The organism is Thalassospiraceae bacterium LMO-SO8 (genome assembly GCA_031655335.1).
Lineage (GTDB): Bacteria > Pseudomonadota > Alphaproteobacteria > Rhodospirillales > Casp-alpha2 > UBA1479.
The window spans coordinates 2,421,421-2,479,091 of the sequence record CP134226.1; the positions used below are offsets into that span (position 1 = coordinate 2,421,421).

At 62.3% G+C, this 57,671-nt stretch carries 56 protein-coding genes and 1 tRNA gene (2 of these 57 only partly in view); 42 read left to right on the top strand and 15 right to left on the bottom strand.

From position 1 onward, the window contains the following. From miaA to RJ527_11615, 7 genes are all read left to right on the top strand, one after another. Positions 1–782 carry the 3' portion of a tRNA (adenosine(37)-N6)-dimethylallyltransferase MiaA gene (gene miaA / locus RJ527_11585; GenBank protein WND74682.1) on the top strand. The gene continues 184 nt to the left of window position 1, outside the view, so the window shows 782 of its 966 coding nt (coding positions 185–966); its start codon lies off the left edge, out of view; it ends in the stop codon at positions 780–782. Between the two features lie 171 nt (positions 783–953). Continuing rightward, a complete protein-coding gene (locus RJ527_11590) occupies positions 954–2,000 on the top strand; it encodes a response regulator transcription factor (protein WND74683.1) in 1,047 nt (348 codons plus the stop codon). 342 nt (positions 2,001–2,342) lie between these two features. Beyond that, complete coding sequence (locus RJ527_11595; GenBank protein ID WND74684.1) at positions 2,343–4,103, top strand: acetolactate synthase 3 large subunit; 1,761 nt, start codon at positions 2,343–2,345, stop codon at positions 4,101–4,103. A gap of 109 nt (positions 4,104–4,212) precedes the next feature. Then, positions 4,213–4,728, top strand: coding sequence for an acetolactate synthase small subunit (gene ilvN, locus RJ527_11600; GenBank protein WND74685.1), 516 nt, complete (start codon positions 4,213–4,215; stop codon positions 4,726–4,728). 50 nt (positions 4,729–4,778) lie between these two features. After that, the gene (gene ilvC / locus RJ527_11605) at positions 4,779–5,798 is read left to right on the top strand and encodes a ketol-acid reductoisomerase (protein ID WND74686.1); all 1,020 of its coding nucleotides are present in this window, start codon (positions 4,779–4,781) and stop codon (positions 5,796–5,798) included. Between the two features lie 147 nt (positions 5,799–5,945). Then, positions 5,946–6,317, top strand: a complete 372-nt coding sequence (locus tag RJ527_11610; protein WND74687.1) for a VOC family protein — start codon at positions 5,946–5,948, stop codon at positions 6,315–6,317. A 10-nt stretch (positions 6,318–6,327) separates the two neighbouring features. Then, positions 6,328–7,011, top strand: a complete 684-nt coding sequence (locus RJ527_11615; protein ID WND74688.1) for a YafY family protein — start codon at positions 6,328–6,330, stop codon at positions 7,009–7,011. A 15-nt stretch (positions 7,012–7,026) separates the two neighbouring features. Here the strand turns inward: RJ527_11615 and RJ527_11620 are convergent, their stop codons facing one another. Next, positions 7,027–7,869, bottom strand: a complete 843-nt coding sequence (locus RJ527_11620; GenBank protein WND74689.1) for a hypothetical protein — start codon at positions 7,867–7,869, stop codon at positions 7,027–7,029. A gap of 222 nt (positions 7,870–8,091) precedes the next feature. Between RJ527_11620 and RJ527_11625 the strand changes: the two genes are divergently transcribed. The 5 genes from RJ527_11625 to RJ527_11645 all read left to right on the top strand — a co-directional run bounded on the left by RJ527_11625 (position 8,092) and on the right by RJ527_11645 (position 12,237). Further along, complete coding sequence (locus tag RJ527_11625) at positions 8,092–8,571, top strand: hypothetical protein (GenBank protein ID WND74690.1); 480 nt, start codon at positions 8,092–8,094, stop codon at positions 8,569–8,571. Positions 8,572–8,756: 185 nt separating this feature from the next. Further along, complete coding sequence (locus RJ527_11630) at positions 8,757–8,996, top strand: hypothetical protein (GenBank protein WND74691.1); 240 nt, start codon at positions 8,757–8,759, stop codon at positions 8,994–8,996. A gap of 93 nt (positions 8,997–9,089) precedes the next feature. Beyond that, entirely contained in the window at positions 9,090–9,230 is a 141-nt protein-coding gene (locus RJ527_11635; protein ID WND74692.1) for a hypothetical protein, read from the top strand. Positions 9,231–9,407: 177 nt separating this feature from the next. Beyond that, entirely contained in the window at positions 9,408–10,970 is a 1,563-nt protein-coding gene (locus RJ527_11640) for a 2-isopropylmalate synthase (protein WND74693.1), read from the top strand. A 226-nt stretch (positions 10,971–11,196) separates the two neighbouring features. Continuing rightward, entirely contained in the window at positions 11,197–12,237 is a 1,041-nt protein-coding gene (locus RJ527_11645; GenBank protein ID WND74694.1) for a rod shape-determining protein, read from the top strand. On the opposite strand, the gene RJ527_11650 is transcribed toward RJ527_11645, so the two are convergent. Both RJ527_11650 and RJ527_11655 read right to left on the bottom strand, forming a co-directional pair. Next, positions 12,238–13,674 carry an MATE family efflux transporter gene (locus tag RJ527_11650; GenBank protein WND74695.1) on the bottom strand — a complete coding sequence of 479 codons (1,437 nt, stop codon included), beginning with the start codon at positions 13,672–13,674 and terminating at the stop codon, positions 12,238–12,240. A gap of 280 nt (positions 13,675–13,954) precedes the next feature. Further along, positions 13,955–14,782: a phosphodiesterase gene (locus RJ527_11655; protein WND74696.1), complete on the bottom strand. Its 828-nt coding sequence runs from the start codon at positions 14,780–14,782 to the stop codon at positions 13,955–13,957. A gap of 292 nt (positions 14,783–15,074) precedes the next feature. On the opposite strand from RJ527_11655, the gene mreC reads away from it, so the two are divergent. The 14 genes from mreC (at position 15,075) to RJ527_11725 (ending at position 27,851) form a co-directional block, all read left to right on the top strand. Then, positions 15,075–15,974 carry a rod shape-determining protein MreC gene (gene mreC, locus RJ527_11660; protein ID WND74697.1) on the top strand — a complete coding sequence of 300 codons (900 nt, stop codon included), beginning with the start codon at positions 15,075–15,077 and terminating at the stop codon, positions 15,972–15,974. After that, positions 15,971–16,486 (top strand): rod shape-determining protein MreD, encoded by a 516-nt coding sequence (mreD, locus tag RJ527_11665; protein ID WND74698.1) that lies wholly within the window; start codon positions 15,971–15,973, stop codon positions 16,484–16,486. Before mreC ends, mreD begins: the two co-directional genes overlap by 4 nt. A 4-nt stretch (positions 16,487–16,490) precedes the next feature. Beyond that, positions 16,491–18,422 carry a penicillin-binding protein 2 gene (mrdA, locus tag RJ527_11670; GenBank protein WND74699.1) on the top strand — a complete coding sequence of 644 codons (1,932 nt, stop codon included), beginning with the start codon at positions 16,491–16,493 and terminating at the stop codon, positions 18,420–18,422. 11 nt (positions 18,423–18,433) lie between these two features. Then, positions 18,434–19,588: a rod shape-determining protein RodA gene (rodA, locus tag RJ527_11675; GenBank protein ID WND74700.1), complete on the top strand. Its 1,155-nt coding sequence runs from the start codon at positions 18,434–18,436 to the stop codon at positions 19,586–19,588. A 112-nt stretch (positions 19,589–19,700) separates the two neighbouring features. Further along, a tRNA-Lys gene (locus tag RJ527_11680) sits at positions 19,701–19,776 on the top strand. 551 nt (positions 19,777–20,327) lie between these two features. Then, positions 20,328–20,513, top strand: coding sequence for a hypothetical protein (locus tag RJ527_11685; GenBank protein ID WND74701.1), 186 nt, complete (start codon positions 20,328–20,330; stop codon positions 20,511–20,513). 12 nt (positions 20,514–20,525) lie between these two features. Beyond that, positions 20,526–21,068 (top strand): cytochrome C oxidase subunit II, encoded by a 543-nt coding sequence (locus RJ527_11690; GenBank protein ID WND74702.1) that lies wholly within the window; start codon positions 20,526–20,528, stop codon positions 21,066–21,068. Between the two features lie 9 nt (positions 21,069–21,077). Next, entirely contained in the window at positions 21,078–22,775 is a 1,698-nt protein-coding gene (locus tag RJ527_11695; GenBank protein WND74703.1) for a cbb3-type cytochrome c oxidase subunit I, read from the top strand. A gap of 42 nt (positions 22,776–22,817) precedes the next feature. Then, positions 22,818–23,693, top strand: a complete 876-nt coding sequence (cyoE, locus tag RJ527_11700) for a heme o synthase (GenBank protein WND74704.1) — start codon at positions 22,818–22,820, stop codon at positions 23,691–23,693. Beyond that, positions 23,677–24,498, top strand: coding sequence for an SCO family protein (locus RJ527_11705; GenBank protein ID WND74705.1), 822 nt, complete (start codon positions 23,677–23,679; stop codon positions 24,496–24,498). The genes cyoE and RJ527_11705 overlap by 17 nt, the downstream gene beginning before the upstream one ends. 26 nt (positions 24,499–24,524) lie before the next feature. Then, positions 24,525–26,123, top strand: a complete 1,599-nt coding sequence (locus tag RJ527_11710) for a cytochrome b N-terminal domain-containing protein (protein ID WND74706.1) — start codon at positions 24,525–24,527, stop codon at positions 26,121–26,123. Next, positions 26,120–26,650 carry a hypothetical protein gene (locus tag RJ527_11715; protein WND74707.1) on the top strand — a complete coding sequence of 177 codons (531 nt, stop codon included), beginning with the start codon at positions 26,120–26,122 and terminating at the stop codon, positions 26,648–26,650. The genes RJ527_11710 and RJ527_11715 overlap by 4 nt, the downstream gene beginning before the upstream one ends. Further along, entirely contained in the window at positions 26,647–27,051 is a 405-nt protein-coding gene (locus RJ527_11720) for a bacteriohemerythrin (protein WND74708.1), read from the top strand. Before RJ527_11715 ends, RJ527_11720 begins: the two co-directional genes overlap by 4 nt. A 92-nt stretch (positions 27,052–27,143) precedes the next feature. After that, on the top strand, positions 27,144–27,851 hold the full coding sequence (locus RJ527_11725; GenBank protein WND74709.1) for a Crp/Fnr family transcriptional regulator: 708 nt from the start codon (positions 27,144–27,146) through the stop codon (positions 27,849–27,851). Positions 27,852–27,872: 21 nt separating this feature from the next. Here RJ527_11725 and RJ527_11730 read toward each other — a convergent pair whose 3' ends face one another. Genes RJ527_11730 through RJ527_11740 form a run of 3 tightly spaced genes read right to left on the bottom strand, consistent with a single transcriptional unit; the run spans position 27,873 to position 32,062 of the window. Next, positions 27,873–29,195, bottom strand: coding sequence for an NnrS family protein (locus RJ527_11730; protein ID WND74710.1), 1,323 nt, complete (start codon positions 29,193–29,195; stop codon positions 27,873–27,875). After that, a complete protein-coding gene (locus RJ527_11735) occupies positions 29,086–30,015 on the bottom strand; it encodes an FAD:protein FMN transferase (protein ID WND74711.1) in 930 nt (309 codons plus the stop codon). The genes RJ527_11730 and RJ527_11735 overlap by 110 nt, the downstream gene beginning before the upstream one ends. After that, positions 30,008–32,062 carry a 4Fe-4S binding protein gene (locus RJ527_11740; protein WND74712.1) on the bottom strand — a complete coding sequence of 685 codons (2,055 nt, stop codon included), beginning with the start codon at positions 32,060–32,062 and terminating at the stop codon, positions 30,008–30,010. Before RJ527_11740 ends, RJ527_11735 begins: the two co-directional genes overlap by 8 nt. Positions 32,063–32,327: 265 nt before the next feature. Here RJ527_11740 and RJ527_11745 point away from each other — a divergent pair, with 265 nt between their 5' ends. From RJ527_11745 to RJ527_11790, 10 genes are all read left to right on the top strand, one after another. Next, complete coding sequence (locus tag RJ527_11745) at positions 32,328–33,995, top strand: cytochrome D1 domain-containing protein (protein ID WND74713.1); 1,668 nt, start codon at positions 32,328–32,330, stop codon at positions 33,993–33,995. Between the two features lie 93 nt (positions 33,996–34,088). Continuing rightward, entirely contained in the window at positions 34,089–34,886 is a 798-nt protein-coding gene (gene cobA, locus RJ527_11750) for a uroporphyrinogen-III C-methyltransferase (protein ID WND74714.1), read from the top strand. Between the two features lie 130 nt (positions 34,887–35,016). Beyond that, positions 35,017–35,220, top strand: a complete 204-nt coding sequence (locus RJ527_11755) for a cytochrome c (GenBank protein ID WND74715.1) — start codon at positions 35,017–35,019, stop codon at positions 35,218–35,220. Continuing rightward, positions 35,217–36,413, top strand: a complete 1,197-nt coding sequence (locus RJ527_11760; protein ID WND74716.1) for a cytochrome D1 domain-containing protein — start codon at positions 35,217–35,219, stop codon at positions 36,411–36,413. Before RJ527_11755 ends, RJ527_11760 begins: the two co-directional genes overlap by 4 nt. A gap of 3 nt (positions 36,414–36,416) precedes the next feature. Continuing rightward, complete coding sequence (locus RJ527_11765; protein ID WND74717.1) at positions 36,417–36,863, top strand: Lrp/AsnC family transcriptional regulator; 447 nt, start codon at positions 36,417–36,419, stop codon at positions 36,861–36,863. Continuing rightward, positions 36,860–37,810, top strand: coding sequence for a hypothetical protein (locus RJ527_11770; protein ID WND74718.1), 951 nt, complete (start codon positions 36,860–36,862; stop codon positions 37,808–37,810). The genes RJ527_11765 and RJ527_11770 overlap by 4 nt, the downstream gene beginning before the upstream one ends. A gap of 5 nt (positions 37,811–37,815) precedes the next feature. Then, positions 37,816–38,310 carry an AsnC family transcriptional regulator gene (locus RJ527_11775; protein ID WND74719.1) on the top strand — a complete coding sequence of 165 codons (495 nt, stop codon included), beginning with the start codon at positions 37,816–37,818 and terminating at the stop codon, positions 38,308–38,310. A gap of 13 nt (positions 38,311–38,323) precedes the next feature. Then, on the top strand, positions 38,324–39,529 hold the full coding sequence (gene nirJ / locus RJ527_11780) for a heme d1 biosynthesis radical SAM protein NirJ (GenBank protein WND74720.1): 1,206 nt from the start codon (positions 38,324–38,326) through the stop codon (positions 39,527–39,529). Positions 39,530–39,551: 22 nt separating this feature from the next. After that, positions 39,552–41,084 (top strand): cytochrome D1 domain-containing protein, encoded by a 1,533-nt coding sequence (locus RJ527_11785; protein ID WND74721.1) that lies wholly within the window; start codon positions 39,552–39,554, stop codon positions 41,082–41,084. A 94-nt stretch (positions 41,085–41,178) separates the two neighbouring features. After that, on the top strand, positions 41,179–41,826 hold the full coding sequence (locus RJ527_11790; GenBank protein ID WND74722.1) for a CbiX/SirB N-terminal domain-containing protein: 648 nt from the start codon (positions 41,179–41,181) through the stop codon (positions 41,824–41,826). Here the strand turns inward: RJ527_11790 and RJ527_11795 are convergent. The 4 genes from RJ527_11795 to RJ527_11810 all read right to left on the bottom strand — a co-directional run bounded on the left by RJ527_11795 (position 41,823) and on the right by RJ527_11810 (position 44,756). After that, entirely contained in the window at positions 41,823–42,830 is a 1,008-nt protein-coding gene (locus RJ527_11795; GenBank protein ID WND74723.1) for a glycosyl transferase family protein, read from the bottom strand. The two genes, RJ527_11790 and RJ527_11795, sit on opposite strands and share 4 nt — an antisense overlap. A gap of 72 nt (positions 42,831–42,902) precedes the next feature. Then, positions 42,903–43,283, bottom strand: coding sequence for a cytochrome c family protein (locus RJ527_11800; protein WND74724.1), 381 nt, complete (start codon positions 43,281–43,283; stop codon positions 42,903–42,905). A 549-nt stretch (positions 43,284–43,832) separates the two neighbouring features. Next, positions 43,833–44,195, bottom strand: coding sequence for a hypothetical protein (locus RJ527_11805; protein ID WND74725.1), 363 nt, complete (start codon positions 44,193–44,195; stop codon positions 43,833–43,835). A gap of 219 nt (positions 44,196–44,414) precedes the next feature. Continuing rightward, complete coding sequence (locus RJ527_11810) at positions 44,415–44,756, bottom strand: STAS domain-containing protein (protein WND74726.1); 342 nt, start codon at positions 44,754–44,756, stop codon at positions 44,415–44,417. Positions 44,757–44,917: 161 nt separating this feature from the next. Between RJ527_11810 and RJ527_11815 the strand changes: the two genes are divergently transcribed. After that, positions 44,918–47,329 (top strand): SpoIIE family protein phosphatase, encoded by a 2,412-nt coding sequence (locus tag RJ527_11815; protein ID WND74727.1) that lies wholly within the window; start codon positions 44,918–44,920, stop codon positions 47,327–47,329. Here RJ527_11815 and RJ527_11820 read toward each other — a convergent pair. From RJ527_11820 to RJ527_11830, 3 genes are all read right to left on the bottom strand, one after another. Beyond that, the gene (locus RJ527_11820; GenBank protein ID WND74728.1) at positions 47,326–47,688 is read right to left on the bottom strand and encodes an STAS domain-containing protein; all 363 of its coding nucleotides are present in this window, start codon (positions 47,686–47,688) and stop codon (positions 47,326–47,328) included. The two genes, RJ527_11815 and RJ527_11820, sit on opposite strands and share 4 nt — an antisense overlap. Further along, the gene (locus RJ527_11825) at positions 47,685–48,884 is read right to left on the bottom strand and encodes a hypothetical protein (GenBank protein WND74729.1); all 1,200 of its coding nucleotides are present in this window, start codon (positions 48,882–48,884) and stop codon (positions 47,685–47,687) included. The genes RJ527_11820 and RJ527_11825 overlap by 4 nt, the downstream gene beginning before the upstream one ends. Before the next feature lie 248 nt (positions 48,885–49,132). Continuing rightward, positions 49,133–49,876, bottom strand: a complete 744-nt coding sequence (locus RJ527_11830) for an enoyl-CoA hydratase/isomerase family protein (GenBank protein WND74730.1) — start codon at positions 49,874–49,876, stop codon at positions 49,133–49,135. Between the two features lie 189 nt (positions 49,877–50,065). Between RJ527_11830 and RJ527_11835 the strand changes: the two genes are divergently transcribed. From RJ527_11835 to RJ527_11855, 5 genes are all read left to right on the top strand, one after another. Continuing rightward, the gene (locus RJ527_11835; GenBank protein WND74731.1) at positions 50,066–51,091 is read left to right on the top strand and encodes an amidoligase family protein; all 1,026 of its coding nucleotides are present in this window, start codon (positions 50,066–50,068) and stop codon (positions 51,089–51,091) included. Then, positions 51,088–51,756, top strand: a complete 669-nt coding sequence (locus RJ527_11840) for a type 1 glutamine amidotransferase (protein WND74732.1) — start codon at positions 51,088–51,090, stop codon at positions 51,754–51,756. Before RJ527_11835 ends, RJ527_11840 begins: the two co-directional genes overlap by 4 nt. A 101-nt stretch (positions 51,757–51,857) precedes the next feature. Next, complete coding sequence (locus tag RJ527_11845) at positions 51,858–52,421, top strand: hypothetical protein (GenBank protein ID WND74733.1); 564 nt, start codon at positions 51,858–51,860, stop codon at positions 52,419–52,421. Positions 52,422–52,461: 40 nt separating this feature from the next. Further along, positions 52,462–53,322, top strand: a complete 861-nt coding sequence (locus RJ527_11850; GenBank protein ID WND74734.1) for an ABC transporter ATP-binding protein — start codon at positions 52,462–52,464, stop codon at positions 53,320–53,322. 47 nt (positions 53,323–53,369) lie between these two features. Then, on the top strand, positions 53,370–54,305 hold the full coding sequence (locus tag RJ527_11855; GenBank protein ID WND74735.1) for an ATP-binding cassette domain-containing protein: 936 nt from the start codon (positions 53,370–53,372) through the stop codon (positions 54,303–54,305). A gap of 39 nt (positions 54,306–54,344) precedes the next feature. On the opposite strand, the gene RJ527_11860 is transcribed toward RJ527_11855, so the two are convergent. Together RJ527_11860 and RJ527_11865 are read right to left on the bottom strand one after the other, a co-directional pair. Continuing rightward, positions 54,345–54,749, bottom strand: a complete 405-nt coding sequence (locus RJ527_11860) for a response regulator (protein WND74736.1) — start codon at positions 54,747–54,749, stop codon at positions 54,345–54,347. Positions 54,750–54,957: 208 nt separating this feature from the next. Next, positions 54,958–57,671, bottom strand: the 3' portion of a protein-coding gene (locus RJ527_11865; protein WND74737.1) for a PAS domain S-box protein. Its footprint extends 2,416 nt past the window's final position; only the last 2,714 of its 5,130 coding nucleotides appear in the window; its start codon lies beyond the right edge, outside the window — the gene reads right to left on this strand; its stop codon occupies positions 54,958–54,960.

Genomic DNA, 57,671 nt, shown 5'->3' on the forward strand with positions numbered 1-57,671 from the left:
CGGCGCGGCCCGACGCGGCGGACGAAGCCCGCGTGCCGCACCGCCTGTTCGGTGTTCTGGGGGCGGAGGAACGCTGTTCCGTCGGACGCTGGCTGGACATGGCCGTGGCCGAGATCGGGGCGGCGCGGGCGGCGGGCCGCCTGCCCATCCTGGTCGGCGGCACGGGCATGTATCTGAAGGCCCTGACCGAAGGCCTGGCCCCCGTCCCCGAGGTCTCGGCGGCGGCGACGGCCGAGGCGACGGCGCTTTACGACACGCTCGGTGGCGCCGCGTTCGCCGAGATTCTGGCGGAACGCGATCCCGGTGCGGCGGCGACCCTGCCGCCGGGCGACCGTCAGCGCCTGATCCGGGCCTACGCCGTGGCGCGGGCGACGGGGCGCACCCTGGCCGACTGGCAGAACGAAGCCCCCGCCGGCCCGGCACTGGCCGCCCAATTCACGACGGTCCTGGTCCTGCCGCCGCGCGATGCCCTTTATGCCGCCTGCGACGCGCGCTTCTCGGCGATGCTCGGCGCGGGTGCCATGGACGAGGTGCGGGCCTTGCTGGCGCGGGGTCTGGACCCGTCGCTGCCGGCCCTGCGCGCCGTCGGCGTGCGCGAGTTGGGGGCGGTGATCCAGGGCGAGACGACCCTGGACCAAGCGGCGGACAAGGCGCGGCAGGCGACGCGGAACTACGCCAAACGCCAACTCACCTGGTTCCGCCATCAGCTTGCGCCGGACTTGACCCTTGACCGGGGGGGCGCGGTGGCCGCCGCCGACGTTCTCGCCATTCTACAAAATTAAAAAAATTCATCACTGTCAGGAACGTGTAAGGCTCGGGGGAGATTCTCCTGTTTGGAGAGGGTTGTCTTTTTTCTGCCATCTCTTTCCTCTACACAGCAGCTTGCTGAACACGGGCGCGCCGGGGGCCCGCAGCAAGAAGACCCTACCGACCACAACAACCGACGGCATCGCGTGTCCGAGTCCAATCCCAGTATTCTGATCGTCGAGGACGACCCCATGATCCGGTCGTTCCTCAAGGCTGTCCTCGAGGCGGAGGACTACGACGTCACCGAGGCCGAAACCGGCGCCGAGATGTTCGCGGCCCTGGACGGGGCGAATTTCGACGTCATCGTGCTCGACATCATGCTGCCTGACGGCAACGGCGTCGATTTCGCGCGCACCCTGCGCCGCACGTCGACCCTGCCGATCATCTTCGCGACTGCGGTTACCGATACGGACACCCGCCGCCACGCCATCGGGCTGATGCAGGTCGATTACGTGACCAAGCCGTTCGACGCCAAGGAACTGGTGCTGCGGATCAAGAACATCCGCACCATGGCGCCGGTCATGGAAGACCCCAACGCCCGCAACCTGCCCAAGCCGGTCGCCGTCGACGCCATGCCCTGGTACCGCTCGCCCCTGACATGGGGGCCCGCAGTGGCCTTTCTGGTCATCGTCCTGGGCGGGATTTTCCTGATTCCCGACGAAGAGGACCCCGCGGTTCTGCGCGCCGAACAATCGGCGGCCCAGGTCCTGCGCAACGCGGATACGGCCACAGCCCGGGCAGCCGCCGAGGCGGCGACGGCCAATGCGGCGGCCCAGGCCGGCGGGTCGAGCGTCGTGCTGACGGATGCCGCCCCGGCATCGCAAGCCGCGTCCCCCGCCGGCTCGGCGGCGGGCGCCAATGGCGACGGGCAGGTCCTCGACGGATCGCCCGAACACAAGATCGTCGAGGCCTGCGGCGAATTGCCGGTCAGCGAACACTGGAACAACAATTCCATCAAACGGGTGCTGCGTTACGTGCGGTTCGTGCACCGGGGAAACTGGGGCGAGTACCTGGAAACCTGGGTCGAGCGCCTGAAGAACGTGCAGGACCTGGAGGCTTCGGGAAAGCCCATCGAATTGCAGAAGAAGGGCGTCATCCTGTCGGGGAAGGAATTGGAGAAATACGTCAATCTGATGGAAGCCCGGGTCCGGTTTCTGCGCTGCGCCAGCCAGATTGTTCAGACGATTAAATAGGCGCGGCATGCGGGCGTGGCGGAAATCCGCCGGTCGATGAAAATTTATTGAAATATTATTTCGCAATAAGCGGAAAAAACTTGCCGTTTATTGCATTTTAATGGTTGACCCCCCAAATGACCTTCATTAAGTTCCGTGGCTCCCCGGCGGGCCCCGGTTCCGCTGGGGTTTTTGTGACGTGCGACTGTGTTTGCGCGGCATGCGGACTGGGACATTTTCGATATACCCGAGGCGATCATTGATCGCCGAGGCAAGCCCAAGTGGGCGCCGCGCGGTCAGCGCGAAAGCCAAGCGGACGGATGTCCGCGCCGGCGACTGAGGAAAAAGTACGAGGACTGAACGATGGCCAGGAAGAAGATGCAGGGCGCCGAGATCGTGATCGAGGCCCTGAAAGAGCAAGGCGTCACCGAAATCTTCGGATATCCGGGCGGTGCCGTATTGCCGCTCTACGACGCCATTTTCAAGCAGAACCAGATCCGCCATATCCTGGTCCGTCAGGAAGGCGGGGCCGTGCACGCGGCCGAAGGCTATGCGCGTTCGACCGGCAAGGTCGGCGTCGTCCTGGTGACGTCCGGGCCGGGCGCGACCAACGCGGTGACCGGCCTGACCGACGCGTTGATGGATTCCATCCCCATCGTCTGTCTGACCGGGCAGGTGCCGACGCATCTGATCGGCAACGACGCCTTTCAGGAATGCGACACCACGGGGATCACGCGCCCCTGCACCAAGCACAACTACCTGGTGAAGGACGTCAACGACCTGGCCGCCGTGGTCCATGAAGCGTTCCACGTGGCGCGGTCCGGCCGCCCGGGCCCGGTCGTCATCGACCTGCCCAAGGACGTGATCATGGCCATGGGCGCGTACCAGGAGGCGGGCACGGCGCCGGCCGAAAAATACAGCCCCCGCGTCAAGGGCGACCAGAGCGCCATCGCCGAGGCCGTGCGCCTGCTGGCGGGCGCCAAGAAGCCGATCATCTATGCCGGCGGCGGCGTCATCAATTCCGGGCCCAAGGCGTCCAAGCTGCTGAACGACCTGGTCAAGCTGTCGGGCGCGCCCTGCACGCTGACGCTGATGGGCCTGGGGGCCTATCCGGCCTCCGACAAACAGTTCGTCGGCATGCTCGGCATGCACGGCACCTACGAGGCCAATCTGGCCATGCACGGCTGCGACGTCATGATCTGCGTCGGCGCGCGGTTTGACGACCGCATCACCGGCCGGCTCGACGCCTTCTCGCCGGGGTCCAAGAAGGTCCATATCGACATCGACCCGTCGTCGATCAACAAGAACGTGCCCGTGGACGTGCCCATCGTCGGCGACGTGGGCAGCGTGCTCGCCGACATGATCAAGAAGTGGAAGGCCTTGAAGCCCAAGCAGGATCAGGCGGCCTTGAAGAAGTGGTGGGGCCAGATCGACCAATGGCGCGCGAAGAAGTGCCTGGCGTTCCAGCAGAAGGGCGACACCATCAAGCCGCAGCACGCCATCCGGCGGCTGTTCGAGCTGACCCAGGGGCGCGAGACCTTCATCACCACCGAGGTCGGCCAGCACCAGATGTGGGCGGCCCAGTACTACAACTTCGACAAGCCGAACCATTGGATGACCTCGGGCGGTCTCGGCACCATGGGCTACGGCCTGCCGGCCGCCATGGGCGTGCAGATCGCCCACCCCAAGGCCCTGGTTGTCGATATCGCGGGCGAAGCCTCGACCCTGATGAACATTCAGGAAATGTCGACCATCGTGCAGTATCGCCTGCCGGTGAAGGTGTTCATCCTGAACAACGAATACATGGGCATGGTGCGCCAGTGGCAGGAACTGCTGCACGGCGGGCGCTATTCCGAAAGCTACATGGAAAGCCTGCCCGACTTCGTGAAGCTGGCGGAAAGTTTCCACGCCGTCGGCCTGCGCGCGACCAAGGCGAGCCAGCTGGACGACGTGATCAAGGAAATGATCGAGATCGACCGGCCCGTGATCGCCGATATCGCCATCGACAAGCTGGAAAACTGCTTCCCCATGATCCCCTCGGGCGCGGCCCATAACGAGATGCTTCTGGGCCCGAACGACAAGGCCGAGAAGCCGATTTCCGAACAGGGCATGGTGCTGGTCTGATTTATCCCGCCGCGCCCGGATGACAGCGTGAGTTGACAACCGGGACAACGCGGCTAAAACAAGGGCCGCCGCCGTTTCCGCGGCGGCGATTTCTGGGAGTTCCCAAGACGTGAGCGAGCCTTCCAAGGAAGTGAACCGGCATACCATCGCCGTCCTGGTCGATAACGAACCGGGCGTGCTGGCCCGTGTCATCGGCCTGTTTTCCGGACGCGGCTATAATATCGAAAGCCTGACCGTGGCCGAGACCGACCACGTCAAGGGGCAGTCGCGGATTACCGTCGTGACTTCGGGCACGCCCATGATCATCGAACAGATCAAGGCGCAGCTGGGCCGTCTGGTGCCGGTGCACAAGGTCGCGGACCTGACCCTGGAAGGGGCCCATGTGGAACGCGAACTGGCCCTGGTCAAGGTTGTCGGCAAGGGCGAGAAGCGGGTCGAGTCCCTGCGCATCGCCGATATCTTCCGGGCCCGCGCCGTCGACAGCTCCAACAATTCCTTCGTGTTCGAAATCGTCGGCGCCGCCTCCAAGATCGACGCCTTCATCGAGCTGATGCAGCCGCTGGGCCTTGCCGAGGTCTCGCGCACGGGTGCGGCCGCCATCTCGCGCGGCAACAAGCCCATCTGAAACACACCACCTGAAAACACTTAAGAACGACTGATCGGAGAATTTTAGAAATGCGTGTCTATTACGATCGCGACGCCGACGTGAACCTGGTGAAATCCAAGAAGGTGGCCATCGTCGGCTACGGCAGCCAGGGCCACGCCCATGCGCTGAACCTTCGGGACTCGGGCGTCAAGGAAGTCGCCGTGGCCCTGCGTCCCGGCTCGGCCAGCGCCAAGACGGCGGAAGGCGACGGCTTCAAGGTCATGACCGCCGCCGACGCGGCCAAGTGGGCGGATCTCATCATGATCCTGTCCCCGGACGAAGGTCAGGCCGACCTCTACAACGACCACCTGAAGGACAACATGCGCGAAGGCACCGCGCTGGCCTTCGCGCATGGCCTGAACGTGCACTTCGGCTTGATCGAGCCGCGCGCCGACATGGACGTGTTCATGATCGCGCCGAAGGGCCCGGGCCATACCGTGCGCTCCGAATACCTGCGTGGTGCCGGCGTGCCGTCGCTCGTCGCCGTTCACCAGAACGCGTCCGGCAACGCGCTGGAAGTCGCTCTGTCCTATGCTTCCGGCCTGGGTGCGGGGCGTTCGGGCATCATCGAAACCACCTTCCGCGAGGAATGCGAAACCGATCTGTTCGGCGAACAGGCCGTGCTCTGCGGCGGTCTGACCTCGCTGATCCGCGCCGGTTACGAAACCCTGGTCGAAGCGGGCTACGCCCCGGAAATGGCCTATTTCGAGTGCTGCCACGAAGTGAAGCTGATCGTCGACCTGATCTACGAAGGCGGCCTGGCCGACATGCGCTATTCCGTCTCCAACACGGCCGAATGGGGCGACTACGTCTCCGGCCCGCGGGTCATCGACGCCGGTGTCAAGGCGCGCATGAAGGACGTGCTGACCGACATCCAGACCGGCAAGTTCGTGAAGGATTGGATGCTCGAGTGCAAGGCCGGCCAGCCGCAGTTCAAGGCCGAACGCCGCCTGTGGGCCGAACATCCGATCGAGGAAGTGGGCGCCAAGCTGCGCGGCCTGATGCCCTGGCTGTCCGAGAACAAGCTGGTCGCCACGACCAAGAAGTAATCCGGTCCTGCTGCGGATCGAATGGAAAGGGCGCTCCGATAGGAGCGCCCTTTTTCGTTGCCGGGGGCGGCCCACTCCTGACAAAACGGTGTCAGGAGCCCTGTGCGATGGTCGGGCATTCGCAAATCGAACAAGGAGTTCATCGCAATGTCCCACACCCCGCAAAACATGGTCGTCTGGGCCGAAATTCCGGTCACCGACATGGCGCGCTCGATCGCCTTCTACAGCGCCATCCTGGAAACGGAGCTGACCCTCGATGACGGCGGCCCCAACCCCATGGCGGTCCTGCCGACCGCCGACAAGATGGGCGTTGCGGGCCATCTCTATCCAGGGAAGCCCGCGCCCGAAGGCACCGGCTCGACCATCCATCTCGCCTGTCCAGGCGCCCTGGCCGCCGCGCGGACCCGCGTCGAGAAGGCCGGCGGCAAGGTGGTTTCCGGCGTCCTGGAGATTCCCGACGGGATGTTCTTCTACTGTCAGGATCCCGACGGCAATTCCATCGGCCTGTTCACCAGATAGGAAGCATGACATGAGACGCGCCGACCGCTTGTTTCAGATCGTCCAGTATCTGCGCGGCGGTCGGCTCGTCACGGCCGCGTCCCTGGCCGGCCGGCTGGAGGTGTCGGAGCGCACCATCTACCGCGACATCGCGGATCTCCAGTCGACGGGTGTCCCCATCGACGGGGCGGCGGGCGTCGGCTATCTGATGCGCGAAGGCTTCGACATCCCGCCGCTCATGTTTTCCCGCGACGAAATCGTCGCCCTGGTCGCGGGGGCGCGTCTGATCCGCGCCTGGGGCGGGGCGGCGATGGCCCGCGCCGCCGAGGAGGCGCTTCTCAAGATCGACGCGGTGCTGCCTGACGCCGAACGCACCCGCGCCCGGGGCGTGCAGATTCATGCCATCGCCGAGGAAATGACGCCCGAGGTGCAGGATCGGCTGGATGCCGTCGATCGTGCCGTCGAGGCGCGGCGGCGGCTGACCCTCAGCTACCGCGATGCCGAGGGCGCCGCCACGGCCCGCGTCGTGCGGCCTCTGGGCCTGTGGTTCTGGGGCAAGGTCTGGACCCTGGTCGCCTGGTGCGAGCTGCGCAACGATTTCCGCGTGTTCCGCCTGGACCGGATCGAGGGCATGGAGGATGCCGGGTCGGCTTTCCGACCCGAGACGGGAAAGACCCTGACCGACTTCTATCGCACCATGGAAACCTGTCCCTGAGGACAGCCCGGCGGATCAGTCCGCCAACGCCGTCTCCAGCGCCGCGCCGACCACCACCATATGCGGGATCACGTAGGCGAAGGTGTCCATGACCGCGAGCAGCGGCCGGGGATCGTCCACCGGCGGCGGTCCCGGGTTGCGCGCCCGGGCCTTGGCCAGCAACTGGCCGATCAGGGGTTTGCAGGCATCCGCGAAGGCATGGGTCGCGGCGTCGATCTCGGTCAGGGACGCGTCGAGCCTTCCCGCCACCCGATGCATGAAATCGGGCCAATGGGCGAAATGCAGGTACATGGTCGGCGTCACGTCCACGGGCGCGCCCGCGATCTCGGCCTTGGGGATGGTGCGGCAGATGCCCGCGATGGCGGCCTGCAGGCCCGCGTCCAGGCCCGCCAGCTTCAGGGGCCGGGGCAGGTCCGGCGGCGGGGCGGGGGGCATCGACGGCGCTTCGGAAAAGGGCCGGGCCGGCGGCGGCAGGTCGTCGCCCGCGATCAGTGCCCGTGCCGCCCCCACGGCGATCAGATTGACCGGGTTCATGCGGTTGTAGCTGGTCAGCATGTGGCCAACGGTCGCCCGCGCGGCGGCGTCCAGGCCCGCCCGGGCCAATTCTTCCGCCGTGAAGGCGGGCAGGGGCACGGCGCCCTGGTCGGCGACGATCCGCCACACGGCCGCACCCGGCCATCCGGCCTCCACGTCGGCGCCGACGGCGGCCCAGATCCAGTCCAGCAGGCCCGGATATGTCGCCATATGGCGGAAGATCAGGGCCGGGGAGCCGGACCCCGCGGCGGTCATCAGGTTGCGGTAGACGCGCAGCGTGGCGGGATCGGCGGCGGCGAGGTGGACTTCGGGAAAGATCGGCATTTTCAATGGAGCGCATTAATTTAGAACTGGCGCAAGATAAATCCTCAGATAATAGGTAAAAATTCATAATACTTTATAGGAACTATGTTCCTATAAAGTATTATGATTTGATTGTCAATTTAAAATTTTGTTTAAAAACAATAAGTTAAAATTAACATACGTATCGTTTTTTGGCTCATGACAAAATTTGAATTTTCCGCAACAGTCTGCTAGGGTCGCATCATGGCTCAGACCGTTGACCTTCCACGCTACCAAGCCGATGAATTTACTCGGCAAATGTCCGACCTACTGAAGAAGCGGCATCAGATTGAGGCGGAGATTGAGTCTGCATCGGCTAAACGGGGCTCGGTTCCTGCTCCGCTTAAGAGAAGAATAGATTTTTTATGGGAAAAGAAATCTGAATTAGATAGAAGAATACAAGCAGTTCATTCAGTTGCGAGCTTATTTTCAAAAGAAAACACGCTGCTTAATGATGAAAAAATTAACCTTAAGAATGAGAATTTTCATAAGGGATTCTATAAAATACAAACTAAATTATATAAATCACGCCCAAATGGCTTGACTGGGCGATATTTAGTCAAGGAAATTATGAATTGTTGTTATGGAATTACCCAAAATACCGCGCGTGCATATTTGAGTAGGTATAAAAAGTTAGGGAAAATCGTGTTGAGTGAAGACGGAAATTGGAAATTGAAGGAGTGAGTTGCCTTTGACGTGAGAACGAAAAAAAGGCCCAGCACCGATTTTGCCGACCAGCGCTGAGCCTCTTTCGTATGAAACTGCGGACTCTCGAAAGTCCACGACAAACTTATATGCTGCCGCTCGATTGATGGCAACTTTAGCCGTGGTGTTTGGGAGCCCGTCTTTGAACCCAGTTGAGGTTGAAGATGAGCTCAGAGAAGAAATTGGATGGCCAACCGGCCTCTAATATGAATGGCCTGGATGAATATCGGCCGCCAACAGCCGGCACAGCAATGCTGCCTTTGGAAATCAGCAAAATAAAAAAGATGATTTTGAGCGGTTTGAGTGACATTGAAATCGCGAAAGAACTGGAAAAATCCAAAGAACAAGTGAAGGAGGTTCGAAGCGGGCGATGCTTTGCGTGGGTATCACCAAGAATATCTTGAACCGCTTGACATCTGAGGCCGAACCGACATTTATTCATCGTTAAGCCTGTCCTCGTATTCTTTTAGGAACCGACAGGCGGCTGGAACAGACCGATGCAGACGCAGGACATGACCATCGAACAGCGGATTACCGGGGGCAGCGATGCCGGCCCGGCGACGCTGCCTGCGCGCATTCTTCTTCCGCTACAGCTGCTCACCATCGACCTTCTGGGGCTTCGACTTATTCGCCCCTGAGCGGCGCAGCGGATACCAGGGACCATTCCGGCTTTTTGAACCAAAAAACCGAGTCCATCCCGACCAAGGGACCGCGAACGCTCAGGGGATTGACGAGCAAGCGACCCTGTCAGGCGGGCCGGACCCCAAATTTCCCATCCGAGGGCGGCCCAAAGAGATTTCGGAAGGACCAGACCAATGACCATCGTTACCGAACGCGACCCCAACCAGGTCATCATCTTCGACACCACCTTGCGCGACGGCGAGCAGTCGCCGGGGGCGTCCATGAACCTGGAAGAGAAACTCCGCATCGCCAAGGTGCTGGAGGACATGGGCGTCGACGTCATCGAGGCCGGTTTCCCCATCGCGTCGGACGGCGATTTCGAGGCCGTCTCGGAAATCGCCAAGACGATCCGCAATTCGACCATCGCCGGGCTGGCCCGCGCCACCCGGGGCGATATCGAGCGCGCCGGTGCCGCCGTGAAGCACGCCGAGCGCGGACGCATCCACACCTTCATCGCCACCAGCCCCCTGCACATGCAGTACAAATTGCAGATGGAGCCGGACCAGGTCCTGGCGCGCATCACCGAAAGCGTGACCACGGCCCGCAACCTGATCGACGACGTCGAATGGTCGGCCGAGGACGGATCGCGCTCGGAATTCGAATTCCTGTGCCGCTGCGTCGAGGCGGCGATCAAGGCCGGGGCGTCGACCATCAACATCCCGGATACGGTCGGTTATGCGGTGCCCGAGGAATACGCGGCCCTGATCAGGAACCTGATCGAGAACGTGCCGAATTCGGATCAGGCCGTGTTCTCGGTCCATTGCCACAACGACCTGGGCTTGGCCGTGGCCAATTCCCTGGCCGCCGTGGTCGCGGGGGCGCGTCAGGTCGAATGCACCATCAACGGCCTGGGCGAGCGGGCGGGCAACTGCTCCATGGAAGAAGTCGTCATGGCGCTGAAAACCCGCCAGGACGCCATGCCGTTCACCACCAACATCGACGCCACGCATATTACCCGCGCGTCGCGCATGGTGTCGTCGGTCACCGGCTTCCCGGTGCAGCCCAACAAGGCCATCGTCGGCGCCAACGCCTTCGCCCATGAATCGGGCATCCACCAGGACGGCATGCTGAAGAACGCCCAGACCTATGAGATCATGACGCCGGAAAGCGTCGGCCTGACCAAGTCCAAGATCGTGCTGGGCAAGCATTCCGGGCGCAACGCCTTCAAGACCAAGCTGGAGGAAATGGGCTACAAGCTGGGCGACAACGCGCTCAACGAGGCCTTCAAGCGTTTCAAGGATCTGGCCGATCTGAAAAAGGACGTGTTCGACGAGGACCTGGTGGCCCTGGTCGACGAGGAAACCCGGGTCAACGACCGCATCAAGCTGATCAGCCTGGAAATCCAGTGCGGCACCGTGCACCGCCCGCCCAAGGCGGCCATGGAGCTGGAAATCGACGGCAAGGCGCAGTCCTGCGAGGGCACCGGCGACGGGCCCGTGGACGCCGCCTTCAACTGCATCAAGACCCTGTTTCCCCATGCTGCGCGCCTGCAATTGTATCAGGTCCATGCGGTGACCCAGGGCACGGACGCCCAGGCGGAAGTGACCGTGCGGCTCGACGACGACGGCGAGCGCACGGCCCAGGGGGCGGCCGCCGACACCGACACCATGGTCGCGTCGGTCAAGGCATATGTGAACGCGCTCAACAAGTTGTTGACCAAAAGGGAGAAAAAGGCGCCCGAGGCGATGTCCGCCTAGGTCGGGGCCGCCTTCGTAATACCCAAGATTGGCCCTTTAAACGGCCGAATCTTTCCGTTAAAAGACCCAATATGGTGCAGGGGACGTTGTCCCCTGCACCCATATATCGTGGCCCGGGACCCCAATCCGGGCCGGTACCGAGGGATACATTCATCGGACCCCCGCCCCGCCGTTTCAGGGGTTCGCCCCGGGGTTCCCATGACACAGAGACAAGGCTGAACGCTTCATGTTCTCGCGACTTTTCGGGTTTCTTTCCGCGGACATGGCCATCGATCTGGGCACGGCCAACACGCTGGTTTATGTCAAAGGCAAGGGCATCGTCCTGAACGAGCCCTCGGTGGTCGCCATCGCCGAGGTCAAGGGCAAGAAACACGTGCTTGCCGTCGGCGAGGAGGCCAAGCAGATGCTCGGCCGAACGCCCGGCAACATCCGCGCCATCCGTCCGCTTCGCGACGGCGTCATCGCCGACTTCGAAGTGGCGGAGGAGATGATCAAATACTTCATCCGCAAGGTTCACAACCGGCGCTCCTTCGCGAGCCCGCTGGTCATCGTCTGCGTGCCCTCCGGCTCCACCGCCGTCGAGCGCCGCGCGATCCAGGAATCGGCGGAAAGCGCGGGGGCCCGCAAGGTGTTCCTGATCGAGGAACCGATGGCCGCCGCGATCGGCGCCGGCCTGCCGGTGACCGAGCCCACGGGCTCCATGGTCGTCGACATCGGCGGCGGCACGACGGAAGTCGCCGTGCTGTCGCTCGGCGGCATCGTCTATGCGCGGTCCGTCCGCGTCGGCGGCGACAAGATGGACGAGGCGATCATCGCCTATATCCGCCGCAACCATAACCTGCTGGTCGGCGAAGGCTCCGCCGCCCGCATCAAGGAAGACATCGGTTCCGCCTGCGCGCCGGAAGACGGCGAAGGCCAGACCATGGAAATCAAGGGCCGCGACCTGATGAACGGGGTGCCCAAGGAACTGGTCATCTCGCAGCGGGAAATCGCCGAAAGCCTGGCCGAGCCGGTCGGCGCCATCATTGAGGCCGTGAAGGTCGCGCTCGAGCACACGGCCCCCGAACTGGCCGCCGACATCGTCGACAAGGGCATCGTCCTGACCGGCGGCGGCGCGCTCCTCGGCAATCTCGATCTGGTCCTGCGCCACGACACGGGCCTGCCCGTGTCCATCGCCGACGATCCCTTGTCCTGCGTCGTGCTCGGCACGGGCCGCGCACTCGAGGAAATGAAGCGCCTCAAGGACGTCCTGACCACCATGTATTGATCATAAGATGGGGGCGGGTGACGCCTCTTCCCTGATGATCTCCGGCAGATAGGCCTGGTTCTGGCGGTTTTTGAACCGCCGGGTCAGCAACACCGCCGCCGCCGTCAGGCCGATCACGAAGCCGATCCAGATTCCCCGTGTCTCGAACCCCGCCCCGAAGGCGAGCCAGACCGCCGACCCGGCGCCCAATCCCCAATAGCTGACCCCGGCGATGACCATGGGAAAAGCCGTGTCGTTGAGGCCGCGCAACGCCCCCGCCGCCACCGCTTGCAGGGCGTCGACGATCTGGAACATGGCGGCCAGCATCAACAGGGCGGCGGCAAGGCTCAGGACCTCGGCCGCGTCGGCGCGGGCCGTGTCCAGGAACAGGCCGGCGAAGGGTTCGGGAACGGTCACGATCACGCCCGTCATCACCATGGCGAACAGCATGGCCACGGCCATGGCCGACCATCCGGCGCGGTAGGCGCCGGCCACGTCCCGCCGCCCGGCGGCATGGCCGACGCGCACGGTCGCGGCCTGGCTCAACCCCATGGGCACCATGAAGGTGATGTGCGGCATCTGCATGGCGATCATATGGGCGGCGATGGCGACGGCGCCGAACTGTCCGATCACGAACACGGCGCCGATGAAGAACCCGGCCTCCATCACCGAAATCGCGGCGATCGGGGCGCCGATGCGGAAGATCTGGCGGAAGATGCGCCAGTCCGGGCGCCAGAAGCGGACGAACAACTGATACTTATTGAACGGCCGCCGCCACTGGATGACCGCGGCCAGGGCGAGCACCATCAGAATGTTGACCGCCGTCGTGGCGATCCCGGCCCCCACCAGTTCCAGGCGCGGCAGGCCGAAATTTCCGAAGATCAGGCCGTAATCCAATAGCGCGTTGAGCGGCACCCCGGCCAGCATGACCCAAAGCGCCGCCATGGGCCGGCCCAGGGCGGCGACGAAGTTGCGCAGCACGGTAAAGACGATGCCGGCGGGCAGGCACCACATCAGGGTGCTCATATAGGCCTCGGCATGGGGCAGGGCTTCCGGCGGCTGCCCCGTCCAGGCGAGCAAGGCCCCCGTATGGGAAAAGGCCGCGACGCAGGGTGTCACCAACAGGATGGCGACCCACAGGCCCTGGCGGATGACGCGGCGGACGATGCGCGGCTGCCGGGCGCCGAAGGCCTGCGCGGCCAGCCCCGCCGTGGACATCGTCACGCCGACGCAGACGATATAGCCGATGAAAAAGACCATCATGCTCAACGATGCGCCGGCCAGGGGTTCCGGCCCCAGGCGGCCGATCATGGCCGTGTCCGTGGTCAGCATGGCGACCCAGGCGATCTGGGTCGCGACGATGGGTGCTGCCAGGCGGAACAACTGCACCAGCTCCGTGCGCCAGGCGGCGGACAATCGGGGGGGCTTCGCGGATGTGTCGGGGGCGAGGGCGGTCATGGGTGAAATCCGTCGTTGGCTTTCGAATGCGGGGGGTGTCGAAATCGGGGAACTGGGGACAAAAAAAGCGGACCCGAAGGTCCGCCCGAAACGTGGCCATTTCATGAAGGGGCCGCGCTAGGGCGTGTTGCTCCGGGCAAGGAAGGCCGACAGGGCCGGGGCGGGCGCATAGACGCCGCCGGAGATGCCGGTCACAATGACGGAGATATGGGGAATGTGCTGGTCCATAGCCCGGCTTATAGCCACCTCGGCCCGCAAAGAAAAGTCGAAAGACGCCCGATTATGCACCCGACGGGCGTATGGCCCAGTCCGTATACGGGCTGGAATGCATTTTGAATTTCTCGTTCGGGTCCATGAAATCGTGGGTATGAACGACCACCCGGTCGTCCTCGATCAGCACCACGCAATAGGCCGGCGGCTCGAAACTCGCCGTCATTTCCACGTTCACCATGTCGAGCCAGACCTGCTGGTTGAGGCCGCGCAGGGTGGAATAGGGAATGCCCCGCCAACTGCCGGAAATCGGCCGGTGGACATGGCCGAAGAACAGATGGCGGATGCGTGCCTTGTGCGGCTCGATCACGGCTTGAAAAGCATCCTTCTGCTGTAGGCCGATGCGGTCCATGGCCGGAATGCCGACGTCGAAGGGCGGATGATGCATGAACAGGAACAGGTCGTGGCCTTCCGACGCGGCCAGGATGTCTGCCAGCCAGGCTTGGCGGTCGGCGCAGAAATGCCCGGCCGAGGTGCCCTCCAGGACCGTGTCCAGGAAGATGAAGCGGCCCACGGGCGTGTCCAGGGCCGACTGGATAAAGCCATTTTTATCAACGGGCTGGTCCGGGAAATGGGCGCGCAGAACGTCGCGGGCGTCGTGGTTTCCGGCCAGCACGTGAACCGGCATGGCGAGCGGCGCCAGGCCGTCGACAAGGTTCCGGAACGCCGCCGGCTCGCCCCAATGGGTCAGGTCACCGGTCACCACAGCCATCGCCGCGTCCCCGTGATGGGCGTTGATGTCGGCCACGGCGGCGTCCAGGGCCGGGCGCGGATCGCGACCATAGAGGGTCCTGCCCGGGGGCACGAAATGGGGGTCGGTCAGATGGATGAATTTCATGGCGGCGTGGTCCCGGTTTTCGGCGATGGCGGCAGAAGAATAGCCGGATGCAGCCCCGCCCCGCCAGCCGCCAGGGTGGAAAGTCGGGTTTTATTCGATTTCACCTTAAATTTCCCGCTTAGACGGTTGTTTTTTTTGGTAAACGGCGCTACGCGTCATTAACCGTCGATTAACGCGAATCGGCGACAAGGACAAAGATTAATGGGAGGTCGGGAGTTGCGGCCCTGCGGCTGGTTTTGGGGACCGGACGGGGGGCCGCGGGTAGTGTAATGGGCAGGAAGGACGTCCTGGGGTGAAGGAACCGCATTCATTTTCGCGGGTCGCGCAGCCGATTCGCAATTTCGCCCAGCGCTTCGCCTATGTGGGGCTGGTCGTGGCGGCGTTCGCCCTGATGATGCTTGCCAAGGTCGATACCATCCTGGTCGAACGCGCGCGCACCCACATGACCGACGCCGTCGCTCCCATCCTGGATGTGCTGTCGCGGCCCCTCGACACGGTGAACCGCGGCGTCGCCGAGGTTCAGGCCATGAAGAACCTGTATGAGGAGAACACGCGCCTGCGCGAGGAGCGCACGCGGCTCATGCATTGGAAATCCGTCGCCGAGAAACTGGAGGCGGAGAACCGCGTTCTCAAGGAACAGCTCAACGTCATTCCCGAGCGCGAGGCGAGCTTCGTCACCGCGCGGGTCATCGCCGACACGGGTGGCGCCTTTTCGCAAAGCGTGATCGTCAACGCCGGGGCCCGCGACGGGGTCGAGAAGGGGCAGGCGGCGGTCACCGCCGACGGCCTGGTCGGTCGGGTCATCGATGTCGGCAGCCGGTCCGCCCGGGTCCTGTTGCTGACCGACATCAACGCCAAGATTCCCGTTCTCGTCGATCCGACCCGCACGCGGGCGATCATGGCCGGCGCCAATTTGGCGAAGCCGCGCCTGACCTGGCTGCCGCCGGGGGCGGTGGTGTCCGTGGGCGACAGCGTCGTGACCTCGGGCCATGCCGGCGTGTTTCCGCCGGGCCTGCGGGTCGGTCAGGTCGCCGCCGTCGGCGAGGGCGGGCTGATCGTTCAGCCCTATGTCGACCTGACGCGCCTGGAATACGTGCGCATCCTCAATTTCGGCTCGGGCGGAATCCTGCAATTGCCGCAGCGCTCCATCGCTGCCGAGGTGCCGGGTAAGGTGCGGGGACACCGCCCATGAGGCCGACCTTCTGGCAACGTCTGGATGCCTTCGCCCGCAACCTGACGCCGGTCGCGCTGACCCTGGTCCTGGTTATTCTCAACGTCGTGCCGACCCACATTCCGGGCATCGCCCGGGTGCTGCCGGTGCTGCCCCTGATTTCCATATTCTACTGGTCGATCCACCGTCCGCACCTGATGCCGGCCCCCGCGGTGTTCCTGATCGGCCTGTTCCAGGACGGCCTGACGGGGGCCCCCATGGGATTGCATGCCCTGATTTTCCTGGCCGTGCAGGGAGTCGTGCTGTTTCAGCACAAGTTCTTCATGGGCAAGTCGTTCTTCGTCCATTGGCTGGGCTTCGGGCTGGTCGGGGCCGGGGCGGCGGCGCTCAGCTGGGCCCTGCTGTCGGCTTTTCACGTCACCCTGTTCGCCGCTGACGCCATCGTTTTCCAATACGTCATGACCGTCGCCGCCTTTCCGCTGTTCGCGTTCATCTTCTCGCGCTGGCAGCAGGCGTTCTTGAAACTGGATTGATCCGATGCATGGAGATCAGGAACGCCAGAAACTTTTCGCCCGCCGCACCGTGATGCTGGTGGGGGGCAAGCTGGCGCTCGTCTCCATGCTGGCGGGCCGCATGTATTACCTGCAGGTGGTCAAGGCCGAGCAGTACAAGATGCTGGCCGACGAGAACCGCATCAGCCTGCGCCTGTTGGCGCCGCCGCGCGGACGCATCGTCGACCGTTTCGGTATTCCACTCGCCGACAACAAGCAGAACTACCGTGTCATGCTGGTGTCCGAGGACACCCGGGGGCTCGGCGTCGACGGGGCGCTCGATCTGTTGCATGACATCGTGCCCATGAGCATCGGCGAACGCCGACGGGTTCTGAAGGAAGTCAGCCGCAACCGATCCTTCGTGCCGGTGACGCTGCGCGAAAACCTGGAATGGGAAGAGGTCGCGCGGATCGAGGTCAATGCCCCCGACCTGCCCGGCGTGATGATCGACGAGGGGCAAAGCCGGTTCTATCCCTATGCTCAGAACCTGGCCCATGTCCTGGGCTATGTGTCGGCGGTGAGCGAGCGGGAAAAGACCGGCGACCGGCTGCTGGAATTGCCCGGATTCCGCACGGGCAAGTCGGGGATCGAGAAAATCCACGACCTCAGCCTGCGCGGGTCCGGCGGTTCGTCCGAGGTCGAGGTCAACGCCTACGGCCGGGTGATCCGCGAGCTCAATCGGCGCGAAGGCCTGCCCGGCGCCGAAATCCGCATGACCATCGACGTCGGCCTGCAACTTGCGGTCGCCAAGCGCCTGTCCAACGAGGTGAGCGCCTCGGCGGTGGTGCTCGACGTGCATTCCGGCGATGTGCTGGCCATGGTTTCCCACCCCAGTTTCGATCCCAACGATTTCAACCGCGGCCTGGGCGTCGAGGAATGGAGCCGGCTGATCAACAACCCGGCCGCCCCTCTGTCCAACAAGGCGATCGCCGGCCGCTATTCGCCGGGATCGTGCTTCAAGATGCTGGTCGCCCTGACGGCGCTTGAGCGTGGCGTGATCTCGCCCACGGGCAAGGTCTATTGCGAAGGGTTCATGGAACTGGGGGACACCAAGTTCCATTGTTGGAAAAAGCACGGCCACGGCCTTGTCGATGTGAGCAGCGCCATCACTCAGTCCTGCGACGTTTATTTCTACGAAGTCGCCCGCCGCGTCGGCATCGACCGCATCGCGGAAATGGCGGAGCGCTTCGGCCTCGGCGATGCGACAGGCCTGGACCTGCCCGGCGAAAAACAGGGCCTGGTGCCGACCAAGGCCTGGAAGCGCGAGGCCCGGGATCAGTCCTGGCACCAGGGCGAAACCCTGTTGGCCGGGATCGGCCAGGGGTATGTCCTGACCACGCCGCTACAGCTTGCGGTGATGACAGCCCGGCTGGTCAACGGCGGCTTCGCCGTGTCGCCGCAGTTGACCAAGTCGGTCAGCACGACCGGCGTGCATGCGGTGCCCGAACATCACGAATTCCCCCAGATCAATGTCAGTCAGCGCAATCTGGCCCTGGTGCGGGACGCCATGACCCAGGTCGTCAACACGCCCCAGGGCACGGCCCACGCCTCGGCGATTCATGATCCGCGCTATATCATGGGCGGCAAGACCGGCACGGTGCAGGTCCGCCGGATTACCAAGGCCGAACGTGAACAGGGCGTGGTGAAGAACAAGGACCTGCCGTGGGAAGAACGCGACCACGCCTTGTTCGTCGGCTTCGCGCCGGCGGACAATCCCCGGTATGCGGTCGCCGTGGTGGTCGAACACGGCGGCGGTGGGTCCAGCGTCGCGGCCCCCATTGCCCGCGATCTTCTGCTGACGGCCCAACGCCGCCAGTCGGCGCGCGACATTCCCATCAGTCAGACCAGCGGCAGCCAGGCGGCGCTTGATCTGCGCGGCACGGAAGACCGTGTCCGTCCCGTGCCGGATCAAGGTTAGGGGAGAGAACGATGGCTGTTCGCGAAGACGCCCTGAACCCCCCCAGCTTTACCCTGCGGCAAAAACTGTGGCAGATGCATTGGCTGTTGATTCTGCTGTTGGCGGCGGCCGCGTCGGTCGGCTTCGCCATGTTGTATTCGGCGGCGGGCGGCAGTTTCGAGCCCTGGGCGTCGCGCCAGATGATGCGCTTTGGCGTCGGCATGGCCGTGCTCATCACCGTCGCCCTGATCGACATCCGGCTGTGGCTGAAATACGCCTATGTGTTCTATCTGGGCACGGTGGCACTTCTCGTCGCCGTGGAATTCATGGGCGAGGTCGGCAAGGGGGCGCAGCGCTGGCTCGACCTCGGCTATTTCGGCCTGCAACCCTCGGAGCTGATGAAAATCGCCCTGGTGCTGGCGCTGGCGCGCTATTTCCACGGCACCTCGATCGAGGACGTGCGGCGCATTCCCCATCTGTTCGTCCCGGTCCTGCTGATCGCGGTGCCGGCGGCCCTGGTCCTGCGCCAGCCCGATTTGGGCACGGCGTTGATGCTGGTCATCACGGGGGCGGTGATCTTTTTCGCCGCCGGGGTGCGGATCTGGAAATTCGTGCTGGTCGGCATCGTTACCGTGGCGGCGGCGCCCATCGCCTGGGGCTTCCTGCGCGATTATCAAAAACAACGGGTGTTGACCTTCCTCAACCCGGAAAACGACCCGCTGGGGTCCGGCTACCACATCATCCAGTCGAAGATCGCCTTCGGGTCCGGGGGGCTGTTCGGCAAGGGCTTCCTGCAAGGCACGCAAAGCCATCTCAACTTCCTGCCGGAAATGCAGACCGACTTCATCTTCACCATGCTGGCCGAGGAATTCGGCATGGCCGGCGGGTTGGCGCTGCTCGGCCTTTATGTGGTGATCCTGATCTACGGGCTGGCCATCAGCGTGCGCTGCCGCACCCAGTTCGGCCGTCTGGTCGGCATCGGCGTGACCGCGACCTTCTTCCTCTACGTGTTCATCAACATGGCCATGGTGATGGGGCTGGTTCCCGTGGTGGGGGTGCCGCTGCCGCTGATCTCCTACGGCGGCACGGCCATGCTGACCTTGCTGTTCGGCTTCGGGCTTCTGATGGGGACCTGGATTCACCGCGACGTCATGGTCGGGCGGCGCGGCATCGGCGACGACGTTTAGGGCTGCGATACCGCGGCTTTCCGGCCTTTCCGACAAATCCGCGCGCGGGGCGTCACTTCGCCTCGACAAAGCCGGCCAAGCTTGCTAAAACCCCGCCCTCCATACGTGGTGCGGGCTGTTAGCTCAGTTGGTAGAGCAGCTGACTCTTAATCAGCGGGTCGTAGGTTCGAATCCTACACAGCCCACCATTCCTCCCCTGGATTTCCGTGGGTTTCAGGCCGCTCCGGCGCTGCCAACTCGAAGCTATGAAAAAGTTGGAAATCCCCCGGATTTTCCGCTGACGCGCTTCTTAGTGCATTGATTCAAAACAGCCTGCCCACTGATTCCGGAACAGCGGGCCACGAAGCCCCCACTGTGTCCGAGGTCATTTTGTGCAAAACGGATGCTGATCAGTGGATGCATCGGAATAGGAACAAGTTCGACGCCTCGGCGAAAAATCTCCGAGGCGTTTTCGTCTCGACGATCCGCAGTCCGAAAACTCAGGGGAAATCCTCGGAAAGAAGGCCCATGTCAGTTCCCGAAATCGTCGAAAATGGTGGGTGAGGGGTAAGGGGCGTCTGCGGCCGCCCGTGCGCGGTCATCTATGTGTGCTGTGCATGAAAAGACAGCAAACATACTTATCGTACTCGCCGCCAAGGTTCGCGACTTAACCCCGGTTAAGGATCGCTCGGCTGTCCCGTGATCTCATGACAAACCCCAACATGCATGTTCGGGGCACGGGACATGAGGAGGTGCGGCCATGGCCGAACCAAAAAATAGCGGACCAGACAACACGGGCAAGGATGATGACGACGGCCCGATTCCAGTGATGCAGAGCATCATGGACAATCCGTTCTTGCTTCTCTTTTTGGGCGTGTCGATTCCGGCCGTCCTTTACACAATCTGGGGGGTCATGGAAATCGCTGCGATCCCTCTCGCCAAGTGACGGGAGGCGGCAATGGCACTCACGCCTCCGGAAAAACGCCTGTGGTGGAACGAGCCGCTGGCAAAAGCCGAAATCGTCTGGATCTCCGTCGCCTTTCTATGGGGTCTGGTGATGTTCTTCACCATGGTGTTCTGGCACATCCAGGGTGAACAGAACCTGTCCAACGAAGCCTACCGGGTCAATCCGGAAGTCTTCGCCCAAAAGGTCGAGACCTTCACGGATCAATACAAGGTCCGCAACGAAGGCGAGACCGGGATTCCCATCGTCCGCCCTCCCGCCGGCAGCGATGTTTATATGTTGGCGCGTTTGTGGGAATGGTGGCCGATCCTGGAGCTCAAGAAGGGCGAGACCTACCGCCTGCATCTGAGTTCCCTTGATTGGCTGCACGGATTTTCCCTGCAACCGACCAACATCAACATTCAGGTCCACCCGAACTACGAGATGGTGATGACCATCACTCCGAACGAGTCGGGAGTGTTCAGCGTCGTCTGCAACGAGTTTTGCGGGATCGGTCATCACCAAATGGTCGGCCGCATATATGTGACCGATAAATAGGGGGCGATCATGGCATTTGATTTCGCACATCGGGTTTGCCCCGAAACGGGTTTGAAGGTCTGCAGCCAGGCCGAAAAACTGATCAAGGCGAACGCCGTCGCGGCGATCGTATTTCTGGCCGTCGGCGGCCTGTTCGGCCTTTTGGTGGCGCTTACGCGCTGGCCGGCGGTGCACATCCTGCCCGCCGACCTGTTCTATCTGGTGCTGACGGCGCATGGCGCCGACATCCTGATCTTCTGGGTTATTTTCTTCGAGATCGCGATCCTCTATTTCGCGTCGGCCATTCTGCTTAACTGCCGGCTGGCAACGCCCCGGTTCGCCTGGCTTTCGTTCTGGCTGATGCTGATCGGTTCGGTGATGGCCAACGTGGCCGTCTTGCAGGGTGAATCGAGCGTCATGTTCACGTCCTACGTGCCCATGAAGGCGGCCCCGCATTTCTATCTCGGGCTCATCCTGTTCGCTGTCGGCGCCTTGATCGGCGTGTTCGTGTTCTTCGGCACCCTGGTCGTCGCCAAGCAGGAGAAAACCTATAAGGGATCGGTCCCCCTGGTCACTTTCGGTGCCGTGGTCGCGGCGGTGATCGCGGTCTATACCATCGCCTCGGGCGCGATCATCCTGATCCCCACGTTCCTGTGGTCCGTCGGCCTGATCGCCGAGATCGACACCCTGACCTATCGGGTCGTGTGGTGGGGCATGGGCCATTCGTCACAACAGATCAACGTCGCGGCCCATGTCTCGGTGTGGTACGCCATCGCGGCCCTGACCGTGGGCGCCAAGCCGCTCAGCGAAAAGGTCAGCCGCACGGCGTTTCTGCTTTACGCCTGCTTCCTGTTGATCGCCTCGGCCCACCACATTCTGGCCGACCCGGGCATCAGCTCGAACTGGAAGGTGTTCAATACTTCCTACGCCATCTATCTCGCCGTCGTCGCCAGCATGATCCACGGCATGAGCGTCCCCGGCGCGGTCGAGGCCGCCCAGCGCCGCAACGGGTTCACCCAAGGCATGTTCGGCTGGCTGCGCCGCGCACCCTGGGGCAATCCGGCTTTTGCGGGGATGTTCCTGTCCCTGGTTCTGTTCGGTTTCGTGGGCGGGATTTCCGGCGTCGTGCTCGGCGCCGAGCAATTGAACCTGTTGATGCACAACACCATCTACGTGCCCGGTCACTTCCACGCCACGGTCGCGGCCGGAACGACCCTGGCCTTCATGGCCATGACCTATCTGGTCGTTCCCCTGGTCTTCCAGCGCGAACTGATTTTGAAGAGCTGGGCCCGCTGGCAACCCTACATGTTCGGGCTCGGCACCTTCGGTATCTCCATGTTCATGATGGGAGCAGGAACCCTCGGCGTTTCACGGCGTCATTGGGACATGACCTTTACCGATTCGGTATTGACCTTCGACTATCCTCCGGCGGCCTTCCTGATGATGGGGCTGAACGGTATATTCGGGGTGATCGCCACCATCGGCGGTATCATGTTCGTCGTCGTGATCGTCGGCTCGGTGCTGTTCGGCAAGAAACGCGGCGCGGAAGAAGCGCGCCTTTCGCCCGTCGTGTTCCAAGGGAGGGCGGCGGCCATCGTCAGCCATGACGGTGCCCATACCCTGCACGTGCCGGGGACGATCACGCTGGTGACGATCTTCTTCATCAGCTTCGTCCTCTACTACTTCGTCAACTGGAAGTTCCTGTCGGAAGTCTGGCCGCTGTCCTAAGCGGCCGGTCTCCGGCGGGGTCCGCCAAGGGGAACAGGTGTCATGACGACCGTCTTGCGGGATTTCTACGGCATCTTCAAGATCCGCATTGGCATCGCCATCGCGCTCAGCGCGGTGGCGGGCCTTGCGGTCACGCCGGGAATTAGCCTGCCGGTCTGGCAGGTGACGGTCCTGGGGTTCGCCGCCCTGGGCGCCAGTGCGGCCGCCGGCGCTTTCAATCAATTGATCGAACGCGACCTGGACGCCCGCATGGCGCGGACGCAGAAACGTCCTTTCGTCACCGGGCGGTATCGCGGCGGGGCGGCCTGGTATCTGGGCGTCCTTCTCCTGCTGACGGGATCCGTCACCGTCGCCGGGGTGCTGTTCAATCCCCTGGTCGCTGTTTATCTGTTCCTCGGCGCCTTTACCTACGGCGTCGTCTATACGGTCTGGCTGAAAAAACGCACGCCCTGGAACATCGTCATCGGCGGCCTTTCCGGGACCTTTGCCGTGCTGGCCGGATCGGCGGCCATTTCGCCCGTTCCGGGGCCCGTGCCGGCAATTCTGGCCATGGTCCTGTTCCTGTGGACGCCGCCGCATTTCTGGAGCCTCGCCGCCGCGCTGAAGCGAGATTATGAACAGGCGGGCGTGCCCATGTTGCCGGTCGTTCTGGGTCTGGAACGGGGGTCGCGGGTGATCTTCGCCCATACCCTGGTCCTGGTCGCGGTTTCCCTGTTGCCGGGAATGTTCGGATACGGCCCGCTCTACATGACCCTGGCCGCGGTGGGCGGCGGGTATTTCATCTATCGCGCCTGGCGCCATGTCGAAGCCCCGACCCCGGTCACCGCCATGAAGGCCTTCTTCGCCTCGCTGGGGCAACTGACCCTGGTGCTGGTCGGCGCCATGGTGGAAGGGGGCGTTCTTGCTGGTCTTTCATAGGATATGCACGGCCGTCTTTCTGGCGATCCTGCTTGCCGCCGCCGGGGGCGGCTCGGCGCAGGCCAAATCCAGTCCCTTCGACGCCAAAGCGGCGTTGGCGCTGTCGCAGGCGGCAGTCGGCAGCAATCTGGCCAAACTGCATTTCACCGACAGCCGCAAGCAGCCGGTCAATCTCGCCGACTTGATGGACAAGCCCCTGGTGATCAGTCTGATCTACACCGGTTGCGCCGACATTTGCCCGACCGTCACGGAAAATCTGGCCAACGCGGTCGAGGTCGCGCGGGACATTCTGGGAAAGGATGCCTTTCGGGTCGTCACCGTCGGCTTCGACGCCCGCAACGATTCGCCGGACCGGATGCGTCTCTACGCCGCCAGCCGCGGTATCCGTGTCGACGGCTGGTACTTCCTCAGCGCCGATGCCGCCACCATAGATCAGTTGGCGCGCGACCTGGGCTTCGTGTTCCGGCCGTCGCCCAAGGGCTTTGACCATATGTCGCAAACGTCGGTGGTCGATACGGGCGGGCGGGTCTATCGACATATTTATGGACCGGATTTCGATGCGCCGCTTCTGGTCGAGCCGCTGAAGCAGGTGATCTTCGGCAAGCGGACGGAAATGACCAGCCTGGAAGGCCTGCTCAATCGCGTGCGTCTTTACTGCACGCTGTACGACCCGGCGAGCGGCACCTACCGGTTCGACTACTCGCTGATCATCTCCATCGTGCTGGGCGGATTAAGCTTGGCGCTGGTCGGTACGGTTCTGGTCCGTGCCTTGTGGCGCCATCGCGGCCCGGCCCGTCCTGCATAGACCGAAGCCTGGATCGGAACACCTACGTGAAAACAATCCAAAGCACGCTGCGCTGGGGTTTCATGTGGCTCGATGGCCTGTTCGATCAGGTCTTCACGCCGCGATGGAACCCCATGTACTACCTGGGCGGGCTTGGGTTCTTTTACTTTTGGATCGTTGCGGTCTCGGGCCTGTATCTCTACATTTTTTTCGACACGGGCCTGACGGAAGCCTTCGCCAGCATCGAGTCGCTGACCCATGAACAATGGTATCTCGGCGGCGTCATGCGGTCATTCCACCGCTACGCCTCCGATGCCCTGGTGATCATGATGGTCTTGCACATGGTCCGCGAATTCTCTTTCGACCACTACCGGGGCGCCCGGTTTTTTTCCTGGATCACGGGCGTGCCCATGACCTGGATGGTCATCGCCGCCGGGGTCACGGGCTATTGGCTGGTGTGGGATGAACTGGCGCAGTATATCGCGATCGGGTCGGCGGAGTGGCTGGATTGGCTGCCGATATTCGGCGAACCCATCGCCCGCAATTTCATGTCGCCGGTCAGTCTGGACGACCGCTTTTTCACGCTTCTGATCTTTCTCCATATCGCGCTGCCGTTGGTCCTGTTGCTGGTCATGTGGATCCACCTGCAGCGCGTCGCCTACGCCAAATGGAACCCGCCCCGGGGCCTGGCGGCGGGGACCATGGTGATGATGCTGGTCCTGTCCCTGATGTTCCCCGCCCTCAGCCATGCGCCGGCCGACCTCGCCCGCGTGCCGCAAAGCCTGAATATGGATTGGTACTACCTGTTCGCCTTCCCGGTGATCGAGATGGTCGGCGCCGGACCGGTCTGGGGCTTCGCCTTCGGCGCGACCTTTGTGCTGATGGCACTGCCTTGGCTGCCGCCGCGCAAGGCCCGGCCGGCGGCCGTGGTCGATCTCGGGAACTGCAACGGCTGCACCCGCTGCGCCGCCGACTGTCCGTTCAACGCCATCACCATGATGCCCCGGACGGACGCGCGCCCGTTTGAACAAGAGGCGATGGTCGACGCCGATCTGTGCGTCAGTTGCGGCATCTGTGTCGGCGCCTGTCCGACGGCCATGCCGTTCCGGAAGATGAGCGACCTGGTGCCCGGGATCGATCTTCCGCATTTCTCCGCTGCGGATCTGCGCGACTGTATCCACAAGGCGGCGGCCGGCTTGCAAGGAAGCTCCCGGGTGATGGTGTTCGGCTGCGCGCACGGCATTTCCGGCAGAAAGCTATCCGGAACCAATCGCGCGGGCATCGATCTGCCATGCGCGGCGATGATCCCGCCGTCATTTATCGACTACATCCTGTCCAAGGACCTGGCCGACGGCGTCGCCGTCGTCGGATGCCGCGAGGGGGAATGCCAGTACAGGCTCGGCCCCCAATGGTCGGAGGACCGCTTCGACGGTCGCCGCGATCCGCATTTGCGGTCCCGCGTCCCGCGCGAGAGGTTGTTGCGTATCTGGGCCGCGCCGGTGACCTGGCAAAGCGTCGAACGGGAACTGGCCGCATTTCAAAGTGATCTCAGCATCATTCCGACCCTGTCGACGGTACAGCGCATCCGCCGCCACAAAGGCACGGCCGCGGGCGACGACAGGCCGGAAGGGAAGGCGGTGCCATGAAGTGGATGCCGCTCCGGATATTGGGCCAGGGCGTGATCTACGCCGGATTTGCCGTGCTGATCGCCCATTTTTCCCAAGCCCCTGCGTATCGTCCCATTCCGGACGGTCACGCCCAGATCAAGCTGAGCTTCGCCCATGGCGGCAAGCCAAAGGGGGGCTGCCGGCAGCGCACCGTCGGCGAGCTGGCGAACCTGGCTCCCAACATGCGCAAAGCCATCCTCTGCCCCCGTGAACGGGTGCCCGTGGTTGTGCTGTTTGCGCTTGATAACACGCCGGTTTTCGAGGCCAGCCTGCCGCCGACGGGCCTGCGGGGCGACGGCGCGTCACAGACCTACCGGAAATTCGTGGTCCCTGCCGGATCACATCGGTTGGCGTTCAAGCTGCGCGACTCGGAGCGCACCGAAGGCTTCGATTATGCCGTCGACCGAACGTTCGATCTCAAGCCGGGACAGAATCTCGCGGTCGATTTCGATGCTGAGGCCGGCGGGTTCGTGTTCCGCAACGGGCCGCACGGAGAACAGAAATGATGGCGCTGATAGAATGGCGCGACGATTTCAAGCTTGGGATCCCTTCCGTCGATCACGAGCACGAGGAAATGATCCGCCTAATCAACGAGGCCCATGCCCGCTTGCAGGCTGATGCTCCGGCCGAGGAGATCGAGGCTTTTCTGGGCGAGGTGTTCACCCAGATCGCCGCGCATTTCGCGCTTGAGGAAACCGTGATGCGGATCCGCGCCTACGATCAATACGCAGACCATAAGGCGGATCACGAACGGTTGCTGGACAGCTTGCGGGACATCATGGACACCTTCGAGGCGGGCGATTTCGACGGTCTTTCCGAAGACCTGGGCCTGCGCCTCAGGGACTGGTTCGTGGACCATTTCAAATCCAAGGACGCCCGCCTGCATAAAATGTTAGGCGTATTCTGACAATTCCGGCATCCAGGATGCATTGTTGAGTTTTCCCTGAGATAAATGGCTTAATGGAGGGCGTGGTGTTCATTGGGGGACGAGAGACGCAGGTGAACGTCAGCGACCTTGCAATCGTCAGGGGCCAGCCCCTGTTTTCCAACCTGCCCGAAGGCATGTTCGAGCGGTTGACGGAAAACGTGCAGCCGCGCGCCTATCCCAAGGGTCGGATGATCTTTCAACGCGGCGATCCCGCTGACTATTTCTACGTCGTGCTCGACGGCTGGGTGAAGGTGTTCCGCCACACGCCCGATGGCGACGAAGCGCTTCTTAACATCTTTTCCGGCGGCGACATGTTCGCCGAGGCCGCCGCCTTCATGGGTGCAGGATACCCCGCCAGCGCGGAAGTGGTGGATGATTGCCGGCTTGTCGCACTCGAATCGAAGCGCTTCATATCGACGGTGCAGGAGCATCCGAATATCGCCTTGAGCATGCTCGCCTCGATGTCCCGCCACCTGCACCACCTGGTCTATGAGGTCGAGCGTCTGAAAACCCGAACCGCGAGCCAACGGTTGATCGAATTTCTGCTGCGCCGCTGCCGGGCGGACAAAGGGCCCTGCGTCGTCGAGCTTCCTTATGACAAGAACCTGATCGCCGCACGCCTGGGAATGCAGCCGGAAAGCCTGTCACGCCTGTTGAACCGATTCCGCGAGTTCGGCGTGACGACCGATCAGAATTCGGTCCATATCGAAGACGTGGCACGCCTGCGGGAATTCTGTCCGGTCGAGGATGGCATTGAGGGAAGCCGCACGGTCGCCTGACGCGCCGGGATCGCAACCCGCCTATCCCTGGTGACGAACGCGCGGGCCGGTCAGTACGGCCCAGTAAACGACGACAAAGATTGCGAAGGCCCCCATCCAGGCAAGGCCGGACAGCAAAATCCCGGTGTTGTAAAAATCCATGAAAAAGGTCGGCACGATGAAGCGGCCCAAGGCACCGGCCGTAACCAGGGCATAGGCCAGAACGGTGGCTTTGCCGATGACAAGGGGCCGACCCGTATGACCCAGGGCGGCGCGGCTCATGATGGCCAGGGTCATGGTCCCGATGGCGCCGGCGGACAGCGCATGAAGCGCCGCGGATGGGCTGACACCTGAATCCAGGACCGCAAGTCCCTTCAGCGCCAATCCGGCGACCAACCAGGCAAACCCCAGGTGGAGCACCCAAAGGATGGGCTGACCGAGGGTCCGATAACCCTTCCATTGCAGCAGGCGAAGACCGTTCGCCATCGCTGCCGACAGGGCCAGCCAGCCGGTGACCGGATGGTCGGGGGCCGCCAGATCGGCAACCACCAAGCCCGCCACCAGAACGATCCCGGCGGCGTTTAAAAAGGCCCGGTTGATCGGAAGGTCATCAATATTCTGATTGCGCAGCGCGTTGGTGGTGAAGGCCGGCACGACTCGGCCGCCGATGATCGCGATCAACAGGACGACGGTATCAAGACCCAGGCGCAGGCCGATGGCGACGCCACCATCCAAAAGGCCGAGAAACTCAAGATGCGTCAACAGATTGGCGGTGAACAACAGGCCCAGGATAGGTAGGAAGACGAAGTTTCTCTTCGACCAGTTGCGCGCCATCGCGGCGACGACCAGAGGCAAAAGCAAGGGGATCAACGCCAAGTCCACCACGGCTACCGTCAAGGGCGGCAGATATGCCGATCCACCCATGGCCAGACGCCCGGCCAGCCACGCCGCCGTCAACAACGCCAACATCGGCCCCTGTACAGCATGGGCGCCTGTCCAATTAGGCACGGCCGTCAGGAAGAACCCGGCGATTACGGCCATGGTGAAGCCGAACAGCATTTCATGCGCATGCCAGATATGAGGCGCCATCCCGATGGAGAGTTCGACGACGAGACCGCCGGCGAAATGAATGCCAATCCAGCTTAGAAACAGCCCCATGACCGCAACGGCATGGATCGCCGCCAGCAAGAAGAACGGCCGGAAGCCATAGGAGAAGAAGATGGAGAAGGCACCGGTTTCTTGTTTTTGCGTCATGTCACACCACCTTTGAACCAGGAACCCGCGCGAGAATTCGTGCCCAATCGGAGCGATCACAAACCGACAAGGACGTTGACAGAGCGTCTGCATCGACAGCGCGGCGGGCACGGACAGTCACGGGCATCGGCTCCTTAGCACTGACTCCCGTCCCGGGATCGAAAATATGGTGCACCTCGGGAGAAAATCTCATTCCGTCTGCGCTCGACGTCGCCAGGGCGCCGTCGGCCATGTCCAGGAGGCCGCCGCCGGGTAGTTTAATTTTCCACGGATGGCCATCCGCCCGTCCGCCGACGGCATGAAATTCTCCAAGATCGACAAGCACGTTCCGCCATCCCTGTTCGCGCAGGAGATCGGCCACCCGGTCGGTGATATAGCCCTGGGCGATGCCGTTGAGCGTCAGGCCTGTGCCGGGCGCCATGCTAACGCCCGCAGACGTCAGATGGATACGATGCGCACCGACCTTGGATAGGGCGTCCTGGATATCCTTTGGCGCGGGTCCGCTGCCAGCGCTGCCGTGGGTCCTGAAATGCCGTGCATAAAGATCCCAAATCGGCTGAATCGAGATGTCAAATGCGCCGTTGGTTATTTCCGTGTACCACAGGCTTCGGCGCAGAACGTCCATCAGTTCCAAAGGGGCGGGGTCGATCCCGGCCTTTTTGTTGAGTTGGGATAAGGCGGAGCCCGGGCGGTACAGACTGAGAATGTTTTCCAGTCGGTCGATTTCATCCTTCGCCATCAGGACTGCTGCCTTTGCCGCCGCCCGAGACGGGTGGCTGAGAATGATCCGGGCGTCCGCGCCCAGCGCCGTGCCACGCCATTCGAAAGATTCCGCCGAGGCCTTTCGTCCGCCGATGACGGCACCGGCGAACGCGCCGGCCAGAACCGTTATGCAGCGCCGCCGGTCGGGTGATCTCAACGCGTCAGTCATCACCGTGCATTTCCTTTCTGACATCAACGCCGTTTGCCAGCGCCTGTCGCCGCTCGCGGCGTTTGCGGTCGGCGACCAAGGGCGGGCAGATGTGGTCATCGAAGAAATAGGTTTGGCATTCCAGGCAATGAATACATTCGTTGGGATTGATCTCACCGCTTGGGTGGATTGCCTGGACAGTGCAGCGTTCACTGCAGATCTGACATTCGCGGCCGCACTGATGACGCCGTTTCAGCCAGTTAAAGGTCCGCAGGCGCGCCGGTATGGCGAGCGCCGCGCCTAGCGGGCAAAGGTAGCGGCAGAAAAACCGTTCGATGAACAGGCCGATGGCCAGTAATCCGGCGACATAGGCGACGAAGGGCCAAGCGCGGATGAATTTCAGAGAGATCGCCGTTTTGAAGGGTTCGACCTCGGCGATCACGATCGCCTCGTGGATGGAATGCAGCGACACCGCGAACAGGCCGATGAAGATGATGTATTTGATCGCCCAAAGACGCTCGTGAACGGCAAAGGGAATCTGAATCTGAGGAACTGCCAAATGACGGGCGCCGGCATTGATCAGTTCCTGTAAGGCGCCGAACGGACAAAGCCAACCGCAATAGACCCCGCGGCCCCATAGCAACAAGGTCACGGCGACGAATCCCCATAGAATAAAGACCACCGGGTCGACCAGGAAATGTTCCCACTTAAAACCAGTTAGAAAGGCATGTGCGAAGGTAAAAACCTGAAGTACCGAGAGTTGCCCGCCGGCATACCAGCCAAGCCAGACAAGAACGACGGCCAGGAAAATCAATCGTCCGACATCCCGGAATCGGCGATGGCGAACCAACTGATCTTGAAACACCAATACCGTGGTCAATAGACCGAGCAACACGAGAACGCCGATGACCGTGCCCTGCCGTTTGATCCAGATCTCCTGCCAAAGCGGTACCGGATCATTCGCCGGGGCGGCCGCCGCGACAACGGACACCTTTTCGATAAATGTGTCGGGCAGTCGGTAATCGAAGCTGAATACACCGTTCCGGACTTGGGTGCTTTCGCCCTTGGCTGCGGCGAATAGTTCGACCCGCCAGGGAGCCGCGGGGTCAAATCCGGTCGTGGCGGGAATGATGAACCGCGCGATTTCTCGAAATTCCGGCGCGCCGCTGGCCTTCAGGCGTTCCACGTTCTCATAGGCATCCCGAAACAGACGAATCGTTCGGTCGCCTTGAACGATCTGAATACGGTCGAAAATGCCTGTCTTGAGATAAGAACGGCCCTTGAACGAGTACGACCCGTTGGCGGCGATAAGCACAACGTTGTCTTGGGCGCCAAGAGTCGAGAAAAGCTGCTGGTGGTCACGTTCCCCGATCAGGTTTCCGCCGATCCGCGCGGGCGTCAGTAATGCGGTGTAAAGATCGATGAATAGATCGTCCGGCTTGCCGTCAAGCGCGATCCGCTGTGAAACGTCCCCGAACGTCAGCCGCCGGTGCTGGATGGCCGCTTCGGCAAGCAGGTCCCCCCAGGTCGCCGGGGCATAGTCGCGCCGCTTCAGAGCGGCGTCCCGGGCTGGGGTTCCATGGGCCCGCAGAACGGTCCGCGCCGCTCGGATAATGGCATCCTCGATCACGGCGCTGGAAACGCTGGCCCCGGCGATGGCGTCGGTGGCGGACCGGCTTCGGCCCTTGCGGCGAACCGCCGGCGCCAGAACGTTGATTCCTGAAAACCCCTGAACGAACTTTTGCAGATCCGAGTCGGATATACCGATGACCAGGATCGGTTCGTTATGACTCAGCAGGTGAGCGCCGGTGATCGTCCCGTCCAAGGTGACACCGACCAGAACATCGATGGGGCCACCACCATAACCGGTCGATCCAACCACTTCATTGGTCGACAAGACAAAGCCCGCCATTTTGCCGTCTTTGAACGCTCTCGCGGCGGGGGGTGGGCCGGCAAAGTCTTCCAGCCGTTCCGCCCCGGGGAACAGAATGTCGTGCATCTCCGGGGTCAAGCCGCCGGCCACGGCGGGGAGACCGGCCAAGGTAAAGACCAGGGCACCGACGGCCACCAGCGTTCGTATCCAGATAATCATCCAAAGATTATGGACGCAGGCCGGCGTCTCACCTTGACCGGGGTTAAGCCTCCGGTCGGCGGTCCCCGCGACGGCTCATTGAATATCCCCTCCTTAACCAGGGTTAAGGCCGATCATTTCTCCCAGCCCTATCCTTTGCATCTCACATCACTCATGAGAACCGGCGGGAGCAGGGATTATGAAACGATCAATTTTATCTGCGGCTGTTGTGGCGGCACTGATGGTAGGGACTGCCGCGACGATGGCTGCGGAACCGAAGAAACATGGAACCACGCCGGGAGACCGGTACGAGCCGAGCCTGGACGTATTGCGCGACCAACCGATGGAGCAACCGGGCTCCAAGCCCGGCGAGGTGCCGCTATCAGGCGCTCAATTCCAAAAAGCCAAGCAGATATACTTCGAACGTTGCGCCGGTTGTCACGGCGTTCTGCGCAACGGGGCGACTGGCCCCAATTTGACGACCAAGGTGACGAAGGAACGCGGGTTTGAAACCTTGCGCGACTTCATTACGTACGGTTCACCTGGCGGCATGCCCAATTGGGGAACTTCGGGCGATCTGAGCAAGGACGACATCGATCTGATGGCGCGCTATTTGCTGCTAGAACCGCCGCAGCCGCCTGAGTTCGGCATGAAGGAAATGCGGGCGACCTGGAAGGTCCGTGTTCCTTTGGACAAACGCCCGACCAAAAAGGAAAACAATCTGGACATCGACAATCTGTTCTCCGTCACCTTGCGTGACACCGGACAGGTCGCGTTGATCGACGGTGCATCGAAGAAGATCGTCCAGGTCATCGACACCGGATATGCCGTGCATATTTCCCGCATGTCCGCCTCGGGTCGTTACCTGTTCGTCATCGGTCGTGACGCCAAGATCAACCTGATCGATCTGTGGATGAAAGAGCCGTCAACGGTGGCCGAGATCAAGATCGGCGCCGAAGCCCGTTCGGTCGAAACGTCCAAGATGAAGGGCTGGGAAGACAAGTACGCGGTCGCCGGCGCCTATTGGCCGCCTCAGTACGTGATCATGGATGGGGCCACGCTGGAGCCGCACAAGATCGTGTCGACCCGCAGCATGACCTATGACACTCAAGAGTTTCACCCGGAACCCCGTGTCGCATCGATTGTGGCCTCCCACTACCATCCGGAATTCGTGGTCACGGTAAAGGAAACCGGCCATGTCCTGATGGTCAACTATTCCGACTTGAAAAACCTGAAGGTCACGGACATCGAGGCGGAACGGTTCCTGCATGACGGCGGGTTCGACTCCACGGGCCGCTATTTCCTGGTCGCCGCCAACGCCCGCGACAAGGTCGCGGTGATCGACACCAAGGAAAACAAGCTGGTCGCCCTGATCGAGACCGGCATCAAGCCGCACCCGGGCCGGGGCGCCAACCTCATGCATCCCAAATACGGCCCGGTCTGGGCCACCAGCCATCTGGGTGACGAAACGATTGCTTTGATCGGCACCGACCCCAAGGGCCATCCCGAGCATGCGTGGAAGGTCGTCCAGACGATCGAAGGTCAAGGCGGCGGGGCGCTGTTCATCAAGACGCATCCCAAATCCAAGTACCTTTACGTGGACACCCCGTTGAACCCGGAAGCTGAAATTGCGTCCTCGGTCGCCGTGTTCAAAATCGCCGACCTGGCCAAGGACAAGCCCGCGTTCAAGGTCCTGCCCATCGGCGAATGGTCTGGAATCACCGAAGGTGTGCGCCGCGTCGTCCAGGGCGAATACAACAAGGCCGGCGACGAAATCTGGTTCTCCGTATGGAATGCACGGAACCAGGAATCGGCAATCGTTGTGGTTGACGACAAGACCTTGGAGAAGAAGGCGGTCATCCGCGACAAGCGTCTGGTGACGCCGACCGGAAAGTTCAACGTCTACAACACCCGGAACGACGTCTACTGACCAAGCTGACAGATTGGAATCCGGCGGAGACCAAATGTCCGCCGGATTCCATCCCCCTTCGCATTCTCATGGGTAAACACGGGAGACTCCAAAATGGTGCGAATCTCGTCGTTGAAGGTCTACCTCGTCGGCGCGGGGCCGGGTGATCCGGGACTGTTGACGGTGAAGGCCCGTGACCTTCTGGAACAAGCCGATGTGGTCGTCTATGACCGCCTGGTTTCTAAGGAAATTCTCGATCTGGTTCCCGCCGGTGCGGCCCGGATCAATGTCGGCAAGCAGCCCCACTGCCATCCGGTGCCGCAGGACGAAATCAATAACCTTCTGGTATCGCTCGCCCACGACGGGCGCTGTGTCGTCCGCCTTAAGGGCGGGGATCCATTCATGTTCGGGCGCGGCAGTGAAGAGGCCCTTCACCTCAAACATCACGGCATCGACTTTGAGATCATTCCCGGCGTCACCGCCGCCACGGGGTGTTCGGCCTACGTCGGCGTGCCGTTGACTCACCGCGGGCTGGCGACAAGCGTGCGTTACATCACCGGGCATTGCCGCGACGATCATGAACTCGACTTGGACTGGCGCGGGTTGGCCGACGAGGACACCACGTTGGTCGTTTACATGGGGGCGGCGAGCATGGCGCATATCGCCGTCCGCCTGATCCGCTATGGACTGCCTTCGTCGACGCCGGCCATGGCTGTCAGCCAAGGCACGACCCGGCATCAGCGCCAAGTCGCCTCGACCCTGGGCGAGGTGGCGGACGCTGTTGCCGATGCCGATCTACCGTCACCGATCATGTTCATTGTCGGCCGGGTGGTGACCTTGGCCGACGATCTGGCAAGGGAAACCATCAATGAAGTCGTCAATTTCGACCGCGCGTCGGCCCGCCAGGCTTAATCGCTGTGTGGCCTGGGCCGGCTTGGCGCTGCTTGTCGCAGCCGGTCCGGTTTCGGCGGGCTCTCTGACGGCAGAGCAGGGTGCCCGCCTTGATCACCTGCTGCGTCATGACTGCGGCTCTTGTCACGGCATGACCATGAAAGGCGGCCTTGGCCCGGCGCTTCTGCCTGTGACGTTGCAGGACCGGGACGAGGACGGCCTGGTGCAGATGATCCTGTTCGGCAACCCGGCCCGCGCGATGCCGCCCTGGGGAGGCATGCTCGACGAGGCAGAGGCCCGCTGGATCGTCAGGCGCCTGAAACACGGATTGGACGAAGGGGAGCCCAAACCATGAGCCCACGACTGTCGACGGCCCTGCGGATTGTTCTTCTGGCGGCCATCGCCATGACGGCGTTCGTAGTCGCGCCGCGCGCCGACATGGCGTTGCGCGGTACCGGCGACTTGGGCATCGTCATCGAACGCGCGGCCGGCAGCCTACAAGTGATCGAGACCACGGGACGCACGGCCCTCGGTAGGGTCAAGGGTCTGGGTGATCTCAGCCATGCCTCGGCCGTGTTTTCGCGAGACGGCCGCTTTGCTTTTGTCTTCGGTCGGGACGGTGGTCTGACCAAGGTCGACCTGCTGACCCGGCATATCGTCAAGCGCGTCGTCCAAGCCGGCAATAGCATCGGCGGGGCGATCTCGCAGGACGGGACTCTGGTCGCCGTGTCCAACTATAAACCCGGCGGGGTCAAGGTCTTCGACAGCCGGACCTTGGACTTGGTCGCCGTCATTCCGGCGGTATCCGGCGGCGCGCAATCCAAGGTCGTCGGGTTGGTCGATGCCCCCGGGCAGAAATTCGTGTTCAGCCTGTGGGACGCCGGCGAAATCTGGGCCGTCGACATGTCACGGCCGACGGCCCCGGAAATCACGAAATTTTCCGACATTGGACGCAATCCCTATGACGGCCTGATCACACCGGATGGCCGCTATTACGTCGCCGGTCTGTTCGGTGAGGATGGCTTGGCCAAGCTCGACCTGTGGAACATGGGTGCCGGGGTTACTCGTATCCTCGGCGGTTATGGCCGTGGCGAGGAGAAACTGCCGGTCTACAAAATGCCGCATCTGGAAGGCTGGGCCCAAGCCGGCGGACGATTGTTCCTGCCCGCTGTCGGGCGCCATGAGATTTTGGTCGTCGACGCCGCAACCTGGCGGGAAGTGGGCCGTATTCCGGTTCACGGCCAACCCGTGTTTGCCGTCGCACGTCCGGATGGGCGCCAGATCTGGGTCAATTTCGCACACCCCCTGAACGATACGGTGCAGGTCATCGACGTGCCGGATTTGAAGATCGTCAAGACCTTCACGCCGGGAAAGGCGGTCCTGCATATGGAATTCACGCCGCGCGGCGAGCAGGTCTGGATCTCCGTCCGCGATGAAGATCGCGTCGATGTTTACGACACGGGCAGTTTGACGCGCGTCGGCGAGATCGCCGCCGACAAACCCAGCGGAATTTTTCTGACGGCGCGCGCCGGGCGGACGGGGTTATAGGCCATGGACCTGACCTCCCAGGAACGTGCCTTGATCAACGCCTATCAGCGCGGCTTTCCGTTGGAGGCAAGGCCCTTTGCCCGCATGGGAAAGGATGTGGGAATGTCCGAGGAAAAGGTGCTGGAGGTGATCTCCGGATTGATGGAGAGCGGTGCACTGTCGCGCGTCGGCGCCGTCGTCGCCCCCAACCGCGCCGGGGTTAGCACTCTGGCCGCTATGGAAGTGCCGGCCGAGCGTCTTGGTGACGTCAGTGCCCTCGTCAGCGCCCACAAAGAGGTGAACCACAATTACGAACGCGAACACCGCCTGAACCTGTGGTTCGTGGCAACCGCGCCGGATGCCAGGAAGCTGGCGGACCTACTGTCCGACGTCGCGGCCGAGACGGGCCTGAAGGTCATCGATCTGCCGCTGGTCGAGGCCTATCACATTGATCTGGGATTCCCTGTATGACCGCGATTGACGCCAAGGACAGAGAATTATTGTCGGCGATCGAGGGTGGCCTGCCCTTGGTTGCGGCGCCCTATGCGGAGGTCGGGCAGCGCATAGGATTGAGTGAACAGGAAGTCATCGACCGTTTCGCGGGCTTGATTGATACCGGCGTCGTCAAGCGGCTGGGTTTGGTCGTCCGTCACCACGAGCTTGGTTACACAGCCAATGCCATGGTTGTCTGGGATGTCCCTGATCACAGGGTCGCCGAATTGGGGCGGCGGGCCGCGACCAGGGATTTTGTCACCTTGTGTTACCGGCGTCCCCGGCGGTTGCCGGAATGGCCGTTCAACCTGTTTTGCATGATTCACGGCAAAAACCGGGCCGAGGTCCGGGGCCAGATCGCCCGCCTGAATCACGAGACCGAACTGGGGGCTTTTCCCAACACGGTTCTGTTCAGCCGCCGCCGGTTCAAACAATGCGGCGCGCGGTATGGCGCCGATGCCGCCGACGCGGATGTCATTCCCCTTGATCCCGTCGACCGTCAGATCGTCAATGGACTGCAAGGCGGGTTCCCGATTTCCGACCATCCGTTCGCGGAGGCGGCTGGGCGTTTGGGCTTGACCGAGGTCGACCTGATCACCCGGGTTCAGAGCCTGTGCCAGCGCGGTGTGCTGTCGCGCTTCGGTCCCATGATCAATGCCGAACGTTTGGGTGGCGGCGTGATCTTGGCCGCTCTGGCCGTTCCTGAGGACGATTTCGACCGGGTCGCTGATCTGGTCAATGCCCATCATGAGGTCGCCCATAATTATGCCCGCGACCATCGCCTGAACATGTGGTTCGTGTTGTCCGTCGAACGACCGGAACGTATCGCCGAAGTGATCGCCGATATCGAGGCCGAGACCGGCCTGCATGTCTATCCCATGCCCAAGTTGGAAGAATATTTCGTTGAATTCAAGGTGAGCGTTTGACCGCCATGAACCAGTTTCGATCCAAACTGGACGGCACCGACAGGGCGATCCTGAAAGCCCTGCAAGAGGGGCTTGCCCTCGTGGCCAAACCCTATCATGCGGCAGCCGAGCAATTGAACCTGGACTCGGCCGAGGTCATGGCCCGGCTTAAGCGGATGCAAGCGGCGGGGGTCATCCGCCGTCTGGGCGCCGTGCCCAACCATTACAAGCTGGGCGTGCGTTCCAACGGCATGACGGTCTGGGACATCGACGATGCGGTCATTGACGAGGTCGGGCGGACGGTCGGCGCCCTGCCGTTCGTATCTCATTGCTATCACCGTCCGCGCCATCTGCCGAACTGGCCGTACAACCTTTTCGCCATGGTGCATGGACGCAGCCGTGCCGAAACCGAGGCCCATGCAGCAGAGATCGCCCGGACCCTGGGCACGCAGGTGCGAGCCCATGAAATTCTATACAGCACTCGGATTCTTAAAAAGACCGGTCTGCGCCTGATCGGATAGGGAAGGCTCAAAGATGTTCCGCATTACCCAGTACATGAGGGAGGTTCTTAACCCCACGCCGCTTGGCCCCAAGCGCAACCCGCCGGGCCCGGTTGTGATCTGGAACCTGATCCGGCGCTGTAATTTGACATGCAAGCATTGCTACTCGATCTCGTCCGACCACGATTTCCCCGGTGAGCTTACGACCGAGCAGGTCTATCGCACGATGGATGATCTTTGGGATTTCGGCGTCCGTGTGCTGATCCTATCGGGCGGCGAGCCGCTGCTGCGTCCCGACATCTTTGAGATTTCGCGCCGGGCAAAAGACAAGGGATTCTATGTCGGGCTGTCGACCAACGGCACGCTCATCGATGACGGCCTGATCGGCCCCATTGCCGACATCGACTACGATTACGTCGGCATCTCCCTTGACGGGATCGGAGCGACACACGATGCCTTTCGCGGCAAGGCCGGGGCGTTCGACGCATCGCTCAAGGCCGCGCGCCTGTGCCGTGCCGAGGGGCTGAAGGTCGGGCTCCGGTTCACCATGACGATGGATAACGCCCATCAGCTTCCCGATCTGTTGGCGCTGATCGAGGACGAGGACATCGACAAGTTCTACCTGTCGCATTTGAACTACGCCGGGCGCGGCAACAAGAATCGCGGGGATGACGCCCATTGGGCAATCACCCGGGACGCCATGGACCTGATGTTCGAGACCTGTCTGAAGGGGCTGAGATCGGGGCGCGACCGCGAATTCGTGACCGGAAACAACGATGCCGATGGCGCCTATCTCCTGCTTTGGGTTCGCCGGCATTTCCCCGATCAGGCAGATCACATCCGCGCCAAGCTGGAGCAATGGGGCGGGAATTCGTCGGGCGTCAATATCGCCAATATCGACAACCTGGGTGACGTCCATCCCGATACGTTTTGGTGGAACTACAAACTGGGCAATGTGAAGGACCGGCCCTTTTCCGAAATCTGGCGTGACACGTCGGATCCGATACTGGCGGGCCTCAAACGCCAACCCCGGCAGGTCGGGGGGCGGTGCGGCGCGTGCGGCTTCTTTGCCATCTGCGGCGGAAACACGCGCGTGCGGGCGATGCAGCTGACCGGCGACCCCTGGGCCGAGGATCCGGGCTGTTATTTGTCGGACGCGGAAATCGGTGTCGAGGCCACGGGCGCCCGGGTCATCAACCGGCCGTATCGAAAGGGGGACCATGCCAATGCGGTTCTCTAGAGTGATCGTCTTATCGGCGACCATGGCGCTGTCGGTGGCGGCGCTTTCGGTATCGGCATCGGCTGACCCGGCCCTGATTCTGTATCAGCAGCATTGCGCCGCGTGTCATGGCGACGACCGGTTGGGGGGCATCGGCCCGGCATTGTTACCCGAGAATTTGAAGCGCCTACGCAAGAACGCCGCTGTGGCGACGATTTCGAAGGGCCGGCCGGCATCCCAGATGCCAGCCTTCGACAACCAGTTGAATGACGATCAGATATCGTTGCTCGCCGATTTCATTTATCGCCCGCTGCCCGAGGTGCCGACCTGGGACATGGCGCGGATGGCGGCGTCGCAGGTCATCCACAATCCGGTCGAAACCCTTCCGGCGGAACCCGTACACACGGCGGACCTGATGAACCTTTTTACGGTGGTCGAGACGGGCGATCACCACGTGACCATTCTCGACGGAGACCGGTTTTCTCCGATCTGGCGCTTCAAGTCCCGGTTCGCCTTGCATGGCGGTGCCAAATATTCACCTGACGGACGGTTCGTCTATCTCGCTTCGCGGGATGGTTGGGTTTCCAAATACGATTTGTGGAGCCTGAAGCCCGTCGCCGAAATACGCGCCGGCATCAATACCCGCAACATTGCCGTGTCGGGGGACGGGCGCTTCGTGATGGTCGGCAACTTCCTGCCACATTCGCTGGTGGTTCTGCGGGCCACCGACCTGTCGCCGCTTAAGGTGATCCCGGTCATTGGCAAAAAGGGCGACTCTTCCCGTGTCAGTGCTGTCTACACGGCGCGGCCCAGGGAAAGCTTTGTCGTGGCGTTGAAGGATATTCCCGAGGTCTGGGAAATTTCTTACGCGGACAGTCCACGCCCCGTGCCCATGGGATTGGTCCACAACTATCAGCCGGGAATGGAGGAGGGGGCTTTCGACCGAGGGCCTTTTCCCGTCCGCCGCATCGTGCTCGATGATTATCTGGACGACTTCCTGTTCGATCCCGAATACCGAAACTTGATCGGTGCTGCCCGCAACAGCAAGAACGGCCAGGTCGTGAACCTGAATGTCGGCCGTAAGGTCGCCGACTTGGCATTGACCGGTCTGCCGCACCTGGGGTCGGGGATCGTGTTCGACTACCAGGGAGACAAGGTCTTCGCCACGCCGCATCTGAAGGATGGCGCGGTCAGTGTGTTCAACCTGGAAACCTGGCAGAGGGTCAAGCGGATAGAGACGCTGGGTCCCGGGTTTTTCATGCGCAGCCATGAGAACACGCCCTATGCCTGGGTCGATGTGTTCTTCGGTAAGGACCGTGACGCCGTTCATGTGATTGACAAGCGAACACTAGAGATCGTGAAGACCCTCCGTCCGGCACCGGGCAAGACGGCGGCTCACGTGGAGTTCACGAAGGATGGTCGGTTCGCGCTGCTCAGCATTTGGGACATGGAAGGGGCGCTCGTGGTTTACGACGCGGCGACCCTGGAGGAAGTCAAACGCATCCCCATGGTCAAACCGTCCGGGAAATATAATGTCTATAACAAGATCACGCTCTCCAGCGGCACCAGTCACTAAACCCGACGCGGTTTCGGCCGTTGGGGTTCTGCTGGTCGGGCACGGCTCGCCGTCCCGAACCGGGCCGGCGCGAACGCTGGCCGGCCATGCTCGCGTGCTTAAACGCATGGGGCGATTTTCCACCGTTCGCCATGCGGTGCTTTCCGGCGGCCCGGACCCCGCCCGTGAGTTGGCGGCCATGGTCGACCAGGGCCGTGTTCTGGTTCTGCCGATGTTCATGAGTGATGGCTATCTTGTCCGCCATGTTCTGCGTGAGCGCCTGGGGTCTGGTGGTGATAGGCCTGGTGTTCATGTCTGTCCGCCGATCGGGCTTGCCCCGGAACTCGTAAACTTGATCGTCGAGGTGGCGGAGGAGATACGGTCTGTCCGAGGGTGGTTGCCGAACGCCTGGGACCTCATGCTGGCCGCCCATGGATCGACCAAGGATCCGGCGTCACGGCATTCCGCGGACACCCTGGCCCGGAGCATGGCACGGGTGTTGACGGTCAATCGTGTGCGGACCGCGTTTTTGGAAGAAGCTCCCTTCCTTGCGAACGTGTCTGATCACCTGATCCGTCCGACCGTGGTGGTGGGCCTGTTTGCCGCCGGTGGGGGGCATGCGAGGGAGGACGTTCCGCAGGCCCTCAAATCGGCCCGCCAGCCGGTCGCCTATGCCGGGGCGATCGGCTGTGACCGCAGAATCCCGAATTTGATCGGGGCGGCATTGGAGCGGGAGTTGAGAAAGTCCGTCGCGGCGGCCTAGGCGAGAGCCCGTTCCTGCATGGGGCGATCGCAATGGCGCCGCCAAAGGGCGCGGGCGGAGACCATCGCTTCTTCCTGAGTGCATGCGCCATCCAGGCCCTTAAGGGCGATCGCCGCGGTGGCGATAATTGACGCCTCGGCGGCGGGGTGGTCGATTTCCCCCCGCCACAGTTTGGCGACCAATTCCGGGGTCAGGTCTTCTTCGCGCCACAGGAAAGCGGCGCCGTCAATAAGTGCGGGCCACTCTTCTTCGTCCGGCGTGCTGCCAGAAAGGATCGCCACGGTGCTGGCTTTGTATGGGTTGCGTTGCGCTTCGCCACCGATACCTTTGAACACGGCGGCTTTCGTCTGCCCCAAGACGCGCAAAGCTTCAATATGCAACGGCCGGTAGGGCGTGTGGACAACTCCGACCATGGATAGGGTGGCATCCAATGGGTTCAGATCGCGGGCGAAGGTGTTGGCGACGGAGCGCACGCCCAAGATCGGTTTGAGATGGAACAGGGCCTCGGTTTCGGGAGATAGGTCCTCCAAGCCCATATAGGCGAACCCGCTAGTTTGCAGATGGGCTTGCGCCTCGGACAGGGAGCCGGCGGCGACGATACCCAAGGCATCTAGGACCGGCCGGATCGGCGCGCAGTCCTGGGATTCACCGGCGATTCCGTGCATGAAAACGCGGATTCCGAATTTTGCCAGCAATAACGCCGCCAGGACGAACCAGGGCTGCTGGCGATGTTTATCTGCGTAACTGGGCCAATCAATGTCCGGCGCGATCGTGTCACTGGAAACCTGGATCCGGGCCCGAACGGCATCAACGAATCCGGCAAGTTCCTCGGCGGCTTCACCACGTTGGCGCAGGACCAGAAGAAACCCGCCCAAAGCCAAAGGGTCTGCCTGGCCATCCAGAATGAGGGTCATCGCCTCGGCCGCTTCCGAACGGGTGAGTGCACGGGACAATGACGGCCCACGACCGACAATCTTGGTGAACTCGGAAAATGCCGTCGCCATGGCTGTTACTTGTTTCTCCTGAACGCGGCGCCCGCACCGAACTCTGGGCTTTAAAACCCGCGAAGCCTGTCGTCAGCTTCCGTGTTGCTTCAAATATGCAATGACGTCGGCGCGCTCATCTTCCTTACGCAGGCCCGGAAAGACCATCTTGGTTTTATTCACCACGTCTTTGGGTTTCTCCAGGAATTTGTCCAAGGTGGATTCGTCCCAGATTAGCCCGGACTCCGCCATTGCGCTGGAATACTTGAAACCCTCGACGGCGCCCGCCTTGCGACCGACAACGCCGAAAAGGTTGGGGCCAACCTTGTTTTTGCCGTCTTTTTCGACGGTGTGGCAGGTCTTGCACTTTCGGAAAACCTTTTCTCCCTTGGCGCCATCGTCGGCATGGGCGACGTTCACGACAACGACTGCCGCCAAAAGGCCCGCAAAAACTCCACAGAGAGTGCTTTTCATGAAACTATTCCTTCCTGTTTTTTCAACCGTGCTGCCGCTCCTGGTCGTTCGAAGACGCGAAAAGACAAAGTCTTCCCCCTGCCGGAACCTGACGGCCTTATAACAATACGTCACCACCCATCGTCGGCATTAACCATGGTTAAGCGTGGCCCTCCGACGAACGGGCTCTTGTTCGTCGGGCTGGTTGGTGGGTGAATGATAAGCGGGCTACGAACCAACGAATCACTGTCAAAACCCGGAGCTTCCTGTGCTTTGAATTGTTAAGCAGAAAAGAAGTGATGATTTTTGACTCTCCGAAAATGAAAGCAATCAGGCAGCAAATTGTGCCGATTGAATCTTGCTACTGAAATTAAAAAAATCTCCATATTTCAATATGCGTTGGTCATTTTTGTTTAGCAAAATCTCAAAGCCGTAGCGCTCAATGCGAACCCATGGAAAGAAATTCAAATCCACGTCCGACAAATTCTTGAAAGATCGGGGGTCGTTCGGAACTTGACGCTCCACCAGCACAGGTGGCCAATGGCCGCCCTGTTTGTTTCTGTTGCCAGTTCAAAAATTCATTCGTGACCTGTCGAGTTTGTCCACATCAGAGAGCAGGATTCTTGTGAGTTTGATGACTTGGTTAATGTGGCTTCGGTCAATACGATCAGGTGCTCCGGCAATGTTTAACTCTGCCTGCTGAAGCGCCTTACGAAGGTTGGTCGTTTTCTCTCTCAGTTCTTTTCGTAGACGGGCTTCAGATAGATCAACGGGTGCTAAAACTCGCTCTGCCGATTCAACCATGGCAATTCGGGCGAAGCGACTTAGGAACATAATGTTCATTTGCCGCATCGCCGCGCGGATGGCGTCGTTCTGATCGGAAGAAACGCGGATCGATAAGATATGGTCTTTTATGTTCGACTTGCCTGTCATCGTGCTCTCCTTTGCGCAAAGCGCATCGAAAACCGCCGTCCGGGCGGCGCGGGATGAAACGCAAGTTGAAAGCAGGTAGTTGGAAGGGTGGCGGAATTCCGACGTTTTTCGGGTATCTCTTAATCAGCGGGTCGTAGGTTCGAATCCTACACAGCCCACCATTCTTCCCTTCCCCGAAATTCCAGATTGATGCCGCGCCGGTGACGGCGCCCGGCGGGTTCAGCCTTGGACGGCGGCAAGGGCTTCTTGTTCGGTGTCCTTGAGGGTCAGAATTTGCAGAAATCCGGAAATGGCGATCACTTCGCGGATATGCGGGTTCATGCCGAACATGGCGAAGCCGACCCCGCCCTTGGAGCAGAACTTGCCGGCCATCAAGAGGACGCGAAGTCCGGCGCTGGAGATGTAGTCGACGCCTGTGAAGTCGACCAGGGCGGGGCTGGGCGCGGTATTCAGCTTGCCAATCAGAATCTCTTCGAAATCACGGGCGGTTTTGCTGTCGATGCGGCCTTTGGGGCGCACGATCAACACCCCTGATACGGTTTCCGACGTGGTGTCCAACATCCAGGTTTCCTCCTCGCTCCGCCCGGGGGCGTCCGCCCCTTCGCGGTATTTATGGCAAAGGGTCCGGGCAAAGTCCATGGCGCCGCGCCGCGCCGAGGTCGCGCGTCCCGTTCTGTCCGGGTATAAGGGAATTCGGAGCGTTTCGTGTCGGAGGGGGATAAATGCGTATTCGCACCAGATTTACGCTCTTCACCATTGTGCTGTTGATCGGGGCGACATTGTCGACGGGCTTGATCAGCGGCTACGTCATGCGCGAGCGGGTACGCGCCCAGGCCCTTAATGAGGCCCGGGTCGTCGCCCAACTGCTGTCCCAGGCGGCGCGCAAGGCGATCGCCTTGCCGGAAGATCTCGAGGATACGATCGGCGACCTCATGATCGGCCATGCCAAGCTGACGGCGCGTTACGTGGCGGCGGCGGAAAAGGCGGGGTTCACCATCGACCGCATGATTTCCGAGCTCTACGACGTGACCACGTCGTCCCCGGTCAGCGAATTCTGGATCACCGACCCGGAAGGCAATGCCTACATCAACACGGAAGAAGAAGAGTTCCGTTTCTCCGGCGATCCGGACCGCAATCCCAATTCCTACATGTTCTGGCCGCTGATCACGGGTGACCGCACCCTGGTCGTCGGTAAACTGGGCGAGCGCGACGTCGGCGATGGGCGCTACAAGTACGCGGCGGCGGCCGGCATCGACAAGCCGCGCATCGTGCAGGTCGGGCTGAGCGCCCTCTATTTCGACGAGATTGCCCAGGCCGTCGGCCTGAAAAGCACCCTGGATGCGCTGATCGGGTCCAATCGGTTCACCGCCGTCTGGGCGTTCGACCTACAGGGCGAGGTCATCACCGGCGCCGAGCAAGGGGCATCCGACGAGGACGGCAAGCGGGCGTTCCGCGATCCGAACGCGGGCGAACGGGCGCTTGCCATGGCCTCCATCGCCAAAGGCGACGTGGTCACCGAAACCCTGGGTGAGGTCGTCAACGTCGCGGCGCCGATCCTCGGCCGTCTCGGCGATCCGGCCGGCAGCGCCGTGGTTCAATTCTCCCTGTCCCAGGTCAACGACGCCGTGCGTCAGAGCTGGATCGTCACCGCCGAGCTGACCGTGGCGATCGCCCTGATCGGCGTGCTTCTGGCATCTTTCGCCGGGCGCCAGATGTCGCGCCCGATCGAGGCCGTCAGCCGCGCGGTGCACGAGGTCGAACGCGCCCACGCCGGGGCGGTCGATCTCAGCGTCGTCATGGGGCGGACGGACGAGATCGGCACCCTGGCGCGCTCGATCACCGCTATGGCCAACCAGGTGTTCCAGCGCGAGGACGAGATGGAGGCGCTGGTGATGGCCCGGACCAGCGATCTGGCGGCCAAGAACGAAGCCTTGCAGCAGATGCACGAGCGCATCGCCGAGGAACTGAGGGTCGCCCAGTACCTGCAGGCTTCCATGCTGCCCGAGGAGTGGTCGCAGCAGCCTGACTTCGAAATTCAGGCAATGATGGAACCGGCGCGCGAGGTCGGCGGCGATTTCTACGACTATTTCACCATCGATCACGAACGCATCGGCATCGTTATCGCCGACGTGTCGGGCAAGGGAGTTCCGGCGGCGATCTTCATGGCCATCGCGCGGACCACCATCCAAGGCCTGGCCGCCACCGGCAACAGTCCGGGGCGCGTCATGCGTGACGCCAACGAGGTGTTGTGCGGGGTCAATCCGCTGAGCCTGTTCGTCACCGTGTTCTACGCGATGCTTAACCGGCGGACCGGGGAATGCACCTATGCCAATGCCGGGCATAATCCGCCCTACATGCTGCGGCGCGGCGGTGAGGTCTCGCCGCTGCCGACGACCAACGGGGTTGCGCTGGGCGTCATGGAGGGCCTGGACTATGCCGAGGCAAGCCTGACCCTGGGGCCCGGGGACTCTCTGTTTGCGTTCACGGACGGGTTCACGGAAGCGTTCGATCCGAACGGCGAGGAATACGGCGAGGACCGCCTGGTTCAGTCGCTGACGCCGGAAGGGCCGGATGTCCGGCCATCGGCGCGCCACGTCACGGAACGGGCGACCAGCGCGGTCAAGAATTTCACGGGCGACGCGGAGCAATCCGACGACCTCACTTGCCTGACCCTTCATTTTGTCGGGTTCTCGGATGCCAGCGAACAGATGAACGATCAAAACCTCGTGGTGCTGGTGAAGAACGATCTGGACGAAATCGGCCGTCTTGCCGAACAGGTCGAAGCATTCGGGGAGCTGATCGGTATGACGGCCAAGGAGGTTTTCGAGGTCAACATGTCGATGGACGAGATCATCACCAACATCATCTCCTACGGGTATGACGACGGCGGCGAACATCAGATCCTGGTCGAGATCACGCGCGACCGGAAGACGCTGTCGATCCTGATCGAGGACGATGGCAAGGCGTTCAACCCGTTGGCCGATGCGCCCGAAGCCGATACGGAATCCAGTCTTGAGGATCGCCAGATCGGCGGTCTGGGCATCCATCTGGTGAAAACGGTGATGAGCGACGTAATCTACAGTTGGCGCAACGGCCGCAACCGATTGGTCATGAAGAAGGAACTGGGCGTCTAATCCGGGGGATGGCTTCGTGCCTCTTGGCGCACCGCGGCGAAGGCCGCCGGCAGGTTGTCGTGGACATGCAGGATCGCGGTGAACCCGGCCATGCGCAGGACGTTGGCGATATTTGCCGTGGGCGCCGAGACGGCGAACGCGTTTCCCTTGGCGGCGGCGTTCTTGGCCGCGAACAGCAGGGCGCGTAGCGCCATGGACGAAATGTAGGTCGTCTCGCCCAGGTCGATGATCATCGAATTTCCCGACGCCAGGGCGTCGTTCACGGCGGCCTCCAACTTCGGCGCGGCGGCCGTGTCGAGCCGGCCCTTCGGTTCCAGGACAATGAGACCCCGTTCCGGCGTGCTGGTGAAAACGATCATGCGTGTTTGTCTACCGTGTTCGCCGGCGGCGCGAGGGCCAGTCGGGTCAACGTCTGTTCCAGGCGCTTGAGCACCTTGACGACATCGCCGGCAGACCGGCCCTGCGCGGCCTGCTGTAGGTCCTTGAACAAAATCTTGGAACGCTCGCGGATCGTCCTGTCCGCGGCGGCGTGCACACGGCCGTTGGTCATGGGATCGGCAAGTTGGCAAAACTCGTGGATGCGCTCGATCTTGGTCAGATTGATCTCGGCCGTTTCATAGACCAGTTCACCCGAAGCCGCCTGATCCGACAGGTCGCGGAACATCATCACCATCAGCTTTCCCATGGCGACCACGAAGCGGGTGATGGATTCACGTCCCCGACTTTCCAGGAATCCGTCGTGCGGCCCTTCCATGTCGCGCTCGTGATGTTCCAGCACGCGGGCCATCACGGCGATCAGGTCGTCGATCGCGGTCAACACGATGCCTAGGTCAAAGCGGTTCAGATTGTCGGGCCGCTGTAAAAAGCGGTCGACGGCATCGGAGGCGCTGTCCATGATCAGGCGGGCGGTCACCTTCTCGTTCTTCTCAAGGACGTCGGCGACCGTATGAATGCCGAGGTCCTGCAAGGCCCAGTACAGCACGTCCATGCGCAGGAGATCGGCCGACAGGCCGCGCAGGTCGGGCGGATCGGGCGAGGTCAGGATATCGTTGATCTGCCCCTGATAAAGACGAACCAGGTTGCTTAGGCGACGTTCCAGATCTGCCCGCCATTTCAGCGGCGCGCCGTGGCCGGTCAGGTCCTTGCAGCGCGTGGCCAGAAGTTGAAACAGCTTGGCCGCGACCGGGGAGTGGCTGCGGATCGACAGGTCAAGGGCCATCGCCCGGTCGGCGGTGACTTCGGGGACCGGCAGGGTTTCCTCGATCGCGCGGTTAAGACGCGGAATGAAATCGGCGCCGAACGCGCTGAACAGGCCGTCGGCGCAAGTCTGCGCATCGATCCAGGTGCGGTCTTTGTGCCCAAACGGGGCCGCCTTGACGAGGATCGCGATGCAGTCTTCGGTCTGGCGGTACAGGTCCTCGAACGCCTTTGGGTCGTATTTTTCCCGGCAGTCCTTGGCATTGTCTGCGGGCAGCACCCGGTCAAAGGCATTGCGGAGCGCGTGCAGCCGGCGCGTGACCTCACGCGGGTCCAAGGCGTCGAAATCTGCCTCCATGGGTTCCCCTCCGGGCCGGCGATGCGGCCATTCCCCTGCTTGTCCGGTCCTCGTGGCCGGGAAGACCGGATCAGCATCGCATCATATACGACAAACGAAGGGGATTCACAGTGTTCAGACCCTCGTGTGTCGCGCGGTTCGAGGCTCACAACACCTTGAATTTTTGCTGCGGCGCGGTTCTGGGAAACCTCCTGATCAGCGGGCTATCGCTTCGAATCCGACGCAACCCGCCATTCCTCCAGATACGCTTATTTTTTCCCGGCCGCCTTCAGGGCCTGTTCGCGGTAGGCCTGGATGCGGGCTTTCAGCCCGGGGACCGAGGCCGTGCGTGCGATGTCGGCCATGTCGCCGTCGCGGGTGTCGGTCGCCGTCACGCGGAACAGATCGGCCGTCGCCTGGGGGCTGAGAATCTGGGCCGCGGCGCCGGCATCGGCGGCAGCCTGGGGCCAGTCCGCCGCGTCGATCATATCCGTGGCGAAGCCGAGCCGCAGCGCCTCGGCCGCATCGAAGGTCAGGCCGGAATTCTGGATGTGGCGGGCCGCGTCCTCGCCGACACGGACCTTGAGCCGCCGGGTGCCGAGCACGATGCCGAAGCCGAGCCCGGGCATGCGGAATGACGTGCCGGGTGCCGCGATGCGCCGGCTACAGGCGCAGAACAGGTCGGCGCCCGCGCCGAACACCCGGCCATGGGCGAGCGCCAGCGTGGGGAACGGCGCGTGATAGACGGCCTGTAGCAGGGTTTCGATGCGGATCAGGCGATGAACCAGGTCGCCGTCCGTGACGCTGTCCAGGTCCGACAGGTCGAACCCGGAACAGAAGCTTTTGCCCTCGCCGCGCAGGACGATCAGCCGGGTGCCGTCGGTCGCGGCGGCCGTGACGGCGACGAGCAGGTCTTCGACCAGATCGGGGCCCAGGGCGTTCGCCTTGTCGGTCCGGTTCAGGGTGATTTCGGTGGCGCCGTCCTGTTTCGCGATGATGAGGTTCTGGGTCATGTCGTCGTCCTTGTGGTTCCGAAAGGCAGGGCGATCAGTTCGCAGATTTGCCGCATCCGGTCCACCCTTTCCTTGAGGGGCCGCGGGGCCAGCGCCCTGGTCCGGGTTGAAATCCGGCCGTGCAATCCCCATCTTAATTCATAAGGTCACAGGCTGCGCCCGTCGGCGCCGGCCAGTGACCGCTGTATCATGGCTGATATTTCCTCCGACATATTCCCCAACACCGCCCGGCGGCATCAGGTTCCGGCCGTGCCCCCGGTGACGACGACGGAGGCCGGAAACCTCCGCCGCGTCGGTGTCGAGATCGAGTTCGCCGGTCTGGACGTGCCCGCCGCCGCGAATCTGGTTCAGGCGCATTTCGGCGGCGACATATCCCGGGAAGACCCCCATCGCCTGATCGTCGGGAAAACCGAATTCGGCGATTTCGTCATCGAACTGGATGCCCAGGCCGTTCACAAGGGCGCCGACGGCAAGGAAGGGGAGGACAAAGCGCTTCTGTCCGAGGAACTGGACGCCGCCGCCCGCGAGGCGTTGGGCAAGGCGGTGACCGGAATCGTCCCGGTCGAGATTGTCACGCCGCCCATGCCCTGGTCCGATCTGGGCCGTCTTGGAGGCGTGACGGATGCCCTGCGCCGCGCCGGTGCCAAGGGCACGGACGACAGTGTGCTGTATGCCTTCGGCCTGCACCTGAACCCGGAACTTCCGGCGACGGATGCCGGCACGATCCTGCGTCACCTCAAGGCCTATGTGATTTTGGCCGACTGGTTGCGCGAACAGGTTGCAATCGACCTGACGCGTCGCCTGATGCCGCATGCGGACCCGTTCCCCAAGGACTATGTCCTGTTGCTGCTGGACCCGGAATATGCCCCGGACCTGGACAGGCTGATCGCCGACTATCTGGACCACAATCCCACGCGAAACCGCGAACTGGACATGCTGCCTCTGTTCCGTCACCTGGACGAGGCGGCGGTCACGGCGCGGCTGGACAACGACCTGATCAAGGCGCGCCCCACGTTTCATTATCGGCTTCCCGATTGCGCCCTGGGCGATCCGTCCTGGTCGCCCGTCGCCGAATGGAACCGCTGGGTCCGGGTCGAGGAACTGGCCGCCGATCCGGAGCGTTTGGCGCGGTTGGGCGCGGCCCTTTACGATAACCTTCGGCGTCCTGCCGCCGAACGTTGGTTGGACGAACTGCAAGACTGGCTTCAGGGATGACGGCCCGGCCCCGCATCGGCGTCACGGTCTCCGACCGCGGCGCCACGCTGACTTGGCTTGCCCAGTGGCTGGCGGTCCGGCGCGCCGGGGGGTGGCCCGTACGCCTGTCGGCGGGTGGCCGGACGGATACGGCCGGTCTTGACGGCATGGTGATCGGCGGTGGCGACGACATCGGGGCGGAGATGTACGGCGGCGAGGTGAAACTCGACCTGCGGATCGATCCGGACCGCGACCGGATGGAGCGGCAGGCACTGGACTGGGCGCTGCATGCGGATGTGCCGGTTCTGGGCGTGTGCCGGGGGGCTCAGATGATCAACATCCATCTGGGCGGCACGCTGCACCAGGATGTGTATGCCGCCTACGGGGGCCTTCCGCGTCTGCGCACGCCCTTGGCGCGAAAGCGCATCACCCTGGCGCCGGACAGCCGCCTGGCGCGGTTGATGGGCGAAGGGCGGGTCGCCGTCAACAGCCTGCACCATCAGGCGGTCAACCGTCTCGGCAGGGGGCTTCGGGTGTCGGCGCGGGATGCGCACCGGGTCGTGCAGGCGCTTGAACATCCGACGGCGGGCTTCCTGATGGGCGTGCAGTGGCATCCGGAATTCCTGGTATTCCGCCGCCGTCATCAGGCGTTGTACCGTGGGTTGGTCCACGCCGCAGGGAAATAAGGGGACAGGGGCAGGCCGGCAATAAAGTTCGGGGAGGGGTAACGAAAAGTATTGCGAATGACTCTCATTCTCATTATTTAGGTCATCGAGGAGACGCACTCATGACCGACCTGACACCCAAGAGGAACCTGTTGAACGCCGGTGAGGGACTTGTCCTTCTGGCAATCCGGGCGTGGCGGGGGGTTACCCCGGAAAGCACGCGTTCCGAAGGGCCGGGCCGGGCCGGCTCGGCAAGGGCCGAGGCCCAAAATGTTCCCTCTGCCCTTGCCGACGCCGTCGGTGCGTTCCTTGATACCTTGTGGCGCAACGATCCGTTCATCGTCCGTTTCAACCCGATCCCCAACAACGGCCTGACCCTGTTCGAATTGCAGGCCATTTACGCCCTCGCCGAATGGCGCAAGGGCAATCACCGCACGGTCCACGAATTGTTGGCCTGGTGGTTCCCCGATACTCAGATCGCCCATGGCCGGGCGCTGCTGGCCGAGGTGTCCGAGGTGCTTGACGACCTGGGCATCAAGTTCCAGCCCAGCAAGTGGGTGCATGCCCATTTTCTGGGGCCGCGGCCCCGTCGCGACGGCCCCGGGTCGATCGTTCCGACCGGCACGCGTCTGGCGCCCCCGGGGGTTCTGTGGGCTGCCCGGCGGTCGAACCGGACCCTGCACTGATCACTTCCCCCCCCCACCCGATATTGAAAAGAGGCAAGACATGGCCGACACGCCATTGGTTGAATTCGACGACCTGCATGTGACCTTTCCCACAAGCGGCAAGCCCGTGGAGGCCGTGCGCGGCGTTTCCTACACCATCATGCCCGGCGAAACCGTGGGCGTGGTCGGCGAGTCCGGGTCGGGAAAGTCGGTCACCGCCATGTCGTTGTTGCGTTTGAACGAGATGATCGGCGCTTACGTGCCCAAGGGTCGTATCCGGTTCAACAGCCGCGACCACGGCCGCATCGATCTGGCCAAGGCCGAAAGCACAGTGGTGCAGGGTATCCGCGGCAAGGAAATCTCGATGATCTTCCAGGAGCCCATGACCTGCCTGAACCCGGTGCTCAGCCTGCGCACGCAGCTGACGGAACCCTTGTTCCAGCACCAGAACCTCGACCCGGCCGAGGCCGAGGAAAAGATCGTCCGCCTTCTCACCCGGGTGCGCATTCCCGATCCCCTGGGCAAGCTGGCGCAGTACCCGCATCATCTTTCCGGCGGCATGCGCCAGCGCGTGATGATCGCCATGGCCCTGGCTTGCGAGCCGGCGTTACTGATCGCGGACGAGCCGACGACGGCCCTCGACGTGACGATCCAGGCGCAGATCCTGGATCTGATCAAGGACATCCAGGAAGAGTTCGGCATGTCCGTCATGTTCATCACCCACGATATGGCGGTGATCGCGGAAATGGCCGACCGGGTGGTCGTCATGTATCAGGGCCAGGTGGTCGAACAGGGTCCGGTGGACCAGATCTTCCACGCCCCCCAGCATCCCTATACGCGCAAGCTGATCAACGCGGTGCCCCGCATCGGCAGCATGACCGGCAAATCCGCGCCGGAAAAATTTCCCGCCATCGCCGGCTGACCCCGGCCCCATACCAAGAAACCTAAAAGCGATTGGGTGCAGACAGCATGAACCAGATATCTAACGCGGACTTCCTTTTGGAAGTCGATAACCTGACGACCTATTTCGACATCAAGGAAGGGCTCGTGCGGCGGTCCATCGCCCGCGTCCATGCGGTCGAGGGCGTGTCCTTCAAGGTCAGGGCAGGGGAAACCCTGAGCATCGTCGGCGAAAGCGGCTGCGGCAAGACGACCACGGGCCGCACCATCATCGGTTTGGAAACGGCGACCTCGGGCGACGTCGTTTTTCAGGGGCAATCCATGGCGTCGCACCGGGGCGGCGACCGGCGGGATTTCTACACCAAGGTCCAGATGATCTTTCAGGACCCTTATTCGTCGCTCAACCCGCGCATGTCCGTGCGCGACATCCTGGCCGAGCCGCTTAGCGTTCATAATCTCGTGCCGAGGGCCGGGATCGATGCGCGGGTCGCCGACCTGCTGCGCAAGGTCAACCTGCCCGCCGACTTCGCGTCACGCTATCCCCACGAATTTTCCGGCGGCCAGCGTCAGCGCATCTCCATCGCCCGGGCGTTGGCCATGGACCCCAAATTGATCATCTGCGACGAGGCCGTGTCCGCCCTCGACGTCACCATCAAGGCCCAGGTCATCAACCTTCTGATGGATTTGCAAAGCGAACTGGGCCTGTCCTATCTGTTCATCAGCCATGACATGGCGGTGGTGGAACGGATCAGCCATCGGGTCGCCGTCATGTACCTGGGGCAGATCGTCGAAATCGGCAGCCGCGAGGACATCTTTGAAGACCCCCGGCATCCCTATACGAAAAAGCTGCTGTCCGCCGTGCCGGTGGCCGACCCCAGATTGCGCCGCAAGGAACGCAAGCTGATGGTCGATGAAATCCCCAGCCCCGTAAAACCGATAGGCTACAAACCGGAACTGGTTGTCTTCGATGAGGTGTCGCCGGGCCACATGGTGGCTAGGACGTAAGGCAGATCATGCGGGCGAAGCCGTGGCCCGAGCGCGGCGTCAGGCCGCGCGGCTGTGAATTGATTGTTCGATACGTTCACGCAGCAGATTGACCGTGGCGGGCTTGGTCACAAAGCCGTCGGCGCCGAGGCTTCGGGCCTGGGCCACCAATTCGTGGCGGCCATGGCTGGTCAGGAAGATCACCGGCGTGTCGCGGATGGTCCTGTCCGTGCTGTCGCGCAGTTCCTTGAGGAACGTCAGGCCGTCCATGGGCCGCATCTCGATGTCGCACAGCACGACATGAGGTCGAACGTCGGTCATCGCATGCAGGCCGGCCTGACCGTCGGCGGCGGTTTCGATCCGACCGAAGCCGATCTGTTCCATCATCTTACAGACGATGTTCACCACGAACTCCTGGTCGTCGATGATCAACGCGGTCATGTCGGCGAAAGCTGTGTCGCTCAAGACCTTATGCCTCCGGGTATACTTGCTGCGGTTGCGTCACTCTTGCTGAGCGTGTGTCCGTGCCGGTACGGCCAAGTGAAACAAGTTTGAAATGTAGAATCTTATTAATGGTAACACGGCTGCTGTTTGTGGCAATGGCGTTTCGGCCAGGGAAATAACCATAAGTAATAATTCATATAAATAATCCCTGCTTCCAAGACCGGCGGGATCAGGAAATGGAGCGGCGGTCATGCCCGGCCACAGCTTGGGAGACGACGGCGAGTTCGGGTTCGATGTGCCGGGAATATTCCGCCGCGCGGGAGGTATCGCCGGCGCATAGGAACAGTTCGATCTGTTCGCACAAATTGGCGAAGCGCACCGCGCCGGCAAGGCGTGAGGTGCCCTTGGCCGCGTGCGCGGCTTCGCGGGCACGGACGAAATCCATGTCTTCGAAAGCATCCAGCATGTCATCGACCAGCCGGCGCGCATTGCGAATGTAATCTTCAAGCAAGGGGGCGACCATGGTCTCGTCACCACCGACGGCGTCATGGATGTAGCGCAGGTCCAGGATCGCGTCATCGCCGAAGGATCCGCCGTGCGGGGTGGCGTGATCATCGGCCACGGCGGGCCGTCTCAGTTGCGCCGCCTTGGGCAGCCAGCGTTGGATCAGTTCGTTCAAGGTCGCGCGGTCGACGGGTTTGGGCAGGTAATCATCCATCCCGGCGGCGCGGCATCGCTCCTTGGTGCCGATCAGGGCATCGGCGGTCAGGGCGATGATCGGCATATGCGGCCGGTCGCTGGCGCGTTCCAGCGTGCGGACCTTTTCCGCAAGCTCGTAACCATCCATTTCGGGCATGTGGCAGTCGGTGATCAGCATGCCGTAGGATTTCCGGCGGATGCGGGTCCAGGCGTCGCTGCCGTTGCTTGCCGTTTCGACGGCGATACCCAGGCGCTCCAGCATCATGCAGATGACCTTGCAATTGACCGGATTGTCCTCGGCGAACAAGACAAGAGCCCCCTCGGCACGGGCGGTCTCCGCGTCCGGAGTGACGTAAAGCGGCAGCGCCGCAGTGTCCGCGATCCGGCGCACCGGGGTGCCGATCCCCGGCAGGTTAAGCCCCAATGCCATGGCTGCCGCGTTCCAGATCATCGCGCGTTGAACGGGTTTCGGCACGAACATGTATTGTCCGATAAGGTGGTCCGGGTCGATGGACAGGATGTCGCTTCGCGGCATGAGAACGATCGTTCGCGGCGATATCGGGTCGCCCGCCTTTTCGCGCGCGGCGACGAATCGATTAACCCCTTCGGCGCCGCGATGGTGATCGACAATCAGAAGGTCGAACTGATCGCCCAGCATCTTGCCGCCGGACACCATGCGGTTCAGCGCGCGAAGGCTGGGAATGATGTCGGTACGCGCACCCAGGTGGCGCAGGTAGGCGCTGATGTATTCGGCGGTGCCCGGGTCGCCGGCCAGAATTCCGATACGGTGACCGGCGAACGGGCGGACGATAATGGCGGTCGGATCGCGGTTCGGCACCATGGAAATGCGGAACCAGAAGGTGGCGCCGCCTTCCTTGCGGCTGTCGGCGCCGATTTCGCCGCCCAGCATGTCGACCAGCGCCTGGCAGATTGACAGACCCAGCCCCGTTCCGCCGAACCGCCGCACGGTCGAACTGTCGCCTTGTTCGAAAGGCTGGAACAGCTTGCGTTTGTTCTCTTCGGAAATACCGATGCCCGTGTCGTGGACGCGGAACACGAACCAGGAACCACCATCGTCCGCCGTTTCCATGCGCACGTCGATATCGATGCGGCCGTTGTCCGTAAACTTGACCGCGTTGCCGACGAGATTGAGAAGGATCTGGCGCAGCCGGGTTGGGTCGCCGATCAATTCGTCCGGTATGACCGGATCGACGAACACGCCGAGACGGTTGCGCTTTTCCTCGGCCCGGGGCGCCATAAGGTCGGCGACGCCCTCGACCAGATCGCTGAGCCTGAAAGGGCCGAGATCCAGTTCCAGGCGGCCGGCCTCGATCTTCGAAAAATCGAGGATATCGTCGATGATGCTCATCAGCGTGCGGCATGAATCCTGGATGATGGTGAGCATGCCGCGTTGGGTGCTGTTGAGGGCCGTGTCGTGCAGCATTTCCGCGACGCCCATGATGCCGTTCATGGGGGTGCGAATTTCATGGCTCATGTTGGCGAGGAAAATGGACTTTGCCTTGTTGGCGCTTTCCGCCGTGTCGCGGGCTTCGCGCAGGCGTTCCTCGAACTGAACGTTTTCGGTGATATCCACGTGGATGCCGACGATACCGCCGTCGGGCAGCCATCCGCGCCGGGTTTCGACCGTTCGCCCGTTCTTGAGGTGGCGGCGAATGATGAGGTTCCCCGGTTTTCGAATGCCGGCGATATGCTGCTCGACGATCTCGTCCGGCGTGCCTTGGTCTCCGTAATCGCCGCGTTCGGCAAGGAAGCGAAGGGCACTTTCAAGGTCGCTGCCTTCTTGCACCAAGTCCGGGGGAAACCCAAACAGGTTGATGTAATGGTCATTGTAGGCCACGAACCGGAGGTCCGAATCCAACACGACAATCCCGTTGTTCATGGCGCGTACGGCCGTATCGAACAATTCGGTCTTCTGCTTCAAATCCGCTTCGATGGTTTTCAGTTCGGTGATGTCCGTGGCGGTAACCGTGATCCCGCCGTCGGACGTGCGGCTCTCGCGCAACAGAAACCAGCGACCGTCCGTGAACTCGCGGATGATCGGCGGGCCCGGATTACGGTGTTCCGATATGCGCTGGGCGACAAATTCCTCGTCACGTCCCCGGGCGTCGGCAATGCCGGGCAGGCTGGCGCGCAGGACATCCTCGAACGTCCCTCCTCGTTCGAGTATTTCCTCGGCATTGGGATGGGTGTCGGCATAGCGCGAGTTCATCAGGACAAGACGGT

What these genes read in the sequence shown, in the direction of transcription:
- RJ527_11595 (WND74684.1), top strand. Translation starts at nt 2,343, where the DNA reads ATGGCCAGGAAGAAGATGCAGGGCGCCGAGATCGTGATCGAGGCCCTG.
- ilvC (WND74686.1), top strand. Translation starts at nt 4,779, where the DNA reads ATGCGTGTCTATTACGATCGCGACGCCGACGTGAACCTGGTGAAATCC.
- RJ527_11610 (WND74687.1), top strand. Translation starts at nt 5,946, where the DNA reads ATGTCCCACACCCCGCAAAACATGGTCGTCTGGGCCGAAATTCCGGTC.
- RJ527_11615 (WND74688.1), top strand. Translation starts at nt 6,328, where the DNA reads ATGAGACGCGCCGACCGCTTGTTTCAGATCGTCCAGTATCTGCGCGGC.
- RJ527_11620 (WND74689.1), bottom strand. Translation starts at nt 7,869, where the DNA reads ATGCCGATCTTTCCCGAAGTCCACCTCGCCGCCGCCGATCCCGCCACG.
- RJ527_11625 (WND74690.1), top strand. Translation starts at nt 8,092, where the DNA reads ATGGCTCAGACCGTTGACCTTCCACGCTACCAAGCCGATGAATTTACT.
- RJ527_11630 (WND74691.1), top strand. Translation starts at nt 8,757, where the DNA reads ATGAGCTCAGAGAAGAAATTGGATGGCCAACCGGCCTCTAATATGAAT.
- RJ527_11635 (WND74692.1), top strand. Translation starts at nt 9,090, where the DNA reads ATGCAGACGCAGGACATGACCATCGAACAGCGGATTACCGGGGGCAGC.
- RJ527_11640 (WND74693.1), top strand. Translation starts at nt 9,408, where the DNA reads ATGACCATCGTTACCGAACGCGACCCCAACCAGGTCATCATCTTCGAC.
- RJ527_11645 (WND74694.1), top strand. Translation starts at nt 11,197, where the DNA reads ATGTTCTCGCGACTTTTCGGGTTTCTTTCCGCGGACATGGCCATCGAT.
- RJ527_11650 (WND74695.1), bottom strand. Translation starts at nt 13,674, where the DNA reads ATGACCGCCCTCGCCCCCGACACATCCGCGAAGCCCCCCCGATTGTCC.
- RJ527_11655 (WND74696.1), bottom strand. Translation starts at nt 14,782, where the DNA reads ATGAAATTCATCCATCTGACCGACCCCCATTTCGTGCCCCCGGGCAGG.
- mreD (WND74698.1), top strand. Translation starts at nt 15,971, where the DNA reads ATGAGGCCGACCTTCTGGCAACGTCTGGATGCCTTCGCCCGCAACCTG.
- mrdA (WND74699.1), top strand. Translation starts at nt 16,491, where the DNA reads ATGCATGGAGATCAGGAACGCCAGAAACTTTTCGCCCGCCGCACCGTG.
- rodA (WND74700.1), top strand. Translation starts at nt 18,434, where the DNA reads ATGGCTGTTCGCGAAGACGCCCTGAACCCCCCCAGCTTTACCCTGCGG.
- RJ527_11685 (WND74701.1), top strand. Translation starts at nt 20,328, where the DNA reads ATGGCCGAACCAAAAAATAGCGGACCAGACAACACGGGCAAGGATGAT.
- RJ527_11690 (WND74702.1), top strand. Translation starts at nt 20,526, where the DNA reads ATGGCACTCACGCCTCCGGAAAAACGCCTGTGGTGGAACGAGCCGCTG.
- RJ527_11695 (WND74703.1), top strand. Translation starts at nt 21,078, where the DNA reads ATGGCATTTGATTTCGCACATCGGGTTTGCCCCGAAACGGGTTTGAAG.
- cyoE (WND74704.1), top strand. Translation starts at nt 22,818, where the DNA reads ATGACGACCGTCTTGCGGGATTTCTACGGCATCTTCAAGATCCGCATT.
- RJ527_11715 (WND74707.1), top strand. Translation starts at nt 26,120, where the DNA reads ATGAAGTGGATGCCGCTCCGGATATTGGGCCAGGGCGTGATCTACGCC.
- RJ527_11720 (WND74708.1), top strand. Translation starts at nt 26,647, where the DNA reads ATGATGGCGCTGATAGAATGGCGCGACGATTTCAAGCTTGGGATCCCT.
- RJ527_11735 (WND74711.1), bottom strand. Translation starts at nt 30,015, where the DNA reads ATGACTGACGCGTTGAGATCACCCGACCGGCGGCGCTGCATAACGGTT.
- RJ527_11745 (WND74713.1), top strand. Translation starts at nt 32,328, where the DNA reads ATGGCTGCGGAACCGAAGAAACATGGAACCACGCCGGGAGACCGGTAC.
- cobA (WND74714.1), top strand. Translation starts at nt 34,089, where the DNA reads ATGGTGCGAATCTCGTCGTTGAAGGTCTACCTCGTCGGCGCGGGGCCG.
- RJ527_11755 (WND74715.1), top strand. Translation starts at nt 35,017, where the DNA reads ATGACCATGAAAGGCGGCCTTGGCCCGGCGCTTCTGCCTGTGACGTTG.
- RJ527_11760 (WND74716.1), top strand. Translation starts at nt 35,217, where the DNA reads ATGAGCCCACGACTGTCGACGGCCCTGCGGATTGTTCTTCTGGCGGCC.
- RJ527_11765 (WND74717.1), top strand. Translation starts at nt 36,417, where the DNA reads ATGGACCTGACCTCCCAGGAACGTGCCTTGATCAACGCCTATCAGCGC.
- RJ527_11770 (WND74718.1), top strand. Translation starts at nt 36,860, where the DNA reads ATGACCGCGATTGACGCCAAGGACAGAGAATTATTGTCGGCGATCGAG.
- RJ527_11775 (WND74719.1), top strand. Translation starts at nt 37,816, where the DNA reads ATGAACCAGTTTCGATCCAAACTGGACGGCACCGACAGGGCGATCCTG.
- nirJ (WND74720.1), top strand. Translation starts at nt 38,324, where the DNA reads ATGTTCCGCATTACCCAGTACATGAGGGAGGTTCTTAACCCCACGCCG.
- RJ527_11785 (WND74721.1), top strand. Translation starts at nt 39,552, where the DNA reads ATGGCGCTGTCGGTGGCGGCGCTTTCGGTATCGGCATCGGCTGACCCG.
- RJ527_11795 (WND74723.1), bottom strand. Translation starts at nt 42,830, where the DNA reads ATGGCGACGGCATTTTCCGAGTTCACCAAGATTGTCGGTCGTGGGCCG.
- RJ527_11800 (WND74724.1), bottom strand. Translation starts at nt 43,283, where the DNA reads ATGAAAAGCACTCTCTGTGGAGTTTTTGCGGGCCTTTTGGCGGCAGTC.
- RJ527_11805 (WND74725.1), bottom strand. Translation starts at nt 44,195, where the DNA reads ATGACAGGCAAGTCGAACATAAAAGACCATATCTTATCGATCCGCGTT.
- RJ527_11810 (WND74726.1), bottom strand. Translation starts at nt 44,756, where the DNA reads ATGTTGGACACCACGTCGGAAACCGTATCAGGGGTGTTGATCGTGCGC.
- RJ527_11815 (WND74727.1), top strand. Translation starts at nt 44,918, where the DNA reads ATGCGTATTCGCACCAGATTTACGCTCTTCACCATTGTGCTGTTGATC.
- RJ527_11820 (WND74728.1), bottom strand. Translation starts at nt 47,688, where the DNA reads ATGATCGTTTTCACCAGCACGCCGGAACGGGGTCTCATTGTCCTGGAA.
- RJ527_11825 (WND74729.1), bottom strand. Translation starts at nt 48,884, where the DNA reads ATGGAGGCAGATTTCGACGCCTTGGACCCGCGTGAGGTCACGCGCCGG.
- RJ527_11830 (WND74730.1), bottom strand. Translation starts at nt 49,876, where the DNA reads ATGACCCAGAACCTCATCATCGCGAAACAGGACGGCGCCACCGAAATC.
- RJ527_11835 (WND74731.1), top strand. Translation starts at nt 50,066, where the DNA reads ATGGCTGATATTTCCTCCGACATATTCCCCAACACCGCCCGGCGGCAT.
- RJ527_11840 (WND74732.1), top strand. Translation starts at nt 51,088, where the DNA reads ATGACGGCCCGGCCCCGCATCGGCGTCACGGTCTCCGACCGCGGCGCC.
- RJ527_11845 (WND74733.1), top strand. Translation starts at nt 51,858, where the DNA reads ATGACCGACCTGACACCCAAGAGGAACCTGTTGAACGCCGGTGAGGGA.
- RJ527_11850 (WND74734.1), top strand. Translation starts at nt 52,462, where the DNA reads ATGGCCGACACGCCATTGGTTGAATTCGACGACCTGCATGTGACCTTT.
- RJ527_11855 (WND74735.1), top strand. Translation starts at nt 53,370, where the DNA reads ATGAACCAGATATCTAACGCGGACTTCCTTTTGGAAGTCGATAACCTG.